This window comes from Pararoseomonas baculiformis (assembly GCF_017813395.1).
Classification (GTDB): Bacteria; Pseudomonadota; Alphaproteobacteria; order Acetobacterales; family Acetobacteraceae; genus Roseomonas; species Roseomonas baculiformis.
On record NZ_JAGIZB010000017.1, the window covers coordinates 55885 to 108251 of the forward strand.

Below are 52367 nucleotides of genomic sequence, written 5' to 3' on the forward strand. Positions count from 1 at the left end.
CCAACCTGGTGGACGATCCCGGCGCCTTCTTTGTCCTGAAGGACAGCCCGCATCGCAACCTTGCGGAGCTCATCGCTTTCGCGAAGGCAAATCCGGAAAAGGTCACCTACGCCACCACCGGGATCGGCTCGGACGACCATCTCGCCGCTCTCGCCTTCTCCCGCGCGGCCGGCATCCAGATGACCCATGTGCCCTATAATGGCGCCGCCCAGACCCGGAACGCCCTGCTGACCCGCCAGGTCACCCTTGGCTCCATCAATGTCAGCGAAGGCCTGGCCGATGTGCAGCAGGGTACCGCCCGCGCCCTCGGCCAGATGTCCGAGAAGCGCTGGGAAGGCCTGCCCGACGTTCCCACCTTCCGCGAGCAGGGCTTCGACGTCATCCAGTCCTCCATGCGCGGCGTCGGCGCTCCGGCCGGTACGCCGCCGCAGATCCTGAACCGCCTGGCCGATGCCATCCGGAAGGTGGTCGAGAACCCGGAATTCCGCCGCCTTGCCACGCAGCAGTCCCTGCCACTCCGCTATCTCGGCCCCGACGAATACAAGGCCGAGCTGACAAAGCTCCGCACCGATTTCGAGAAGCTCTGGGCCCAGCACCCCTGGCGCGACTGATGACGTGAGCCAGCCCGGCCGCTCCAACCACCAGGAGAGGATGATGGGTCGAAGGCGCTGCCTTCGACGGGTCCGAGGAGAGGAGGAAGCCCTTTTTCTCTCCCCGGGAGCCACGGGCGGCGAAGGTCCGGAAACCCGCCCCGGCCGTGCTGCGGGCATTGCCCGCAGGCTCTTGCCAATCGCCTGCCCACCATGGGCATCATCCGTTGCGCATGCTGCATGTCACGAATCGCGTGCGGCCGGAGGAAACGAGAGATGAGCACCACACGGCGCGGCCTGCTGCGGGCCGCCGGCGCCACCGCGGCCACCACCGCCCTTGCAGGCACGGCGGCGGCCCAGTCCTTCCCCTTCACGCCGAACCAGCGCTACCCGGACCCGGCCGTCCAGATCCTTGATCCGAGCTTCGCGCGCTACCGCATCTACAGCAGCACCGTCGAGCAACTCGCCAGCGGCATGCGCTGGGCGGAGGGCCCCGCCTATTTCCCCGAGGGCGGCTACCTGCTGATGAGCGACATCCCCAACAACCGCATCATGAAGTATGACGAGAAGGACGGCAGCTTCACCGTCTTCCGCCATCCCGCCAACTACGCGAACGGCAATGCGCGCGACCGCCAGGGCCGGCTGGTCACCTGCGAACACTCCGTCACCCGCCGAGTCACCCGCACGGAAAAGGACGGCTCCATCACCGTCCTGGCCGACAGCTTCGAGGGCAAGCGCCTCAACGCGCCCAACGACATCGTGGTGAAGTCGGACGACACGATCTGGTTCACCGATCCGCTCTTCGGCATCAACGGCGAATGGGAAGGCAGCCGCGCCCGCCCGGAACAGGCCACCACCAATGTGTACCGCCTGGCGCCGGACGGACGGCTCACCGCCGTCATCACCGACATTATGAACCCCAACGGGCTCGCCTTCTCCCCCGATGAGAGCAAGCTCTATGTCGTCGAATGGCGCGGCACGCCGAACCGCAGCATCTGGAGCTTCGACGTCAACAACGACGGCACGGTGGGCAACAAGACGAAGCTGATCGACGCCGCCGACCAGGGCGCGCTGGACGGCTTCCGCGTGGACCGCGACGGCAATCTCTGGGTTGGCTATGGCAGCAACGGCGCCCTGGAACCCGAGCCCACCCGCATGGGCAACCGCATGGTGCACCAGCTCCGCGGCAAGCCCGAGGACCTGGACGGCGTCATGGTCTTCAACCCCCAGGGCAAGCCCATCGGCTTCATCCGCCTGCCGGAGCGCTGCGCCAATCTCTGCTTCGGCGGCCCCAAGGGCAACCGCCTCTACATGACCAGCAGCCACTCCCTCTACGCTCTCTATGTGGAGGCCCACGGCGCGGTCTGACCCGCACCGGCGCGGGCGCCCCGGTCAGGGCGCCCGTCCCTGCCGATCCGCCTCCATCCGCGCCCGGATGCCACCCCCAACCCCGGTTCCCTGCGGCACCGGCTCATGCACCGAACCCGATGTCACCGGCCCCGGCGGCGCCTCCTCGATCTGCGAGCGATGCACCAGCCCGCCCGCGATGTCCCGCGCCAGCGACGGCCAGATCTGAGCCCCGATCACCGCCCCCTGCGCCTTCCACCCCACCGCGTATTCCTGCACGGGATGGAGCGAGACCCAGATGATCGCGTCCACCACGCCCTCCGGGCCCTCCATCGTCGCCACCTGGGACTGCCGGCCCGTATAGTTCCCCGCATGCACCCAGAAGGGCGTGTCCACCGCCCAGGGCAGCACATTCGCCACCTTGATCGTGCTGGTCCGCGCCAGCCGCATCTCCTGGTTGATCGCGCCCCCCAGGGCCAGCAGCGCCGCCTTCGTCGAGGCATAGCTGGCGTGATACGCCATCGGCACGCGCCCCTCGACGGATGAGACGTTCACCACCACCCCGCCACCCTGCTCCCGGAACTGCCGGATCGCGGCATGCGTCCCGTAGATCGCCCCCTTCAGGTTCACATCCACGATCCTTGCGTGATCCGCGACCGGAACCTCCTCGAACCGCCCGATGGATGCGACGGCGGCATTGTTGATCCACACATCGATCCGCCCGAAGCGCTCCACGGCGGCCCGCGCCAGCTGCTCCACCGCGGCCTCGTCGGCGACATCCGTCGGCACCACCAGCGCCTGCCCACCCCCGGCCCGCACCTCCGCCGCCACCTCCTCCAGCACCGCCGCGCGCCGGGCGGCGAGCACGACATGCGCCCCATACCCGCCCAGCTTCACCGCCACGCCCCGCCCGAAGCCGCTGGACGCCCCCGTTACGACATAGACCCGGCCAGCCAGCCGCCCCCGTTCCCCCCCGCCCAGCTGGGAAGGCGCCGCGCATCCGGACAGGAAAGCCCCCGCCACGGCCAGCGCGGCAAGCGGCAGCAGATGAAAGGGAAGCATCGAGGACTCTCCGGCGGCATGGCGGCGCCTGCACATAACCGCTGAACGCCCCGCGCGTTCCCGGCCCCGGAAGGAACGGGCCAGGGAAGGTCAGTCCCCGGGGGAAAGCGCTGCTTTCCCCCAAACCGCCTATCGCCGGGGTGGCAACGGCCACTCCGGACACCGCGGCCGGCTGGTTTCGGTTACTCGCGCCGGACGAACTTGAAGAACCGGCTCTCCTTCCCGTCCGCCGTCTTGTCCTGATGCAGGAAGGCCAGCTTCCGGTCCTCGAAAGTCTCGAAGAAATCCTCCCAGGAGATCTCCTCCAGCCGGTCCTCCTTGGGCCCGAAATCCACGCGGAGAATCCCCTCCCCGTCCTTGCCCTCCGTCCCCTTCACCACGCTCGGCCGCCCGCCGCGCGCCTCGATCCAGTTCTGGATCACCTTATGGTCCGTGGTCGTGTTGCCCTGGCTCATCGGCGAATTCTCCTGTTCCGGCGATCGCGACACCGGGCGGGGAACACGGCAGGGGATGTCGCGTTGCGTCACGGCGGCCATGCGCCAGCCGGTGCCGGACGGAGGGGCCGCCCGATCCCTACCGCTCAGCCCGGCCGGGGAGAATGCGCGCTGGGCGGCAAGGCTCCGGCGTCCTGGGCATGCTGCGTCCGGAGCCTTACTCCCGGCCCGTCGCCGCCCTCCGCGACGAACTCGATGCCGGCCAGTTCCAGCGTCATGCGCAGCGCATCGATGGTGCGGGGGAGCACAGTCCGCCGGCGGCTCTCAAAGGCATAGACGGTCTGGCTGGAAAGCCCCGCCCGGACACCCAGGCGCTGCCGGTTCCAGTCCAACAGCTCACGGGCAGCCCGGCACTGCTCCGGCGTCATGGAGGGAGAGGAGGGCCGCCGCCCCAGTTGCCAGGAGCGGCGGCCGGTCTGGTTCAGCTCCCGGCCTTGCATGTTGTCATGCGCCGGCGGGTCAGGCCGAGGCCCAGCAGCCCCATGCCAAGCAGCGCAAGGCTGGCAGGCTCAGGAACCGGGGCGGTCTCGGTGCGGGCGACGAAGAAGGTCTCCAGCCCACCCGTTGCGAGGCTGGCGCTGGCGACCAGGCCAACGCGGTAGGCACCCGAGAAATTCGCCCCGAACGCTGCCGATTGCGCCTGGGCCGCCTGGATGGCGTCGAGGGCGAAGACGAAGCCGGAATTGCCCACGCCCTGTTCCGTGTCGGAGAAGAACTGCGGCGTGAAAGCCCCAGAGCTGAACAGCAGGCTTCCGGTCGTGCTGTAGATATTGAGCACGAGGTTATCGAGCTGAATGCTCCGGTTGACGTTGTTGGGTTCGCTGGCGTTGAACACCACCCGGAGGTCGGAGGCACTGTCGGTGTTGTCGAAGCCCAGTTCCGTCAGGGTACGGGTCCGGGTCTGCTGCTGAAAATTACCGGTACGGACATCGGCGGACCCGTTCCACGACACGGACCCGGTCTCGTTCGAGGTGTTTCCGGGCGACCGGATGGTGAGAATGGTATTCACCGCCCCGAGGCCGGTTCCCTGGAAGTCTTCAGGGCCAACCAGGACCAAGGATGCCTGAGCCGGGACTGCGCTCATCGCCAGCGCGCCCGCAACAAGCGCCCCGTAGAGCTTCGAGGCAAAGTTGTATTTCTTCATGGTAGCGGATCCTTCCCAAAGTAACCCGATCTGGAAAGCGCAAGTGCTGTGCCAGTCGAGCAGAGGTCCGCAACCGGTTGATTCAGATCACGATTATTAACACATACTAAATTCCTATTTCGTTGCAAGAAACACCGTAACAACGACCGACAGAAAAATAACAACTCATAGGTGCAACCAGTTCTGTTCAGTCGAAATAGAATTTTACAAAACGAATTCTATATAGAACAATCATATCTCGATATCAGAGTTCATCCTTAAACCAATAGTTGTAACACTTTCACCTACACTCGTCGGCTGTGAAAGTTCCCAGCCTGGGTCGTGCGATACCAGCGGCTTCCGCCCAACGGCTTGCGGCAAAAGGAACGTGAGAAAGCAAGCTCGACTACCCCGTCCGCACATTTTGGGTCCTCGACGTGGCTGATTGCGCGGAGTGCTCACCGCCCGGGAGGGGAAGAGCCGTGTTCTGATGACCGAAAAGACAAGTCGAACGATAGGAATTCCCGCTTCTACACAGGCGGCGCTTTGGCTCCCTTCTGCCCCTCACCAGAGCCCCGCGCCTGAACCCTGCATCCCCCTTGCCGCCCCCCGGCCAGTTCCACGCCATTCCTCCTTTCCGTCACCCACCTCTCCTCTACAGGCCTGAAAATCGCGTGTCTTCGCGCCGGGATGTGCGCCTTTTCGGTGCCGCAACCTCGCAGGCACCCAGGCGCGACGCCGATCGGAACAGTGTCAAACCCGAAACCATCGCCCGCCTCTTCCGCCGCCTCACCCAGGCCGGCTTTCTGGGAATGGCTTCTTGCCACCTTGGCCGAGGCCCTTCCCGGCCGTCTGCCCCCGACCGAACACCTGTTCGTCCGCGCCTGCCGCAGAGCCCCCGCGCCGAGTGCCTCCGCGCCGGCCAGCACCTGCTCAAGGCCGCCCAGGGCCGCGCCCGCGTCCCCGCATTGCGCGCCCGGCCGGGTCCTGGACCCCAGCCATGCAGCAGCCACCAACCCCCACCCCGGAAAGGCCCCTCGACAAGCCACGCCCGCCTGCCCAAAAACCGCCCATGCCGAACGCCGCCGAAACCCCCGCGAACCTCCTCGATGAAGCGAAGGCCCGCAGCCTCGCCAAGGATTTCGGCCTGAAGGGCGATGAGTTCGATCGGGTGCTGGCCATTCTCGGCCGCAACCCCTCCCTCACGGAACTCGGCATCTTCTCCGTGATGTGGTCGGAGCACTGCTCCTACAAATCCAGTCGCGTCTGGCTGAAGGAACTCCCCACCAAGGCCCCCTGGGTCATCCATGGGCCCGGTGAGAACGCGGGCGTCATCGATATCGGCGATGGCCTGGCCGCCATCTTCAAGATGGAAAGCCACAACCATCCGTCCTTCATCGAGCCCTACCAGGGCGCCGCCACCGGCGTCGGCGGCATCCTGCGCGATGTCTTCACCATGGGCGCCCGCCCCATCGCCAACCTCAACGCCCTTCGCTTCGGCGATGTGAATCACCCCCGCACGAAACAGATCCTGGATGGCGTCGTCCGCGGCATCGGCGGCTACGGCAACTGCGTCGGCGTGCCGACGGTCGGCGGGGAGGTGAACTTCCACCCCGCCTACAATGGCAATCCGCTGGTGAACGCGATGACGGTCGGCATCGCCCGGAAGGACCGCATCTTCCTCTCCGCCGCCGCTGGCATCGGCAACCCCGTCGTCTATGTCGGCAGCAAGACCGGGCGCGACGGCATCCACGGCGCCACCATGGCCAGCGCCGAGTTCTCCGAGGACGCGGAGGAGAAGCGCCCCACCGTCCAGATCGGCGATCCCTTCGCCGAGAAGCTCCTGATCGAAGCCTGCCTGGAGCTGATGGAGACCGACGCCATCGTCGCCATCCAGGACATGGGCGCCGCCGGCCTCACCAGCAGCAGCGTGGAGATGGCCGGCAAGGGCGGGGTGGGCATCGAGCTCATCATGGACAACGTCCCCCAGCGCGAGGAGGGCATGTCCGCCTATGAGATGATGCTGAGCGAGAGCCAGGAGCGGATGCTCATGGTCCTCAAGCCCGGCGAGGAGCACGTCGCCCAGGCGATTTTCGAGAAGTGGGAGCTGGACTTCGCCGTCATCGGCCACCTCACCGATTCTGGCCGCATCACCCTCCGCCACAAGGGCATCCTTGAGGCCGACATCCCCCTCGCCCCCCTCGAATCCGAAGCCCCCCTCTACCGCCGGCCCACGGTGGAAACCCCGAAGCAGCCGGTGCTGGAAGCCGCCTCCATCCCCAATCCCATGGGGATCGACGCCGCGCTGAAGACCCTAATCGCCAGCCCCGACCTCTGCTCCCGCCGCTGGATCTGGGACCAGTATGACAGCACCGTCGGCGGCCAGACCGTCCGCCGCCCCGGCGCCGCGGATGCCGCCATCGTCAAGCTGGAGGACAGCCCCCGGGCGCTGGCGATGACCACCGACGTCACCCCTCGCTACGTCGCGGCGGATCCGGAGGTGGGCGGTGCCCAGGCCGTCGCCGAAACCTGGCGCAACATCACCGCGACAGGCGCGAAGCCGCTCGCCATCACCGACAACATGAACTTCGGCAACCCCGAGCGGCCGGAGATCATGGGCCAGTTCGCGGCCGCCATCCGCGGCATGGCCGCTGCCTGCCGCGCGCTGGACTACCCCGTCGTTTCCGGCAACGTGTCGCTCTACAACGAAACCCGCGGCAACGTGGCCAACCCCGTCTCCATCCTCCCCACCCCCGCCATCGGCGGCGTCGGCGTGATCGAGGATGCGCGGCAGGCCACCGGCATCGCCCCCCAGCCCGGCCAGGAGATCATTCTCCTCGGCGAAACCCGCGGCCATCTCGGCCAGTCCATCTGGCTGCGCGAGATCGCCGGCCGCGAGGAAGGCGCGCCCCCGCCCGTGGATCTCGAAGCCGAGCGCCGCAACGGCGACTTCGTGCGGGAGAACATCCTCGCCGGCCGCATCGCCGCCTGCCACGACCTCGCCGATGGCGGGCTGCTCGTCGGCCTCGCGGAGATGGCGCTCGCCGCCGATCTCGGCCTGACCATCGAGCCCGCCCCCGCCGGCATCCCCGCCCACGCCTTCTGGTACGGCGAGGACCAGGCACGCTATCTCTGCGCCACCGCCAATCCGGAAGCCCTGCTCGCCGCCGCGAAGGCCGCCGGCATTCCGGCCACCCGCATCGCCACCGCAACGGGCAACAGGGCCTTGGCGCTGCCCGGCCACCCCGCCATATCCTTGGACGAGCTGCGCGCGGCGCATGAGGGCACCCTTCCCGCCCTCATGGCCGACCGCTGAGGAGAACCCAAGCGATGGCGATGCCCGCCGCCGAGATCGAAGCCCTGATCCGCGCCGCCCTTCCCGACGCCCAGGTCACGATCGAGGACCTGGCCGGGGACGGCGACCATTACGCCGCCACCGTCATCTCCCCCGCCTTCAAGGGCCTCTCCCGCGTGAAGCAGCACCAGCTCGTCTATGCCGCCCTCCAGGGCCGCATGGGCGGCGAGCTTCACGCCCTCGCCCTGCAAACCTCCGCCCCGGAATGAAAGGACCCGAGATGTCCGACAACCCCGTCTTCCAGCAGATCCAGTCCGAGATCACGGCCAACCCGGTCACCCTTTTCATGAAGGGCACGCCGGTCTTCCCGCAATGCGGCTTCTCCGCCCGCGTGGTGCAGATCCTGTCCCACATGGGCGTGCCCTTCCACGGCGTGAACGTCCTCGCCGATCCCGAGGTGCGGGAGGGCATCAAGTCCTTCTCCAACTGGCCGACCATCCCCCAGCTCTACGTGAAGGGTGAGTTCGTCGGCGGCTGCGACATCGTCACCGAGATGTTCCAGTCCGGCGAACTGGCCACGCTGCTGACCGAGAACGGCATCCCGCACACCCAGGCGGCGTGAGCCCGCGGGACCTGACCGGCGGCCCCGACAAGCCGCCGGGAGGCCTCGCCAACGCGTCCTGGAAGACCGCCCTTTCCGTCACCCTGCTGATGCAGACCGTGGCGGCTTTCCTGAACCAGTGCGTGCCGGTGCTTGCCCCCCTGCTGACGGGCAGCGCCGGCCTCCCGCCCGAGGCGGCGGGCCATCTTGCCGCGCTCGGCACTCTTGGCATCCTGGCCTTCCTTATCCCGGGAAGCCCTATCCTGGCCCGCCTCGGACCGGTGCGGACGCTCCAACTCGGCGCTCTCCTCGCTGCCGCCGGCATGGCCTTCGCGGCGCTCGGCGGCATGCTCGCGCTCGGCCTGGCCGCTTTCCTCATCGGCCTGGGCTACGGCCCCACCCCGCCCGCCGGCAGCCGCATCCTTGCCGCCACGGCACCGCCCCGGCACCGCTCCCTCATCTTCTCCATCAAGCAGGCCGGCGCCCCGCTCGGCGGCGTCCTGGCGGGCCTGCTGATCGCCCCTGTGGGCGCGCATCACGGCTGGCCCGCCGCCCTCGCCCTGGCCATCGCCATCGCGCTTGTCTCCGCCGCCATCATCCAGCCCAGCCGCCGTTCTCTGGACGTGGAGCGCGAGCCGGACCGCCCCATCCACCCCGCCGCGCTCTTTGGCCGGCGCAACCTCCTCGGTCCTTTCGCCGCGCTGCGCCTGCACCCGTTGCTGCCCCCCCTGACCCTCCTCGCCTGTTCGCTGGCAGCCCTGCAGGGCTGCTTCTTCGCCTTCGCCGTCACCTGGCTGACCGAGACAAGGCATCTGAGCCTCGTCCAGGCCGGCGCGGTCTTCGCGGCGATGCAGGCCGGCGGCGTGTTGGCGCGGGTGGTGCTGGGCTGGATGGCGGACCGCACGGGCAATGCGGCGATGAACCTGGTGTTCCAGGGCCTTGGCGGGGCGGCAGCGGTCACGCTCTTCGTGCTCCTGCCGCCGCTGGGCTTCCTGGGCACGTTGCTTCTTGGGCTGCTGGCCGGTTCCCTCGCGGCCAGCTGGAACGGCATCTACCAGGCCGAGATTGCGCGGCTCTCGCCGCCCGGCCGGGTCGCGGAAGCGACCTCGGGCTCCACCACGCTCTGTTTCCTGGGCTACCTCATCCCGCCGGCGATCTTCGCCGGGCTGGTCACACTGACCGGTAGCTGGCTGCTGCCGCAGCTCCTGGCGGCCGGGCAGCTTGTGCTGGTGGCGCTTGTCGTCCTGCCCCGGCTGCGGCTGCGGCGGGGCGAGGGAACGGGGGCGGGCTGAGCCGCCCCCGCCGGGGTTCAGCGCATCGGGAGCGCGTAGAGCAGCCCGCCACGGGTCCAGAGCTCGTTCGAGCCGCGGGCCAGGCCGACGGAGGTCTTCGGCCCCATGTGACGCTCATAAATCTCGCCGTAGTTGCCGATGGCCTTGACGATGTTCACCACCCAGCTCGGGTCGAGCTTCAGCGCCTGGCCCAGTTCCGGCGTGACGCCGAGCAGGCGGCGCGTGTCGGGGTTGGTGGTGGTGCGCTTCACCTCGTCCACGTTCCGGGAGGTGACGCCGCTCTCCTCGGCCTGGATCACCGCGTTCACGTACCAGCGGACCACGTCGTACCATTCATCGTCGCCGCGGCGGACATAGGGGCCGTAGGGCTCCTTGGAGAAACGCTCGTCCAGGATCTTCCACTCGTTCGGGTTGGGCATGGAGGAGCGGATGGCGGCGAGCTGGGAGGCATCGGTGCCGAAGGCGTCGCAGCGGCCGGCCTGCAGCGCGCCGGCGGCCTGGTCCGTGCGCTCGAACAGCACGGGGCTGAAGGGCAGGTTCTGGCTGCGGAAGTAGTCCGCCGTGACCAGCTCGTTCGTCGTGCCCTGGATCAGGCAGATGGTGGCGCCGCCCATCTCCGATGCCTTGGCGATGCTGGCATTGGCGCGGACCATGAAGCCGTGGCCGTCATAGAAGTTCGGAAAGACGGCGCGCAGTCCGAGCGTCACGTCCCGCACCATCGTCTGCGTGCTGGTGCGGAAGAGCACGTCCACCTCGCCCGAGCCGAGGGCGGTGAAACGGGTGGAGGAGCTGAGCGGGAAGAAGCGGACCTTGTTCGGGTCGTTGAACAGGGCCACCGCCAGGCCCCGGCAGAAATCTACGTCGAAGCCCTGCCAGGTGCCGCGCGCATCCGGCAGCGCGAAGCCAGCAATCCCCGTATGGACGCCGCAATGAAGCTGCCCCCGCGCGCGGACGGCATCCAGGGTTGCGCCCGCCTCGGCGGGCTTGCCGGCCGAGAGCAGCGCGGCGGCGGCCGCGACGGTGGCGAGGATTGCGCGTCTCAACATGTTCATTGCCTTCCCTGATTCGAGCGGCGAGCGTGCGAAGGGCGGGAGGGGCAAGTCAACACGCCCGCGAGCCCGCTTCGCGGGCTGCGGGACAGGCGGGCGCGCAAGGCGCAGGCATCCGGCGCCACTTTGCACAAAGCGGCGCCCGTCCGGCTTCAGGCGGAGAGCGGATCCGGCCGCCTGCGCTGCCAGAAGACCGCGAAGACCAGCGCGAACATGGCGCCGGCCGCCAGGGCGGCGGGGATGTTCACCTGGTTGATCCCGAGATTGGCGGCGACCACCCCGGCAAAGGCCCAGAGGATGGCGGCGGAGAACCAGCCCGAATCACGGCGGAGGAGCCAGGTGATGGCCGCGGCCGCGCCCCCGGCCGCGAGGAGGATGATCACGGCGGCGAGGGTGGAGGTGAAGCCCTGTGACGGCAGCACCCCCGCCTGCCGGGCGGCGCTTGAGAGGTTCACGAAGCTGGCCGCGGTGAGCCAGCCGGCAAGAAGGCCGGTGAGCGGGGTGACGATCCAGCGCGGGCCGATCCCCTCCTCCGGCGTATTGCGGGCGAGGAAAAGGGCCGAGAGCGCGCAGGCGAGGCTGAGCAGGATGATGAGCAGGAGCCCGAAGCCGACCGAGCCGGTGAGCTGGGAGGTGACCTGCCAGAGCGTGTTGGCGGCGAAGCTGCCCGCCAGGGGCCAGCCCGTGCGGCGGGCGAGCGCGCTGTCCCGGTTGGCCGGCAGGAACTGCCAGATGCCATAGGCCGCGGCGAGGGCGAAGATCACGCTCCAGATCGAGAAGGCATAGCCCGCCGGGACGACCGGGGTGCGGGAGGCGGCGGAGACCGCGGCCATGGAGGTGCCGAAGCCGAGCATGGGCAGGAAGGCCGTGAGGATCTGCACCCAGGGCAGGATGAGGCAGAGAAGGCGGCGGAGCTGGTCCTGCGGCATGGTCGGCGTTCCCTCGGGGATCGATGAGCCGAAGGTGAGGCCCTTCCGCCGGGCGCACAACGTGGCCGGCCCGGCCGGGTTTGGCGGGGCGGAATCCCGGCCACCACGGCACCCGGCAGCGGCGGGCCCGGCCCCAGGCCTGCAGGGCCCCGTGAATCAGAAGGGGGGAGGACGGCGCCCGTCCTCCCCCCGATCCATCCTTGAGGCAGGGCCATCCGCCCTGCCCGCCGCCATCAGCGCGAGTAGAACTCGACGACCAGGTTCGGCTCCATCTGCACCGGGTAGGGCACGTCCGAGAGCTTCGGGGCGCGGACAAAGGCACCCTTCATCTGGCGGTGGTCCACCTGGATGTACTCGGGCACGTCGCGCTCGCCGGACTGGGCGGCATCGAGCACGGCGGTCAGGCCCTTGGACTTCTCCTTCACCTCGATGACGTCGCCGTCCTTGACGAGGTAGGAGGGGATGTTCACGCGCTTGCCGTTCACGGTGATATGGCCGTGGTTGACGAACTGGCGGGCGGCGAAGGGCGTGACCACGAACTTCATGCGGTACACGACGCAGTCCAGGCGGCGCTCCAGCAGCTCGATCAGGTTCTCGGAGGTGTCGCCCTTACGGCGCACGGCCTCATCGTAGTACTTGCGGAACTGCTTCTCGCCGATGTTGCCGTAGTAGCCCTTGAGCTTCTGCTTGGCCATCAGCTGGATGCCGAAGTCGGTCGGCTTGTTCTTACGGCGCTGGCCGTGCTGGCCGGGGCCGTATTCGCGCTTGGCGATCGGGGACTTGGCGCGGCCCCACAGGTTCACGCCGAGGCGGCGATTGATCTTGTACTTGCTTTCCGCGCGCTTCGTCATGCGGCGGGTCCTTTCGTCGTCTGTCCGGGCTGTGGACCGTTCGGTTCCTTTGCCCGTGGTGTTGTCCCGGTAGGCTCCAGGCCGGAAGGCCTTGGGGCGGGCGCGCGCCGATCCGGGGCCTGGGGCCCTGGGCACGTCCACGTTCCCGGGAAGAGGGCGGCCGATAGGCGATCGGGCATCGCTTGTCAAATGCCGCGCGCCTCCTTAACCCCGCGCCATGGGATCACGCGCGGATATCCTCATTCTCGGCCTCTCGGCGGGGGTCATGGGCAGCCTGGTGGGCGGGCTGATGCTCGGCCTGGGGCTGGGGCTGGTGACGCAGAGCGTCCATGCCGGCTGGTTGTTGGTGCTGCCGGCCGCGCCGGTTTCCGGCCTGATCGGCCTCTGGCTGGCCAAGCGGCTGGTGCGGCGGCTCGAGGCGGATGGCCGGATCTGATACGATCCCGCGACGGAACGAGCCCCCCATTGTATGACAACTCGCTCATGACCTAGCCTTCCATGGAACGGCGCATCGAAGCGCCGCCGAGGAGGAAAAAATGAGGTCCCGAAACGCGCGGCGCACGGCACTGGCCGGCGCCCTCTCGCTTGCCTTTGCCCTGCCTGCCCTCGCCCAGCAGCCGGCCCCGGCCCCGGCCTCCCCGCCCGCCTGGGCCCAGGGCCGCTCCGCCGACCAGGCGAACAGCCCCCTCGCCCCGCATGCCCCGCGCCTGACCGCGACGCCGGTGGACCGCATCCCCGTCGACTCGATCCGCCTGCCCGAGGGCTTCAAGGCGGAACTCTGGGCCTCCGGCATGCCGGGCGCCCGGATGATGGCGCGCGGGGAGGACGGCACCGTCTATGTCGGCACCCGCGCGCTCGGGCGAGTCTATGCGGTGAAGGACGAGGGCGGCACGCGCGCGACGCGGGTCTTCGCGCAGCGGCTGGACCAGCCCAATGGCCTGGCGGTGCGCGACGGCTCTCTCTATGTCATCGCGATCAACCGGGTGCTCCGCTACGACAACGTGGCGCAGAACCCGAATGCCGAGCCGGTGGACATGACGCAGGCCTTCAACCTGCCCACCGAAGCGCATCACGGCTGGAAGTTCGCGGCCTTCGGGCCGGACGGCAAGCTCTACATGAATATCGGGGTGCCCTGTAACGTCTGCACCTTCGACGAGAACAAGCACGCGCTGATCGTGCGCTTCAATCCCGATGGCTCGGGCCGCGAGATCATGGGGCATGGCGTGCGCAACTCGGTCGGCTTCGACTGGCGGCCGGGCACCAACGTCCTCTACGCCAGCAACAACGCGCGGGACTGGGCGGGCAACGACACGCCCGAGGACACGCTGCACCGGCTGGCGCGGCCCGGCGAGCACCATGGCTTCCCCTACTGCTCGGGCGACAACTGGCAGGATCCGGGGCATACGGGCCGCAAGTGCTCGGAGTTCCCGGCGCCGGTCGCTCTCCTCGGGCCGCACACCGCGCCGCTGGGCATGCGCTTCTACAACGGCACCATGTTCCCCGAGACGTATCGCGGCCGCGCCTTCATCGCGCGCCACGGCTCCTGGAACCGGGACACGAAGAGCGGCTTCGACGTGGTGACGGTGACGCTGAACGAGGATGGCTCGCAGGGTAAGGTCGAACCCTTCCTGACCGGGCTGCTGGACAGCGGCGACAACAGCTTCAAAGGCCGCCCCACCGACGTGCTGGTGATGCCGGACGGGTCCATGCTGGTCTCCGACGAGCAGAACGGCGCGATCTACCGGATCTCCTACCAGCGGTGAGTGACTTGAGGACTTTGACGATGGGGCTGGCGCTGATTGCGCCAGCCTTTCTTTTCTCCGGGGTGGCACGGGCGCAGGACACGGCCGTGGCGCGGGGCCAGGCGGTCGCGGCGGAGCGGAACTGCGGCGCCTGCCACGGGGAGCGCGGCGTTTCCGCGACCCCCACCATCCCCTCCCTCGCGGGGCAGCAAGGCGAGTTCGTGACCCTGCAGCTCGTGCTGTTCCGGGAGGGGCTGCGCGACGTGCCCGCCATGCAGGCGCCGGCCGAAGGGCTGACGGACCAGCAGGTGGAGGATCTGGGCGCCTATTTCGCCTCCCTCCCCCATTCGCCGCCGCCCGACCGCGCCCGGCGCAATGTCGGCGCCTACAACAACGGCGCGGCACTGGCGAACCGGCTTCGCTGCGGCGTGTGCCACCTGCCGAACCTGGTGGGGCAGAACCAGGTGCCGCATATCGCGGGACAGCGCGAGGAATTCCTGGCGGGCACGCTGAAGGCCTATCGCGATGGAACGCGGCATGGGACGGACACGCAGATGAACGCGGCGGTCTATGGGCTGAGCGATGCACAGATCGACGCGATCGCGCACTACGTCTCGCAGCGCTGATTTCCTGACGGGTTTGTTCTGACGTTGCTGTTCCCCGGAGAGGGCTCTGCCCTCTCCGGACCTCGCCCGCCAAGGGCCTGAGGCCCTTGGAACCCCGCCTGGCTGCCGCGGATACAATGCAAGCAGGGGTTTCTGAGCCCTTATCCTGCCCTTGCAGTCGCCTCCGGTCGTCGACCGGAGGCGCACCATCAGCCGGGCTTTTCCAAACGTCTAAAAGAAGATGATGGTGAGGGGTCCGGGGAGAGGAAGAATTCCTTCTTCCTCTCCCCGGGGCCATGAGCGCTGTCAGACAGCGGATGGAAGCTTCGGCATCTCGCGATAGGTGAAATCACCCGTCGCCGAAGAGGCTTCCTGCACCGCCAGGTCGAGCAGGTGGTGATGGGGCGAGTGGGCACAGGCCGGATCGGTGTTGGCGGCGTCCCCGGTCAGGGCGAAGGCCTGGCAGCGGCAACCGCCCCAGTCGCGCTCCCGGTGTTCGCAGCCCTGGCAGGGCTCGGGCATCCAGGTGGTGCCGCGGAAGCGCTGGAAGGCTTCCGAATGGGTCCAGATATCGGCCAGGGAGGCATCGCGGACATTGGGAAAGTCGAAGTTCGGAAGGCTTTCGGCTGCATGGCAGGGCAGGACGCGCCCGGCGGGGGACACGGCCATGAAGGAGCGGCCCCAGCCACCCATGCAGGCCTTGGGGCGGCGGGCGTAGTAATCCGGCACGACGTAATCGATGACGAGCTCCCCGCGGAGCCTCTCGCGCGCTTCCGTCACAGTCCGCGTCGCGGCTTCGAGCTGGGCGCGGCTGGGCAGGAGCGCGTCCCGGTTTCGCAGCGCCCAGCCATAGTACTGGACATGCGCGACCTCTAGCCGTCCCGCGCCGAGGGTGATGGCGAGTTCGATCAGCTCCGGCAGTCGGTCCAGGTTCTGGCGGTGGACGACGGCATTGAGGGTGAGCGGCAGCCCCGCGGCCTGCACGGCCTCGGCGAAGGCCAGCTTGCGGGCATGGCCGCCGCGCAGCCCGCCGATGCGGTCGGCGGAGCCTTCCTCCGCGTCCTGCACCGAGAGCTGCACATGGTCGAGCCCGGCATCGGCCAGGGCCTTCATGCGCGGGGCGTCGAGCAGCACGCCTGACGTGATCAGGTTGCTGTAGAGGCCGGCGCGGGCGGCATGGGCGACGAGCTCGGGCAGGTCGCGCCGGGCGGCGGGCTCGCCGCCGGAGAGGTGGAGTTGCAGCACGCCCAGCGCCGCGGCCTCGCGGAACACGCGGCCCCAGCTTTCCGTGTCCAGCTCGGCGGAAGCGCGGGAGAGTTCCACGGGGTTGGAGCAGTAGGGGCAGCGAAGCGGGCAGCGATGGGTCAGCTCCGCCAGCAGGCCCAGGGGCGGAGGGGGCGCGGTCATGCGGTGACGACGCCCTTGGCCCGGAGGTCGTCCAGCATGGCCAGCACATCCGCCGCGATCGCTTCGCGCGGGGCGTCAAAGCGGGCGGCGAGATCGTCCACGATGGCGTCCACGCTGCGGGCGCCGTCCATGAGGCGGAGGATTTCCAGCGCGATGTCGTCGGGCACGAAGAGGCGCTCGGGACCGACCACCACCCAGCGGGACCGTGCCGGGTCCTCCCGCAGGCGCATGCCCCGGGCGAAGCGGGGGATGGTGGCGGGCGCGATGCTCATGGAATGCCCGGCACGAAGGCGCCGGGGGGCGGCAGGCCGGGGCTGACATAGGCGTGGTGCAGCGCGTCCAGCTGGGCCCAGAGCAGGTCGCATTTGAAGCGCAGCGCGGCCAGGACCTGTTCCTGCTGCTCGCGGCTGCGGGCCTCCCGCGTGACGTAGTCGAGTGCGAAAGCGACGTCCTGCGGCGCTTGCGTGAGGCGCGGGGTGAAATAGGCGAGCGTTGCCTCGTCCACGAAGTCATAGGCGCGGAGCATGCCGCTCACCCGCTCGGAGATGATGGCGGGAGAGAACATCTCGGTGAGAGAGGAGGCGACGGCTTCGAGCACGGTGCGTTCGCGCACGAAATGCACATAGGCATCCACGGCGAAGCGCGTGGCGGGAAGGAGGCCGCGGAGGGAGGTGACGTAGCTGTCCTCCAGGCTGAGGCCGCGCGTGAGAACGAGCCAGCGCTCCACGCCGCCGGGCTTGCTGCCGTCGCCGTCATGGTCCTCCAGCCGGCGGCGCCATTCGCGGCGCAGCGCGGTGGTGGGCAGGCGCGCGAGGAGGGAGGCATCCTTCGCGGGGATGCTGGCCTGGTAGTAGTAGCGGTTGAGTGCCCAGGCCTGGACCTGGCCCTTGGTCAGCTTCCCGCCATGCAGGAGGCGATGGAAGGGATGCAGGTTGTGGTAGCGCTCGGCGCCGATGGCGCGAAGCTGCGCCTCCAGCTCATCCGGGGCCAGCAGCCGGTCCGTCTCGTCCTGCAGCAGGGCGCTCACGCGGTGATCTCCATGCCGTCCTCGGCCACTTCCCAGCCCGCGGCGGCCACCTGGGCGCGCTCGGGGCTGTCCTCCAGCAGGACGGGGTTGGTGTTGTTCAGATGGATCAGGATGCGGCGGCGCACGCCCAGCCCGGCGAAGGCGGCGATGGTGCCGGCCTCGCCGGAGATGGACATGTGGCCCATCCGCGCGCCGGTCTTGGGGCCGGCACCGGCGCGGATCATCTCGTCGTCGCGCCAGAGGGTGCCGTCGAAGAAGACCGTGTCGGCGCCGCGCAGGCGGGTGCGCAGGGCATCGTCCATCATCGCGCAGCCCGGGATGAAATGGACGGCCGGACCATCCCCGGCCCGCAGGGCGATGCCGATGGTGGCGCCCTCCTCCCCCGGCTCCGCCTCGTCCCGGGTCTCCAGGAAGAGCGGCACCTTGCCGGGGACGGCATAGGCCTCAGCCGTGATGCCGAGCGGGATGCCCTCCGCATCCAGCAATGGGAAGGGCGCGCCTGCCACCACCTCACGCCGGGGGACCATGGCGGGGTTCAGCGCGCCGAAGATGGGATTCGCGGCGAGCACGCCCAGTGACGGAGCGGTGGCATAGAGGGCGAAGGGATGGCGCTCGCGCAGGGAGAGAAGGCCGGCCACCGTATCCACCTCCGCCCCTGTGAGCAGGACGGCGGCGATGGGAGAATGGCGGATCGAGCCCGGCGCCGGGCGGGGGTGCAGGGCGGGCGTGGCGGCGATCTGGGCCGTGATCTCAGGCGCGGCGTTGAGCAGCACCCAGCGCTCGCCATCCACGCTGGCGGCGAGGGAACATTGAGTACGGGAACGGGCTGCCGGGTCTCCGGCGCGCGCGCGCAAGCAGCCCGGGCCGGCGGAGTTCCATTGCGGGAATCCGCCCCCTGCTGCCGCGCCAAGCACGATCAGCTTCAGCATCAGGCTCCTGTCCCCCCGGAATCCTCCGGGGGGTGCCGGGCGTCAGACCTGGATCTCAGATCTCGGCGCAGGCGTAGGAATTGATCTCCATCGCGACGGAGACCTCGACAATCTTCGGGGACTTCCAGGCCATATTCTTCTCCTCCTGTTGGGGCTGCCATCGGGCGCCGGGGTGTATTGCGGCCCATCGGCGTTCCGTCGTCAACGGGAAGATGGGGCGAAGGATGCGCGTTGCACCCCCTTACCTTGATTCAGGGGGCCTCATTCAGGGGCCCTCTTTCAGAAGAGAGGAGGCGGACCGCGGCTTCAGCGGCGGCGGCCACCTGCTGCCATCCGGCGCGGCCGGCCGGGACCTGCCCGAAGCGTAGCGGCGGGCCGATCCGCAGATGCAGGGGCCGGAACGGGCGCGGGGTGCGGGACTGGGGCGGCCAGGCCTCATGCGCGCCCTGCAGCCAGCAGGGAACCACCGGGATATCGGTGCCGGCCACCAGCATGCCCAGCCCGGGCTGGAAGGCGCCCATGCTGCCGCTGCGGCTGCGCGTTCCCTCAGGGAAGAGGATGTAGACGAGATGGTCCTCGGCCAGCCGGGCCCGCATGGTGTCCAGGTCCCCCCGGCTGCTGCGGCCGCGCCACACCGGCAGGGCGTTGATGGCGTAGGCCGACAGGGCCGAGACGGCCGGGTTGGCGAAGAAGAGATCTCCTGCCGCCATGGCATGGGCCCGCCGCGCGGCATGGCCGCGCAGAGCGGCGGAGAGGGCCAGGGCATCGAGATGGCTGGCGTGATTGGCGACCATGACGAAAGGCGGGCCGGGCGGCAGGTTTTCCAGCCCCTCCACCCGGAAGCCGTGGCAGGCGCGGAGATAGGCGCGGACGCCACGCCGCCAGGCCGCGTTGATGCCCAGCCCGATCAGCCCCGGCTCCCGCCCGAGGCTGCGAAGGCGCTCGGCCGGCTTGAGGCCGAGATCCCGGGCCGGGCGGAGCTTCCAGGCTTCCATCACCCTTCCCTCAGCCCGTGATCACGCGGCTGGCGGCGCCCAGGCCGAAGCCCAGGAAGTAGTGGACGAGGTGGAAGATGGCGGGGGCCACCAGCAGAAGGGAATTGAAGCGATCCAGCACCCCGCCATGGCCGGGCAGCACCGTGCCCATGTCCTTGATGCCCAGGTCCCGCTTGATGGAGGAGAGAAGCAGGTCCCCGGCCTGGCCGGCGATGCTGACCAGCGCGCCCATGGCCACCAGCCACACCGGGTTCGCGAGCGGCGTGCCGCGGAAGATGGCGGCGCCGACCAGGGCGACGAGGCTGGTGGTGACGGCCACGGCGCCGAGGGAGCCGGAGATGGTCTTGTTCGGGCTGGTGGCGGGCAGCAGCTTCGGCCCGCCGATCAGCTTGCCGCAGGTGAAGGCCGCGACGTCGTTCAGCGCCACGGCGGTGAGGAGGAGCAGGACCAGTGGGCGGTAGCCCGGGTCATTCGCCATGAAGCCGAGATGGGCGAGCCCGGCACCGAAGAGCATGAAGGCGAGGATGGCCAGCGCGGTGCGCTGGATATAACCCGCCGGCCGGTCCAGCGGGATGGTGGACACGGCCAGCAGGCAGGCGGTGAGTGGCCAGAGGGCGGTGAAGAAGCCGTACCAGTTATCCAGCGCCGCGAAGTTCACCGCGAGGATGCCGAGCACGATGATGAGGCTCAGCAGGCGTTCGCGGAACAGCCCGGTGGCGCGTGCGTATTCGCGGTAGCACAGCAGCGAGAGCACCGTGACCGCCGCGATGGTCCATTCCCGCCCGAGCAGGACGGGGCCGAGCATGAGCGGCAGGAGCACGCACCAGGAGGCCCAGCGGAGCCAGAGTTCCCGCCGGAACTCCGGCTTCGCACGGCCGGACCGCGCGATGCCGAGGATGGCGAGGCCGGACACCGCCAGCACGGCGAGGGTCGCGATGATGATGCCCGTGGTGACGGGATGGGCGAAAGCGCCGCCGGGCGGATGCGGGATCATGCCCTTGCCCTCAGCGCCCGCGCCCCGCCGAGAAGGCGGCGCAGCGCGGTGATGCTGGCGAGGATGGTGACGAGGACCAGCGCCCAATAGGGCAGCCCCGCCTGCCAGGAGAGCGGCGTGACGGCGCACCAGAGCGCCAGGGCCGTGACGAGGGCCATGCGCTGCTGCTTGGCCATCGGGCCGCGGAAATCGCTGGGCGCGCCCGCCGCGCGGGCCGTGGTGCGGATATAGGCGGTGGCCATGGCGGCGAGCGAGGCCGCCAGCCCCCATGCCGGGCTTCCCGCCGCGACGCCGAGGCCGAGGAGCACGGCGGTGTCCGAGACGCGGTCCGGCACCTCGTTCCAGAGTTCGCCCACGGGCGAGGCGACGCCGCGGCCGATGGCGACCATGCCGTCCATGAGATTGGCCAGGAGGCGGAGCTGGATGAGGATGGCTCCCGCGATCCAGAGCGGGCGGGCGGCTTCCGGCCACCAACCCGTGCCGGCCAGGGCTAGGCCGGCGAACAGGCCGGCGACCATGCCCGCGGCGGAAATGCCGTTCGGGGAGGCGCGGCGGCGGATCAGCCAGGCGGCGAGGGCATGGGCGGGACCAGTGTCGCGTGCGGCGATGGGGCGGCGGTCACCCCCCCGGTCCTCGGCGGAGGTGTTGGGCGGTTCCATGAGCCGAGGATGCCATGCGCGCGGGCGAGTAGGCCATGGCCGCGCAGGGTCCTGGCGCCATCCTGGCCGCCCCGCAGAATAGCGCAGGGAGGATCGCCGCTTCGTGATGCCGCGTGGCGGCGGGAAAGCGCCGTGATGCCGCCCCAGGGCGGAGGGGTGATGGAACAGCTTGGCGTCTCGAAGCTCTGGTCCTTCCTGGATGGAGGGGATGGGGCGGTGCCGGTCACCAACGGGGTGGTGCGGTCCGGGCGGGGCTTTCGGGTCGGGAGCTATCTCGAACTCGCGGCGCGGGTGGCGGAGCTGCAGTTCCGGAACCGGCAGCACGTGCTTCTCTTCCGTGGCCAGGGCGGCGATTGGCGGAGCGTTCAGGGACGGACCAGCATCATGCCCGGCCTGCTCCGCCCGCCGCCCGGGCGCTCCCGCGCGCCCGCCGCGCTGATCGCCGCGCGCTTCGAGACCCTGTCGCGGGCCGAGGCGCTGCTGGCCCAGGCCTTCCCGCCCGGCGGGCCGCTCGGGCGGCAGCGCGTGGCGCGGACGCGGCTGCTGCGCTGGTCCATCCTGCAGCACTACGAGATCTGCCCCACGCCGCTGCTGGACGTGACTCATTCTCTTCGCGTCGCGGCCTCCTTCGCGAGCCTGGGCGGCGGCGAGGAGGCCTTCCTGCATGTGCTTGCCGTGCCGAATCTCAGCGGCGCCGTGACGGTGCATGCGGAGGGTGGTCTGCAGGTCCTGCGGCTGGCCAGCATGTGCCCGCCCGTGGCGATGCGGCCGCATATTCAGGAGGGATATCTGCTGGGCGAGTATCCGGAACTGGCGGGGCCACCACAGGGCCTGCCCGCGCTGCCGCACGAGATGGATTTCGGCCGGCGGATGGTCGCCAAGTTCCGGTTCGAACCAGGCCGCTTCTGGGCCGATCCGGCCTTCCTCCCGGTGCCGCGCGAGGCGCTCTATCCCGGGGAGCGGGATCCGCTGGAACGGATTGCCCAGGGAATCAGGGCGGCGCTCGACCCCCTGCCCTAGCCCCCTGCCCTAGCCATCAATCTGCGGGTCCACCGCGGTGGCCGGCGCGGCCGGGCCGCCGCGGGCGACGCGGCCGCGGGACAGCTCGGTGACCACCCCGTGCAGGGTGCGCAGCTCCTGCTCCGTTACCTCGCCCCGCTGGAAAAGGTGGCGGAGATTGCGGACCATGCCCGGGCGCTTGGGCAGGTTGTCCAGGAAGCCGCAGGCGTCCAGCTCCCCCGTGAGGCGGTTGAGGAAGCCCTCCAGCTCGCCCTTGGTGGCCACGCGGGTCTCGTTCGTCATGAGCGCGCGGGGAGGCGTGGGTTCCTCGGCCATCCACCACTCATAGGAGAGAATCATCACGGCCTGGGCGAGGTTCAGGCTCATATGGGCGGGATTAAGGGGATAGCGGACGAGGGTGTCGGCACGGGCCATGTCCTCGTTCTCCAGCCCTGCACGCTCCGGGCCGAAAAGGATGGCGGCGCGCAGGCCGCGTGCATTGATCTCCCGCAGGTCCTCCGCCGCCGCGCGGGCGGTGCGGACGGGGATGATGACGTGGCGCGGGCGCGGGCAGGTGGCGAAGACACGCTGGCAGTCGGCGAGCGCGTCATCCACCGTTTCATGGATGGTGGCGGCGTCCAGGATGCGGTCGGCGCCGGAGGCGGCCCGATACGCGACCTCCTGCGGCCATCCATCGCGCGGGGCGACGATGCGCAGGTGGAAGAGGCCACCATTGGCCATCGCGCGCGCCACGGTGCCGATGTTCTGCGCCATCTGGGGGCGGACGAGGACCACGATCGGGCTCTCGCCGGGCGGGGGTGTCAGGGCGGCGCCGCCCTCTCTGCCGGTCATGGGGCACGGGGATGCCGCGTGGAGAGGCCCTGGGCAAGCGGTGCTTTGGAGGAGGAGCCATGCCGCGCCCCCGCGGCAGCTGGCGGCTCAGGCCCTGCGGCGCAACACGCTGGCGCCCGCGGCCAGATGGGGCAGCGGCGCGCCATGGGCGCGGCGATAGGCGCTGCTGAAAGCCTCCCGCTCCAGCGCCTCGAGCCGTTCCATGTGGTGGATGAGCGTGCGCTCTGCCCGGGCGGAGGAGGCGTGCCGGCGGCGGAACAGGCGCCAGAGCTTCACCATGTTGACTGCCCAGGGATCATAGGCGTGGTCCTGCATGCGGCGGCGGATCGGCGCGGGAAGGCTGTCATAGCTCGCCCATTCGTCGCCGGCATGGCGGAACCAGCATTCATCACGGGCCGTGTTGTCGTTGGTGAGGCGGGGCATGGGGAGGCTCCGTCGATGCGGCTTCCAGCATGCATTATGTTATAACATCACATTTGACATTCCGACAATCCGGCCTCTGCCGAGGCGATCACGGGTCAGCAGAACGGTCAGGCTGCGCGGCGGCGCAGCGCCTGCCATTCCGGGCGAAGGAGGGACAGGATGATCAGGTCCTCCCGGCTGCCATCGGGGCGAGGGCGGGCCTGGCGGAGGCGCCCTTCGATGGTGAAGCCTTCCCGCTGATAGACATGCAGCGCCCGTCCGTTGCTGGCCAGGGCATGCAGCCAGAAGCGGTGGGCTGCCGTATTCGCGAAGGTCCAGTCCGTCACGGCATTGAAGAGCGGCGTGCCGAAGCCCCGGCCCGGCTGGGCCACCGCGATCCGCTTCAGGCAATGGTTGCCGCGCCTGTCCGTCAGCTCGGACAGGATGGCGAAGCCCACCGGCGCGGCTTCCGCCTCCGCGATGAAATAGGCAAAGGCGGGCGAGGCAAGCTGCGCGGCATGCTCCGCCTCGGCCTGTTGGTTGATGAAGGCGTCGTGGCCGGGCGTGGCTTCCACGGCCATGACGAAGCGGATGTCCTCCGCCCCGGCGCGGCGCAGGGTCAGCCGCGGCGCCATGTGGTCGTTCCCTTGCCGTCCTCGAGCACAATCCCCTTTGCGGCGAGATCGGCGCGGATGCGGTCGGCCTCGGCCCAGTCCTTGTTTGCGCGGGCCGTAAGGCGGGCCTGGATGGCGGCCTCGATGGCCGCGTCGTCCTCCCCTGCCCCGCCCTGGCGCCAGGACCGGGGGTCGGAGGGAAGCAGGCCGATGGCATGGGCGGCTTGGCGGAGCGCCGCGCCGGCCTGGCCGGGCTTCGGGGCCCATCCGCGGTTGGCGCGGGCGAGCACGGCGGCCATGGAGCCACCCACCTGCACCACGTTCTCCAGCGCGCGCAGGTCGCGCAGGCGGGCGATGACGAGGGGGGTGTTCAGGTCGTCGGCCAGCGGTTCCAGCGCCCACCGCACCATGTCGGCGACGGTTTCGTCCTCCTCCTCCGGGGCGGGCAGGTCGCGCACGAGAAGGGCGTAGTGGTCGTCCAGCTCGGCGCGGGCCTCCTCCAGACGCTCGGCGGTGTAGTCGATGGCGGAGCGGTAATGGGTCTTCAGCAGCAGCAGGCGGAAGGCCTCCCCGGCCCAGGGGCCGCGCTGCAGGATGTCCCGCACCGTCATGAAGTTGCCGAGTGACTTCGACATCTTCTCGCCGTTCACGAGCAGCATGCCGTTATGCATCCACAGATGCGCGAAGCGGCTGCCCGGGAAGGCGCAGCAGGACTGCGCCACTTCGTTCTCGTGGTGGGGGAAGATCAGGTCGGCACCGCCGCCATGGATGTCGATCTCCTCGCCGAGGTTGCGCCAGGCCATGGCGGAGCATTCGATATGCCAGCCCGGGCGGCCGCGGCCCCAGGGGCTGTCCCAGCCCGGCGTCCCGGCATCGCTCGGCTTCCAGAGCACGAAGTCGCCAGGATCGCGCTTGTAGGGCGCGACATCGACGCGGGCGCCGGCCAGCAGCTCGTCCGGGCTGCGGCCGGAGAGCTGGCCATATTCGGGATAGGAGGCGACGGCGAAGAGGACATGCCCCTCCGCCTCATAGGCGTTCCCGTGCGCGATCAGGCGCTGGATGATCTCGATCATCTCGGGGATGCTGGCGGTCGCGCGCGGCTCGATATCGGGCGGCAGGCAGTTCAGCGCCGCCATGTCGGCGTGGAAGTCGGCGGTGGTGCGCGCGGTGATGGCGGCGATGGACTCGCCGCTCTCGCGGGAGCGCGCGTTGATCTTGTCGTCCACGTCCGTGATGTTGCGGACATAGGTGACGGCCGGGAATTCGCGGCGCAGCAGGCGCGCGAGCACGTCGAAGACGACGACGGGGCGCGCATTGCCGAGATGGGCAAGGTCATAGACCGTCGGGCCGCAGACATAGAGGCGGATGTGGTTCGGGTCGATCGGACGGAACTCGACCCGCTCGCGGCGCGCGCTGTCGTGGAAATGGAGCTGCATGGCGCCCCGCCTAGCATGGCCGGCGGCGCTGCGCCCAGGGCTGTCGCGGGGGGCGGGTTCCCGGCGAGGGGTCGGCGGCCCGGCGGCATGATCCCGGCATTTCGGTTCGATGACGGCGGGAGGGCGGGAATGCGGCACCGGCGGCCCCGGCCCTGCCCATATCGGAAGGAAGATTACATCCAGGCCATCTCCGGACGCTTGGCGTCCCTGCCCGTCCTGCCCAGGAGCAGCCCATGATCCTCCCGCGGGTTGTCGTCGCACCCTCAGGCTACAAGGAATGCCTTCTGGCGGATGAGGGGGTAGAGGCCATTCTCGCGGGGCTGCGTCGGGCCCGCCCGGAGGTCCGCGCGACGAGGTTGCCGCTGGTGGGTAGGGGCGAGGGCTTCGCGGCGTGCCGCCCGGCGCGCGGAACCCGCTTCGCACCTGCACGCGCGGCGTGGGCGAGTTGATCCGCGCCGCGCTGGACGGCGGGGCGCAACGCTTAACGCCCCCCCGGATAAGCAGCCACGGAATGCTCACCGCACCGGGCGTGGGCAGGCGCACCGCAGCTGTCCGCCCAACCCAGGCCCTGGGATGACGGGCTGCGCGCCTAGGCTACGGAGCGCTCCAGCCGCGTGCGCACACGATCCCGGCCGATCAGCGGCAGGAAGGACTTCAGGTCGGGGCCATGTTCCTCGCCCGTCAGCGCGCGACGGAGGGGAAGGAAGAGGGGCTTGCCCTTGCGGCCAGTCGCGGCGGAGACGGCGGCGGTCCAGGCGGGCCAGGTCGTCTCGTCCCAGGGGCCCGGGGGCAAGGCCTCCAGTGCGGCGCGGAGGAGCCCTGACTCTTCCGGCTGCTCGGGGACGGTGATGTCGCCCGACGCTACGTCGAACCAGTCGCGCGCCTCGGAGAGGAGGTCCAGGTTGCCGCGGATGGCGAGCCAGAAGGGCTCGTCGGCGCCTTCCGGAAGGCGGTCGCGGACCTGGTCGAAGGTCAGGGCGTGGAGGTACTTCCGGTTGAGGGCGAGGAGCTGCTTCGTGTCGAAGCGCGCGGGCGAGTGGGAGACGCGCGTGATGTCCCAATCCGCGACGAGATCCCGCGGCGCGGCGGGAACGGGATCGCGGGACGTGCCCAGCGCCGAGAGATAGCCGGTGATGGCGGCCGGCTCGATGCCGTCGCGCCGGAACTGGCGCAGCGAGATGCTGCCGAGGCGCTTGGAGAGCTGCCCGCCCTCCGCATCCGTCAGCAGCGGCATATGGGCGAAGTAGATGCGGTTGGGGCGGCCGCTCAACGCCTCGATGATGTCGATCTGGATGCCGGTGTTGGTGACATGGTCCTCGCCCCGGATGATGTGGGTGATGCCCGTCTCCAGGTCATCCACCACCGAGGTGAAGGTGTAGAGGAAGGAGCCGTCCGCGCGGATCAGCACGGGGTCCGAAAGGCTGGGCAGCTTCACGTTGCGCTCGCCCAGCACGCCGTCCCGCCAGGTCACGGTGCGGGTGTTCAGCTTGAAGCGGTAATAGGGCTGCTTGCCATTGGCCAGCGCGCGCTCCAGCTGCTCCGCCGTCATCTTCAGCGCGCCGCGGTCGTAGATAGGCGCGCGGCCCTGCTTGCGGCGCTGCTCGCGCTTGAAGTTCAGCTCCTCTTCGCTCTCGAAGCAGGGATAGAGGAGGCCGGCCTTCTTGAGGCGCTCGGCGGCCGCCTGGTAGCGCTCCAGCCGGTCGGACTGGCGGAAGAACTCGTCCCAGTCGAGGCCGAGCCAGCGCAGGTCCTCCTCGATGCCCTGGGCGTATTCGGGCTTGCTGCGCTCGGTGTCGGTGTCGTCGAGCCGCAGCACGAAGGTGCCGCCGCGCTTGCGCGCCTCGAGCCAGTTGGCCAGGGCGGGGCGGGCATTGCCGACATGCAGCCAGCCCGTGGGGCTGGGGGCGAAGCGGACCTTCACTCGCCTTCTCCCTCGTCTTCGTCTTCCGTCATGTGCTTGCGGGGATCGAGCGCGCGCCAGTCCCGCTCGGTCCTGCCGCGGGCCGGCTTGGCGGCGAAGTTCCGGATCTCGGCGGCCGAGGTCCAGTGCTCTCCGTCCAGGTCCAGCGCCTCGGCGTCCTCACCGAAGGCGAACCAGGCTGCCAGCACGGCTTCCGCATCCATGCCGGGCGCGCGGCAGCGCTCGATGCTGTCGCGCACATAGCGGCGCGCGAAGGTGGCGGCGTCGGCGGCGGTCAGGAAGCCGCGGATCTCCTCCACGGGCTCGTCGCCATTGCCGCCGGAAAGGTCCTTGATGCGGACGAAGGGGCCCGTAGGGGCGGGCTTGGGGCTGTCATTCATGGCGCCGGGGCCTCTTGGGGGTTGGGGTGGCCCAAACTATGGGTCCGGTCCTGGAAGGCGCGGGGGGCGGGATTCAGGCCGGGCGGAAGATGGCGGCGCTTGTAATCCGCGTGTGCCAGGCTTTGCCAGAGGGTCGCGGCCGGCGGATCCGCCCCCGGCCCGGCCTGTGCTTCCGGAGGAAGGGGAATGGCGGGGCGTTCCGGCCCCCGGAGGCCGGCAGGACGATGCGCGTTGCGCCACGCCGCCAGGGCGCGGCGCTGGGCCCGGCTGAGATGGCGGAGCGGTGCGAAGGCGGAGGCGATCGCGCTGGAACCAGTGACGAGCGGCAGCAGCCCGCCTGACCGGGCAAGGGAATCGAGCGCCAGCCGGTGGAGGTCTTCCCCGGCGACCGGGGCGCCCAGGGCCTGGGACAGCATGGCGGCGGCGGGGGCCAGGGCAGGGCGGAGGGGCGATAGCCCCAGGCGCTCCGCGGCGGGAAGGGCGGCTTCGTCCAGCAGCACGGGGCGGATGGCCTCCGGGGCGAAGGCGTCCATTGCCAGCACGGCCAGCAGGCTGGAATCGGGCGAGGCGGTGAGGGGCAGCAGGATTCCCGCCGGCGCATGGCGCCCCGCATGGTCGCGCAGGGCGAGGATGAGGGCCCGCCAGAGGCTTTCCTCCGGGCCGGGAGGCGCGTGGAGGGGCTGCGGGACGCAGCGCCAGGAAAGCCCGTCCCGCCGCCATTCGGTGAGGGTGAGGCCTTCCGTGAAGGGCGGCAGGCGCAGGGCGGGGCTGCGGTCGGCGTTGAGGACCAGGGCCGCGCCGTCATGGGCGTCCTCGTCCTCGGCGCCCAGCCGGTTCAGCAGCAGAAGGGGCAGCCCATTCTCCACCGCGCGGGCCAGGGCCGCCTGGAGGATGCGCTCCGCCCCGCCTGTCTCATGGGGCAGCGAATCCAGGGCGACCAGCAGCTCGGCGCCGGTCTCGGCCAGGGTTTCGGGCGTGGCGGGCCGGCGCCAGTCGCGCCCGGCCATCAGGCCCAGCCGCGCGCCGCGCCAGGCCACGGGGCCGGGTGCCGGGCCAGGATCGAAGCCGGACCCAGGCTCATGCGCGGCACGGCGGGCCCGGATGGCGCCGCCATCCAGCAGGTGGACGGCCTCGTGCAGCAGGGTGCCGTTCCGCCAGGGAGCGCCGACCAGCATGGCCGGGCCGGGCCGGGCGGCGAGGGCGGCCAGGGCGGATTCCAGCGCGGCGGCGAGGGCGGGGTCGCGCGCCAGGGCCGGCGGGACGGCGCCTGACAGGGAAAAGGCGGGCGTGATGATCAGCTCTGCCCCCTGCCCCGCCGCTTCCGCCCGCAGGGCGTCCAGGGCGGCGGCGTTGGCCTCCGGTTCCGCCATGAGGGGGTTGAACCGGGCAAGGGCGATGCGGAGCGTGTCGGCCATGGGTGGCCGACCCTAAGCCAGGGCGGCGGGGCGCGGAATGGCGCTGGCCCCTTCACGCGCGGGACGGCAGAAAGGCGGGCATGAGCGACCGTTCGAGCTTCCTTGTCGGTGACCACCTGCCCGGAATCGTGCTGCCCGATGCGGCGGGGGCGCCTTTCGACGTGATGGGCCAGGCCATCGCCAGCCGGCCGCGCCTGCTGCTGCTGGGCCCGGCGCCCGAGGATGCCGGGGCGCTGGAGGCCCTGGCGCGGGACGCCGGGGCGCTGCTGGTGCTGGTGGAGCAGCGGGCGCCGGATGGAGCGCTCCGCCCCGGCCCGGCGCGCATCTTCGATGCGGAGGGAAAGCTGTTCCGCGCCCTGGGCCTGGCCGAAGGTGGAGTGGCGGTTGTCTCGCCGCGGGGAAGGCTGGGCTTCGCGGCGCGGGCGGAGGATGCCGCGGCCGGGCTGCGGGCAGCGATCGCCTCCCTTCCCGCCCCGGCCCCGGCACCGCCCGTGCGGCGCGGAGGAGCGCCGGTGCTGCTGGTGCCGGACATAGTGGAACCGGAAATGATCGCGGCGCTGCTGGCCCATTGGGAGCGCGGCGAGAAGCAGAAGGACCGGGTGGCGGGCGGCGCGGATGCGGCGGCGGCGAACCGGATCAAACGCCGCGCCGACGTGTTCCTGGATGACCGCGCGCTCTACGAAACCTTCCAGGCCAGGCTCATGCGGCGCGTGGTGCCGGAGATGACGCGGGCCTTCCGCTTCATGCCCTCCTCCTACGAGGTGCCGCGGATCGGCTGCTATGACGAAAGCGACCTGGGCGCCTTCGAGGCGCACCGGGACAACCGCACGCCCTTCACCGCGCATCGGCGCTTCGCGATGAGCCTGAACCTGAACACGGGGGAGTATGAGGGTGGGCAGCTCCGTTTCCCTGAGTTCGGGCCGGACCTGCACGAGCCTCCCGCCGGTGGCGCGGCGATCTTCGGCTGCGACATGCTGCACGAGGCGCTACCGGTGACGAAAGGGCGCCGCTTCGCGATCTTCACCTTCTTCACCGATGCCGAAGGGGCGAAGCAGGAGCAGGCGATGATCCGGCAGCGCATGGCGGCGGGGCAGCAGGGGCTGGCGATGCGGTGATGCTCAACGGCGCCTGAGGCCGCGCCGGTCCTGCCTGCCCAGCCCCTGGTCATGGCGGTGCATGAACTGGCCACCAACGCGGTGACATCCCGGTAGAGCTCAGCAGGGCGGCATCCAGCCTGCGCGGAGCCGAGGAGACGCCGGCGCCCCTGGACGGATGGCGGGCGAGGCGGCGCCGCTCAGCGCTCTGCCCTTGCCCCGCCGCGCAGTAGGAATTCGCGCCCGAGCTTCACGCGCTCCACGCCGTCATAGGCCACGATGTCGGCGGTGGCGTAGGTCTCGCTCCAGCTGTTCGGGATGAAGCTGCCGGTGCCGATCACGTCGATCGGCGCACGCGCCTCGGCCATGACGCGGCATTTGGAGACGCCGAAGCCGGAGGAGGCGACGATCCGCACCTTCGGGAAGCCGCCCTCGTCCAGCGCCTCGCGCATGCGCCAGATGGCGGCGGCGGAAACGCCGGTGCCGACGAGGTGGCGCAGCTCGGCGTCACTGCGGTAGCGGCGGATGGCGCCGGGCGCGTATCGGTCGATCAGCGCGTAGGATTTCTGGGGATCCAGCCCTTCGAGGAAACGCCCGCCATGCGTGTCCAGCCGAACGGCGATGCGGCCGGCGGCGGCCAGGTCCGGGAAGCGGTGGCAGACCGCGAGCCCATCCGTCACCTCCTGGCCGAAATAGTCCGTGAGGACCGTCAGGTTCTCGTCCGGGAAGGTCTCGTGGAACATTTCGGCGGCGCGGAGGGTGCTGCCGGCATAGCCGATCAGGGCATGCGGCATGGTGCCCGCCCCGCGCTGCGCGCCGTAGTAGTGGGACGTGGCGTCATTGGCATTGCCCATGAAGCCCTTCGCCCCTTCCTCCTTCGCGGCCTTGCTGCCGATGGAGGCGGCATAGGCCATCAGCTCCTGCATCTCGGCCCCCGCGCAATGCCGCGCCTCCATGGCGAGGAAGGCGACATGCGGGAGCTCAAGGCACATCTGGTAGGCGTTGTGCGCCGCGACGCAGGCAGAGCCGAGCTTCTGGAGAAGCAGCGTCTCCAGATCCGAGAGATGCACGAACGAGCCGGTGATGTAGACGATGGGGTCGCCCGCGCCGACCCAGGTGCCCTCCTTGTGCATCAGCTCGATCCCGAGATCGGCGCCGCGCTCCTCGGCCACCGTCCTCAGCCAGTCCAGCATCAGCCGCGGGGCGGAGACGACGGGGCGGCGGAGGAAGACGGCATAGGTGACGCGCGCATCGCCGAAGCGCTGCACGATCGCCTTGGTGCGCTTGAAGTAGACATCCGTGCGGGCGGCGATATCGGCTTCGAGCGGGGTGGTCATCGCTATTGCGCGGCCTGCAGGTGAAGGGCGGTGGCGCGGCGGGATTTCAGCTCCTCGGCGACGAGGAAGGCGAGCTCCAGCGACTGCTCGGCGTTCAGGCGAGGATCGCAGAAGGTGGCGTAGTTGGCCGAGAGATCGGCCTCCGTCAGCCGGTGCGCGCCGCCCAGGCATTCGGTCACGTCGCGGCCCGTCATCTCCACATGCACGCCGCCGGCATTGGTGCCCTCGGCATGGTGGATGTCGAAGAAGCCGCGCACCTCCTGCAGGATGGCGTCGAAGGAGCGGGTCTTGTAGCCGCCGGCCGAATGCGTGTTCCCGTGCATCGGGTCCGACAGCCAGGTGACCTTGCGGCCATGGGCCTGGATGGCGCGGATCAGCGGCGGGAGCTTCTCCTCGATCTTGTCGGCGCCCATGCGGGCGATGAGGGTGAGGCGGCCCGGGATGTTGTTGGGGTTCAGCCGCTCGGTCAGGCGCAGCAGATCGTCCACCCCGGTGGTGGGGCCGACCTTCAGCCCGATGGGGTTGGAGACGCCGCTGAGGAACTCGACATGCGCGCCATCCGGCTGGCGCGTGCGGTCCCCGATCCAGAGGAAATGGGCCGAGCAGGCGAAGTGGCGGCGCGGATGGGTGGATGGCTCGCGCGTCATCGCCTCCTCGAAGGGAAGCAGCAGCGCCTCATGCGAGGTGTAGAACTCCGTCTCCCGGATTTGGGGGGCGGTGAGGCTGTTCATGCCGCAGGCGGCCATGAAGCGCAGCGTCTCGTCGATGCGCTGGGCGATATCGGCGTAGCGGTCTGCCAGGGGCGAGCGGGCGACGAAGCCGAGATTCCAGCGATGCACCTCATGCAGGTCGGCGAAGCCGCCCGTGGCGAAGGCGCGCAGCAGGTTCAGCGTGGCCGCGGACTGCAGATAGGCGAATTCCATCCGCGAGGGGTCGGGGATGCGCGCCTCGGCGGTGAAGCCGGAGCCGTTGATGATGTCCCCGCGATAGGAGGGCAACGTCTCGCCGGAGACGGTTTCCGTGTCGCTGCTGCGGGGCTTGGCGAACTGGCCAGCCATGCGGCCGAGCTTCACCACGGGCAGGCCGCCGCCGAAGGTGAGGACCACGGCCATCTGCAGCAGCACCCGGAAGGTGTCGCGGATGGTGTTGGCGTTGAAATCCGCGAAGCTCTCGGCGCAATCGCCGCCCTGGAGCACGAAGGCGCGCCCCTCCCCGGCCTCGGCCAGGGCGCGGGTCAGCCGGTCGCACTCACCGGCGAAGACGAGCGGGGGAAATCGGGCGAGCTTCTCTTCCATGGCGCGCAGGCGGGCCTGGTCCGGGTAATCGGGAACCTGGCGGATGGGCATCTCGCGCCAGGAGGCGGGGTGCCAGGAGGTGCTCGGCATCGCTGACGTATCCAGTATGGGCGCCGCCCATTCTCGGGGCGGTCGGGCACCATAGCGGGGGAGGCCCGGGGGGCAAGGGTTGATCACGGGCACCTGCCCCGGGCGCAGCGTGGGGCCGGGCCCGGGGCGGGCCCGGCGGAGGTCAGGCCACCGCCATCAGCCGCCCGCGGCGCTGCCCCGGCACGGCCGGCTGGCCTGCCCCCAGGGTCACCCTCCCTTCGGCCAGCAGGGCTTCCACCGGCACCGGGCGGCCATGGAGGTAGCCCTGGGCCTCGTCGCAACCCTCGGCCCGAAGGATCGCGAGCTGGCCCTCGGTTTCGATCCCCTCGGCCAGAACCAGGATGCCGAGGCTGCGGCCCAGGGCGAGCACGGCGCGGATGATGGCCACGGCCTGGGGGCTCGCCTCCACCTCCCGCATGAAGGAGCGGTCCAGCTTGATCTTGCTGAAGGGAAAGGCGCGGAGCGTGTCCAGGGAGGAGTAGCCCGTGCCGAAATCATCCAGCGCGATGCTCACCCCAAGTGCGCTGATCTGGGCCAGGCTCTGCAGGGCGCGCTCCCGGTCGCCCAGGATCATCGTCTCGGTCAGTTCGAGTTCCAGCCGCTCAGCCGCAAGGCCGGTTTCCTGCAGCGTGTCCTGGATGAGCTTCGGCAGGCCTGCATCGGACAGCTGCGCGGGGGAGAGGTTGACGGCGATCTTGAGGGGCTCGGCCCAGGCGGCGGCATCGGCACAGGCGCGGCGCAGCACCCACTGGCCGATGGGGCCGATCAGCCCGTGCTCCTCGGCCAGCGGGATGAATTCGGCCGGCGAGACGGGTCCACGGGCGGGGTGGGTCCAGCGCAGCAGTGCCTCGAAGCCGCGAAGCTCGCCGGTGGAAACCCGGACCTGCGGCTGGTAGTGGACCGAGAGTTGCCCGGCCTCCACCGCCTCCCGCAGATCGGCGACGAGCTGGCGGCGTGCCCGCGCGGATTCCTCCATCAGGCGCTCATAGTGGCGGAGCTGCCCGGCTCCCTCGGCCCGGGCACGGCTCCGGGCAAGGCCGGCGCAGGTGACCAGGGCGTTATCGGTCTGCGCATCCTGGGGGAACAGGGCCACGCCGATGCTGGCGGAAAGCGGGATCGTCTCCGCCTCGATCCGCAGCGGCAGGCCGAGGGCGAGGCGGATCCGGGCCAGGAACTCGTCCAGCGCCGCATCCTCCTCCATGCGCTTGAGCGCGACGAACTCATCCGCCCCGATCCGTGCGAAGAACTCGCCCGGCCCTGTCAGGACCGAGATGCGCCGCGCCAGGCCGCGCAGGGCCTGGTCACCGGCTGCGTGGCCATGGGCCTCGTTGATGCCGCGGAAGCCGTCGAGGTCGAGGCTGAGCAGGGCGAGGCGGAAGCCGCCCCGCGCGGCTGCGGCGATTTCCTGTTCCAAGTGGATGCGGAAGGCCTCGCGGTTGGGCAGGCCGGTCAGCAGGTCCGTATGCGCGAGTTCGCTCAGCTGGCGCCGGGTTTCGGCACGGGCGTTGTCATCGATAAGGTAGCTGGCCACTCCCGCGCCGACGACGATGAAGGCGACGAGAGAGACGGCCAGGGCCAGGGCCACCAGCGTCGCGGGGTCCGTGCCGCCTTCCGGCAGCGGCAGGGGGCTGACGGTGAGCGCTGCCATGCCCGTGAAGTGCAGGCTCGTGATCCCCAGCATCAGCGACAATACGGCGAGGGGCTGGTCCAGGCGGCGGCCCGGGCGCACCGCGAGATGCAGGGACGCCGCCGAGAAGAAGGTGGCGAGCAGCACGGAGGCCACGACGGCCGAGGGGTTCCAGGTGAGGATGCCCTGCACGCGGTAGGCCAGCATGCCGGTATAATGCATGGCGGCGATCGCGAGCCCGAGCAGGGCGCCACCCAGCAGCGGGGCCGCCCGGCCCCATCCGCCGGCGGAGATGATGAAGGCGGCCTGCGCCCCACCCATGGCGATCAGCAGGGACAGGATGGTGATGACGGGATCGAAGCTGACAGGCACGCCCGGATCGAAGCCGAGCATCGCAACGAAATGGGTGCACCAGATGGCGGCGCCCGACACGACGGCGCTGAGGAAGTGCCAGCCGGCCCGCTGGGGCCCCGCGGTGCGCGCCGCCCGGCCATGGAGATGCACGGTGGACCAGGAACCCGCGGCACAGACAGCCGCGGCGACGAGAACCAGGGCGAGGTTATGGCTCTGCGTGATGCAGCCGATGACGGTCATCATCGGCGGAATGACTGCCGGGCTTCGGGCCGGGGGATTGGAGCTTGCCGGGGTTTCGGCGGCACGGAACATCCCAATCGCTGGTGACCGGCCGAGTGTGACATGCAACGACAGGTTGCGTCACGAATGACGCAAGGCTCAGCCGGCGAGGCACCGCGTTCCCGCCAGCAAAATCGTTGATCCTGCGGAATTTCCTGAATTTGGGACATGTCACACCGGGGTTGGCGGGACTGTCATGCGGCAGCGACTCGGGGCGCCCCTTGCAGCTCAGGCCGCCTTCGCGGCCCCCTCCCCCACACGGCGGGTAGCGACCCGCATGGTCACGAACTCCTCCGCCGCGGTGGGGTGGATACCGATGGTGGCGTCCAGCTGGGCCTTGGTCAGGCGGTTCGCCACGGCCACCGCAATGCCCTGCATGATCTCCGGGCTGTCCTCCCCGATCATATGGGCGCCCAGGAGGCAGCCGGTCCCGGCCTCCACCACCAGCTTCATCACGGTCTTGCGGCCCTCTCGCCGGGTGATGGTGTGGCGCATGGGGGTGAAGCGGGTGGTGTAGATCTCCACGGGGCCACGCAGGGCCGCCTCGTCCTCGGTCAGGCCCACGCTGCCGATCGGGGGGGAGGTGAAAACGGCCTTGGGCACGTTCTCATAGCTCGCGCGGCGTGGCTTCGGGCCGAAGAGGGTATCGGCCAGCGCATGGCCCATGGCCGTGGCAACGGGGGTGAGGTTCACCCGGTCGGTCACGTCGCCCAGGGCGTAGATATGCGGGACATTGGTGGCGTGGTCGTCATCCACCGCGATCACGCCGCCTTCCCGGCAATTGATCCCGGCCGCGTCCAGGCCCAGCCCCTTGGTCGCGGGCTTGCGGCCGATGGCATAGAAGACGGCATCGGCCTCCACCATCTTGCCGGAGCCCATGCGGGTGATGCGGGTTTCGCCCTCCCGGGTGATGGAGGCGGGCGTTTCGCCGGACAGGATGGTGACGCCGTCGGCCGCAAGCGCCTCGGCCACGGCCTCCCGGATCTCCTGGTCAAAGCCGCGGAGCGGGAGGGACTGGCGGTAGGCGAGCGTCACCTCGGCCCCGAGCCCGTTGAGCATCGAGGCGAATTCCAGCCCGATATAGCCGCCGCCGACCACGAGGACGCGCCGGGGCATCTCCTTCAGGGTGAAGAGGTCATCCGAGATATAGGCGTGCTCGCCGCCCGGAATTTCCGGTCGCACAGGGTTCCCGCCGGTCGCGATGACGATGCGGTTGGCCGTGACCGTCCGGTCCCCGACCTTCAGCTCATGGGGGCCGGTGAAATGGGCGTAGCACTCGAAGATCTCGACGCCGACGCCGCCGAGCATGCGGCTGTAGATGCCCGAGAGGCGTGCCACCTCCATGTCCCGCGCGCGGGCCAGGGTGGCCCAGTCATGCTGCGGGTCGCCCAGATTGGTCCAGCCGAAGGCCTCAGCGTCCCGCGCCCAGGCGCCGTATTCCGCCGCCTGGACCATGATCTTCTTCGGCACGCAGCCGACATTCACGCAGGTGCCGCCCCAGAAGCGGCCTTCGGCGATGCCTACCTTCGCCCCATGGCCCGCGGAGATGCGGGCCATGCGGACGCCGGCACTGCCGCCGCCGATGACGAAGAGGTCGAAGTCGTAGGGGTGTGGCGCGCTCATGCGCCGAAAGGTCGGGCTTCACCCCGCATCGCGCAAGGGTGCCGCCGGGCTGGCCGTGCTGCGTGGCCGGCATGGAAGATTCGCCCCGGGCGGGCTTGAGGCGCCCGCCGGGCACGGGATGGCCGGCAGGCCAGGGCGGGCCTGGCCGCGGCGCCAGGCCCGAAAGGGTGGGGAGGGGCGCCATTCCCCTCCCCCGCCATGTCAGACCCCGCCGATCAGGCAGTACTTGATTTCGAGGTAATCCTCGATGCCGTACTTGCTGCCCTCGCGCCCCAGGCCGCTCTCCTTCACGCCGCCGAAGGGGGCGACCTCCGTGGAGATGATGCCCTCGTTCACGCCGACAATGCCGCTCTCCAGGGCTTCCGCGACGCGGAAGATGCGGCCGACATCGCGGGCGTAGAAATAGGCGGCCAGGCCGAACTCGGTGTCATTGGCCAGGCGGATGCCCTCCTCCTCCGTCTTGAAGCGGATAAGCGGGGCCATGGGGCCGAAAGTCTCCTCCTTCAGCACCTTCGCCGAGATGGGCACATCCGTGAGGATGGTCGGCTCGAAGAAGTTGCCGCCGAGGGGGTGGCGCTTGCCGCCGGTCAGCACCTTCGCGCCATGCGCCGTGGCGTCGGCGATGTGCTCCTCCACCTTCGACACGGCATCGGCATTGATCAGCGGCCCCTGGGTGACGCCCTGCTCCATGCCGTTGCCGACCTTCAGCGCCTCGACGGCCTTCTTCAGCTTCTCGGCGAAGGCGTCATAGACTCCGTCCTGCACCAGGATCCGGTTGGCGCAGACACAGGTCTGGCCGGTGTTGCGGAACTTCGAGGCCATGGCACCGGTGACCGCCGCATCGAGATCCGCGTCGTCGAAGACGAGGAAGGCGGCGTTGCCGCCCAGCTCCATGCTGGTCTTCTTGATGGTGCTGGCGCATTGCGCCAGCAGGGTGCGGCCCACCTCCGTGCTGCCGGTGAAGGACAGCTTGCGGACCATGGGGTTGGTGGAGAGCTCCTCACCCTGTTCGCGCGCGGAGCCGGTGACGACGTTGCAGACGCCGGCCGGCATGCCCGCGCGCTCCGCCAGCACGGCGATGGCCAGCGCCGAGAAGGGGGTCTGCGAGGCCGGGCGGATGACGCCGGTGCAGCCGGCAGCCCAGCCCGGGCCGGCCTTGCGGGTGATCATGGCGGCCGGGAAGTTCCAGGGCGTGATGGCGGCGAAGACGCCGATCGGCTCCTTCATTACCAGGACGCGGCTGCCCTGCTTGAAGGTGGGGATCATGTCCCCGTAGATCCGCTTCCCCTCCTCGGCGAACCACTCGATGAAGGAGGCGGCATAGGCGATCTCGCCCTTGGACTCCGCCAGGGGCTTGCCCTGCTCGGCCGTCATGATGGCGGCCAGGTCGTCCGCATTCTCCATCATGAGGGTGAAGAGGCGGCGCAGGATGGCCGCACGCTCCTTGGCCAGCAGGGCGCGCCAGGCGGGCTGGGCGGCGTGCGCGGCCTCGATCGCGCCACGCACCTCCTCCCGTGACAGGGAGGGGACATGGCCGATCACCTCGCCATTGGCGGGGTTCCGGACGGCGATGGTCTTGCCGGAGGCGGCCTGGACCCATTCACCCCCGACGCGGTTCGCTTGGCGGAAGAGATCGGAGTCCTTGAGGACGAGCTTGGAGGCGGTGTCGAGCATGGGGGCGCTCCCTTCGGCGATGCTTCGGCGGAAGATGGGCCGGGCCGGGCCGGCTGTCATCCGCCCTGGGCAGGATCACATGGCAGAGGTTGAGGACGGCGGCTCCCTCATCCCTCGGGCGGTGCCTCGCCGAGCAGGGCGAGCACCAGTTCGGCGGTGACGCCGATATGGGATGTGAGCAGGCCAGGTGCCTCGTCGCTCCGCGCCAGCACGGCTTCGGCCAGGGCCTCATGCACGGCCAGCATCCGCGCCCAATCCTGGTGCGCGGTCTCCATCAGGCGGCGGTAGCGGGTCTTCTGAAGGTAAAGGTCGTCGCAGAAGCGCAGGAGCGAGGGCAGCGGGCAGGCGGCGATCAGGGCGCGGTGGAAGCGATGGTGGCGGGCCTCATAGGCATCCACCCATTCCTCGCTGGCCGGGTCGCGCCGCCCGATCTCGTGCCGGAGCAAGGAAAGCGATGCGACGATCCCATCCTCCCAGGCGGCGCGGCCATGTTCCATGGCCAGGCGCAGCGCCTCGGGCTCCACCACCTGGCGGGAGCGGGTGATGTCCAGGAGATGCGCACGGGTGACGGGCGGGACGGAGAAGCCCTTCTGCCCCTCCAGCATCACGAAGCCTTCCGCGGCCAAGCGGGCCAGGGCCTCCCGCAAGGGCGTGGCGCCCAGGCCGTAGCGGGCCGAGAGGTCGCGCAGGCGCAGGCGCGTGGCGGGCGGGAAGCCGCCGCCGATGATGTCCTGGCGGAGGCGCCGGGCAGCTGTCTCGGAGAGGGTGGCTGCCCCGTTCTGGGCAGGATGATCGATCAACACCGGGAAAATATATTTCCCCTTCACAGCCGGAAGCAAGGACGCAAGGATGGGCGCATGAACGCCCTCGACTCCACCCATGACCCGGAACGCCGGGCCTGGGTTCCCTCGGCCCAGGCGCCGGATTCCGACTTCCCCATCCAGAACCTGCCGCTCGGGGTCTTCTCGCGGGGCGGGGCAACGCCGCGGGGCGGCGTTGCGATCGGCGACCAGATCCTCGACCTGCGCGCGGCGCTGGATGCCGGACTGGTTTCCGGGCCGGCGGCGGAGGCAGCGGCGGAGCCAGGCCTGAACCGGCTCATGGCCATGGGGCGCGGGGCCTCCCGCGACCTGCGGCGGCAGGTTTCCGACCTGCTGGCCGAGGGCAGCGCGGCCGCCGACCAGGCGCAGGCGCTTCTTGTGCCGATGGGCGAGGCGCAGATGCACCTGCCCTGCACCATCGCGAATTTCTCGGATTTCATGGTCTCGCGGGACCATTCCTGGCGGCTCGGCGCGCTGAAGGACGCGCTGGCGCCCCTGCCCCCGGCTTTCGACAGCCTTCCGGTGGCCTATCACTCCCGTGCCAGCTCCGTGCGCGTGAGCGGCGAGCCGGTGGTGCGGCCGAACGGGCAGTGGAAGCGGCGGGAGGGCGTGCATTTCGGCCCGACCGAGGCGCTGGACTTCGAGCTGGAACTGGCGATCTGGCTGGCGGGGGAGAATGCCCTGGGAACGCCGGTCCCGATGTCCCGCGCGCCGGAGCGGCTCTTCGGCTACGGGCTTCTGAACGACTGGTCTGCGCGTGACATCCAGCGCTGGGAGATGCCGCCGCTCGGCCCCTTCCTGGCGAAGAGCCTGTCCACCTCGGTCTCGCCCTGGATCGTGACGGCGGAGGCGCTGCTGCCCTTCGCCATTCCGTCGGCCGAGCGGGGCGAAGGCGTGCAGCCTCCCCTGCCCTATCTCGATTCCACGGAGAACCGCGCGCGCGGCGGGCTTTCCATCGCGATGGAGGTCTGGCTGCTGACGCCGCGCATGAAGGCGGCGGGCGGCGGCCCGGCGCGGCTGACGGCGACGGATTTCGCCACCATGGCCTGGACGCCGGCGCAGATGGTGACCCACCACGCGAGCAATGGCTGCAACCTGCTGCCGGGCGACCTGCTCGGCAGCGGCACCTGTTCCGGCCCCGGGGAAGGATCGGAGGCCTGCATGGCCGAGCTCATCCTGCGCGGCCCGATCGAACTGCCGAATGGCGAGACGCGGCGCTTCCTGGAGGATGGGGACGAGGTGATCTTCCGCGCCCGTGCCCATGCGCCGGGGGCCGCATCCATCGGCTTCGGCGAATGCCGCGCGGTCATCCTGCCCGCGCCCCCCTGGCCCGCCGAGTGAAGCAGGCGGGAGGAAACGAGAAAGACATGCCAAGAAAGATCATCGACATCTCGACGGTGCTGAAGGCCGGCATCGCGAGCGATCCGCCGCATATGCTGCCGAAGATCGAGTATCGCGACCACCACCAGACCGCCCCGAACATGGCCGAGTATATGGGCGTGGGCCTGGATGCGCTGCCCGGGGGCGAGTACGCGGCCGTGGAGCAGGTGAACATCTCCACCCATAACGGCACGCATATGGACGCGCCGTATCACTTCTTCTCCCGAATGGACGAGAAGCTGGTACCGGGTGGCCGTCCTTCCATGCGGATCGACGAGGTGCCGCTGGACTGGTGCTTCCAGCCCGGCGTGAAGCTGGATTTCCGAGACAAGCCCGACGGGCATGTGGTGACGCCAGAGGAGGTGGAGGCGGAGCTGCGCCGCATCGGGCATGAGCTGAAGCCGCTGGAGATCGTGCTGGTGAACACGCGCGCCGGCAGCCGCTATGGCGAGAGCGACTTCGTGGACAGCGGCTGCGGCATGGGGCGCGCGGCGACGCTCTGGCTCGCCGAGCGAGGGGTGCGCGTGGTGGGGACGGATGGCTGGTCCTGGGACGCGCCCTTCAGCTTCACGCGCAAGCGCGTGCAGGAGACAGGCGATGTCTCCCTTATCTGGGAAGGGCACAGGGCCGGGCGTGAGATCGGCTACTGCCAGATGGAGAAGCTCTCCAACCTGGAGGCGCTGCCGGACCATGGATTCATGGTGGCGTGCTTCCCCGTGAAGATTCACAGGGCTTCCGCGGGATGGACCCGCGCGGTCGCGATCCTGGAGGGTTGAGCACCATGAGGCGCATCCTGCTCTCGGCCCTGGCGCTGCTGGGCGCCGCATCGGCCGCCCCATCCGCCGCCTGGGCCCAGCCCGCCTATCCTGAAAAGCCGATCGTCATGGTCATGCCCTATACGCCCGGGGCGGCCGACGCGCTCATGCGGGCGATGAGCGACCATTTCCAGCGCACCCTCGGCCAGCCCCTGGTGCTGATGACGCGCGACGGTGCCTCAGGCGTGGTGGGCATGCGCTATGTCGCCAGCAGCGCGCCCGATGGCTACACGATCGGCCAGACGCCGATGACCGCCATCGTGGTGCAGCCGCACATGGTGCGCGGCGCCGGCACCAATCCCGAGAATTTCGAGGCGGTGTGCGGCACGAACGAGAATGTGCTGGGCATCGTGGTGCGGGCGGACAGCCCGGTGCGCACGCTTCCCGACCTGGTGGCGGAGGGCAAGCGCCGGCAGATGAGCTTCGGCAGCCCCGGGCCCAATTCCCTTCCGCAGCTCGGCGTCTGGCGCGTTCAGCGGGCGACGGGGGTGGAGTTCAACCATGTGCCCTATCGCGGCGAGGCACCGCACCTGAACGACACGCTGGCCGGGCGGCTGGATTTCTCTGCCGCCGTGGTGAGCTCGGCGGCGGAGCTGGTGCAGGCCGGGCGGATGCGGCTGATCGCCGTCTTCTCGAACCGGCGGCACCCGGACTTTCCGGATGTGCCGACGGCGCGGGAGCAGGGGATCGATGCCTTGCAGCTCAGCCAGGTCGGCATCTATGCGCCGCGCGGCACGCCCGCCCCGATCCTGGACAGGCTGGAGGAAGCCTGCCGCACCGGGCTGGAGACACCGGCGGTGAAGCAGGTGCTGGCGACCACCCGCGCCCCGGCCTCCTTCGTGCCGCGGGCACAGCTGAACACGATGCTGCGCGAGGAATTCGCGACCTATGGCCGCATCCTGAAGGAGCTGGGGGTGCAGCCCGAATAGGGGCCGCACCCGCCATGCGGCGTCGCCGCGCGCCCGGGGCTAGCGCGAGCCCTGGGCCTGCCGCACGAAATCCGCCAGTTCACGGTTGAAGCGCGCCGGCTCCTCCCAGAAGGGCGCGTGGCCGCTTTCCGGGTACAGCGAGAGCGTCGCGCCCGGAATGGTGGAGGCGGTGAAGCGGCCCATGGGGGTGGCGAGGATGCGGTCCTTCTCGCCATGCGTGACCAGCACGGGGAGGCGCAGCGCCTTCAGCACCTCCGTATAGTTCGCGGGGCGGCCAGACAGGCCGGCGCGGACATAGAGCGGCGCCAGCATGTTGAAGGCCAGCATGGTCTGGAAGTCGGCCGGGTCCGGCTGGGTGGCGAAGCAGGCGCGCAGGAAACGCACCGTGCCGTCGATGAAGGCATCGATTCCCGGCGCCTGCATGGCCTGGGGCCCGAGCAGCCCGACATCCGGCCCGAGAAAGGCCGGATCGCCCAGCGTGCTGCTGGCATTGACATAGTTGATCCCGGCCAGCGCGCCCGCGCCATGGGCGGTGAGGTAATCGCCGACCAGCCGCCCCGCATAGGACCAGCCCACCAGCACCGGCCGCTGCAGGCCCATTTCCGTGATGACGCTGCGCACGTCATCGGCCCAGACCTTGCCCGGCTTGTAGAAGGCGTCGCCCTCGGGCTTCGCGCTCATCCCATGGCCGCGCAGGTCGATGGCGACCATGCGGAAATCGCGCGCAAGCGCCGGGTCCCGCAGCTGCCGGTCCCAGGACATCGCGGCCTGGGCATAGCCGTGCAGGAACAGGATCGCCGGGCCCTGGGGGTTGCCGAACTCATAGGCAGCGAGGCGCACGCCATCCGGCGAGGTGACGAAGCGCGGGGTGTAGGCGGCGCCTTCCATCCGCGCGGGCGACTGCTGCGCCGGCGCGGAGGCGGGGAGCAGGCCGAGGCCGGCCGCCATGGCGCCCCAGCCCATCAGGTCGCGCCGGCCAGGCGGGTGATTGCTCATCTCGTTCCCTCCGATTCAGCGGCGGGAACGACCTGATCGGGCCGCCCCCTGCCCTGGGGCGCAGCCTTGCATGCAGGAAGGCGTGGCGGAAGCGGCACCCCGGAGGGCGCCGTCCCTCACTCCACGGTCACGGCCTTGGCCAGGTTACGCGGCTGGTCCACATCCGTGCCCTTCAGCACCGCCACGTGATAGGCGAGCATCTGCACGGGGATGGCGTGCAGGATGGGCGCCACGAAGGGATCGACCTTCGGCAGCACGACCACGCGGGAGGCGAAGCGGCGCAGCGCCGGGGCGCCGTCCTCATCGGTGAAGGCGATGATGCGGCCGCCGCGCGCCGCGGCTTCCTGGAGGTTGGAGGCGGTCTTCTCGAACAGCGGGCCGGAGGGGCAGAGGGAGATCACCGGCACCTTCTCGTCGATCAGGGCGATGGGCCCGTGCTTCATCTCGCCGGCGGCATAGCCCTCCGCATGGATGTAGGAGAGCTCCTTGAGCTTCAGCGCGCCTTCGAGGGCGATGGGGAACATGCTGCCGCGGCCGAGATAGAGCACGTCCCGCGCGCCCTTGATGTCCTCGGCCAGGGCTTCGATCTCGGCGCTGGCGTCCAGCATCTTCGCGGCGTGCTCCGGCACCTCCAGCAGCGCGGTGGTGAGCCGCGCCTCCTCGGCGGCATCGATGGCGCCGCGGGCGCGGGCGAAGTTCAGCGCCAGGCAGGCCATGACGGAGAGCTGCGCGGTGAAGGCCTTGGTGGAGGCGACGCTGATCTCGGGCCCGGCGACCGTCATCAGCGTCGCGTCGCTCTCACGCGACATGGTGCTCTCGGGCACGTTCACCACGGAAACCAGGGCCTGGCCACCGGTGCGCAGCAGCTTCATCGCGGCCAGGTTGTCCGCCGTCTCGCCGGACTGGGAGACGAACATGGCGGCGCCGCCCTTGGTCAGCGGCGGGTCGCGATAGCGCAGCTCGCTCGCCACATCGGCGTCGCAGGGCAGGCGGGCGATGTTCTCGAACCAGTAGCGGGCGGTCTGGCACACGATGAAGGCCGAGCCGCAGCCGGACAGCCAGAGCCGCGGCAGCGTCGCGGGGTCGAAGGGCAGCGCGGGGCGGGCCACGGCGCGGGTGGCCGGGTCCACATACTGGCGGAGCGTGTCGCCGATCACCGCGGGGTGCTCGTGCAGCTCCTTTTCCATGAAGTGGCGGTAATTGCCCTTGCCGATGGCTGCGCCGGAGAAGGCGGTGGTCTTGATGGCGCGCTCCACCGGCGCGTCATTCGCGTCGAAGACCCGGGCGGTGGTGTCGCTCACCACGGCCCAGTCGCCCTCATCCAGATAGGCGATGCGGCGGGTCAGCGGCGCGAGGGCGAGGGCGTCGGAGCCGACGAACATCTCGCCCTCGCCATAGCCGATGGCCAAGGGCGCGCCCTGGCGGGCGGCGAGGAGCTTGCGCGGATGCCCGGCGAAGACGGCCGCCAGGGCGAAGGCGCCGTGCACGCGCTTCAGCGCGCCGGAGAAGGCGATCTCCGGGCTGTCCCCGCGGGCGAGGTGGTGGTCCACGAGCCGGGCAAAGGTCTCGGTGTCCGTCTCCGTCTCGAACTCGGCGCCCTCGGCTTCCAGCTCGGCGCGCAGCTCCGCGTGGTTCTCGATGATGCCGTTGTGCACGATCGAGACGCGGGCGGTGCCATGCGGATGGGCGTTGCGGGTGGTGGGGGCGCCATGGGTGGCCCAGCGCGTATGGCCGATGCCCGTGGTGCCGGGCAGCGGGTCGCGCTCCAGCACCCCGGCCAGGTTGCCCAGCTTGCCCTCGGCTCGGCGGCGCTCGACATGGCCGTTCACCAGCGTGGCGATGCCGGCGCTGTCATAGCCACGGTATTCCAGGCGGCGCAGCGCCTCGAGGAGACGAGGGGCGGCATCAACCTGCCCGACGACGCCGACAATTCCGCACATGGTCAGGTCTTCTCCTTACGGCGGGATGCACGGAAGGCGGCGGCGCGGCCTTCCTTCTGTTCCTGGCGGGCGCGGCCGAAGGCCATCGCATCGGGCGCCACATCGGCGGTGATCGTGGAGCCGGCGGCGACGAAGGCGCCGTCATGCAGCGCCACGGGGGCGACGAGGGTGGCGTTGGAGCCGATGAAGACCCCCTGCCCCACCCTGGTGCGGTGCTTGGCGAAGCCATCGTAATTGCAGGTGATGGTGCCGGCGCCGATATTGCTGCCGGCGCCGATGCTGGCATCGCCGATATAGGAGAGGTGGTTAGCCTTCGCGCCCTCGCCAAGCAGGGCAGCCTTCAGCTCCACGAAATTGCCGACATGGGCGCCGGCGCCGATCTCCGTGCCCGGGCGGAGGCGGGCGAAGGGGCCGATCACGGCGCCGCGCCGCACGAGGCAGGCTTCGAGATGGGAGAAGGCGCGGATCTCCACCCCATCCTCGATCGTCACGCCCGGGGCGATGACGACATCGGGGCCGATGGTCACGTCCTGGCCGATCACCGTGTCATGGCTGAGGGTGACGCTTTCCGGGCGGATCAGCGTGGCGCCGCCGGCCATCGCCCTCTCGCGCAGCGCGGCCTGCACCGCGGCCTCGGCGGCGGCCAGCTCCATGCGGGAATTGATCCCGCGGCACTCGGCCTCCTCGGCTTCCACCGCCACGGCGCGGCACCCCGCGTCACGGGCGGCGGCGACGGTGTCGGTCAGGTAGTACTCGCCGGAGGCATTGTCGTTCCGCACGGCCCTGAGCCAGGCGAAAAGGCGCGGCGCGGGGGCGCAGATCACGCCGACATTGCAGAGCGTGATGGCCCGCTCCGCCTCGCTGGCATCCTTCCACTCGACGATGCGGGAGATCCCGCCATCCTCGTGCGGCAGCACGCGGCCGTAGCGGGCCGGGTCGGCCGGGCGCATGGCCAGCAGGACGAGATCCGCCCCATCCCGCGCGGCGACGAGGCGGCGGAGCGTGGCCGCGGAGATCAGCGGATTGTCGGCATAGAGGACGGCGACATCGCCCTCGAACCCTTCCAGCAGCGGCGCGGCCTGAAGGGCCGCATGGCCCGTGCCCAGGCGCTCATGCTGTACCACGGTGGCGTGGGGGGCCGCGGCCCTCTCCAGCGCCGGCATGTCCGGGCCGGTGACGACCACGATGCGGTCGAACACCTCCTCGCAGGAGGCGATGAGGTGGTTCAGCATCGGGCGGCCGGCGATGGGGTGCATCGCCTTGGGCAGGGATGAACGCATCCGCGTGCCCAGTCCGGCGGCGAGGAGAATGGCGGCCCTTTTCATAATTGAGATAAGGCCTTCCCCTGGCCTCCTCCGCAAGGGTGGGGATCCTCAACTCATCCTCAACTCGCGTTGCGGGCTGCAATCGGGGGTGGCATGTGGCCCGGATGGACCGCATCGCTCTCTTCGACCTTGACGGCACGCTGCTGGACAGCGCGCCCGACATCCATTCCGCCCTGGAGCGGCTGATGGCCCGGCATGGCCGGCCCGGCTTCACCCGGGAGGAGGTGTGGCGGATGATCGGGGATGGGGTGACCGTGCTGATCCAGCGCGCGAGCGGCGTGCGGAACCTGCCCTTCTCTCCCGGGCTCGTGGCGGATTTCATGGCGGATTACGAGGCCCATGCCGCCGACGAGACCTGCCCCTTCCCCGGAATCCCCGAGGTGCTGGCGGGGCTGAAGGCGGCGGGTTGGCGCCTGGCGGTCTGCACCAACAAGCCGGAGAAGGCGGCGCGGATCATCCTGGACGATCTCGGCCTTTCGCCCGTGCTGGACGATATCGGCGGCGGGGACAGCTTTCCGGTGCGCAAGCCGCATCCTGGCCACCCGCTTGCCATCCTGGCGCGGATGGGGGGCGATGCGTCGCGCGCCGTGCTGATCGGGGACCACCAGAACGACACGCGATCGGCCAAGGCCGCCGGGATCGCCCCGGTCTTCGCCGCCTGGGGCTACGGGCTGCCGGAGATGGCCGAGGGGGCGCCGGTGGCCTCCGCGCCCGCGGACCTGCCGGGCATCCTGGCGGCGCTCCTCCCCGGCTAGCCCGGCGGCAGGATCTCGATTCCATAGGATGCGGCAATGCCGCAGAGCCGCGGGACATCCGGCGGCACCATGGGCGGGAAGGCATCGCCCTGCTCCACCGGCTCGCCCGCATCGCGGAAGAAGCCCTCATGCAGCCCTCCCGGCACGTTCAGGATGAGCATCCGGGCCGGGCGCTCCGCCGGATTGCGGAAATGGTGCGGCACGTCCTTGGGCACGAAGACGAAGCCGCCGGGGCCATGGGTCTGCACGCTGCCGCCCAGGGTGAACTCATAGGTGCCTTCCAGCACGAAGAAGGCTTCCACATCCCGCCGCTGCAGATGGGGCGGGGAGCCCTGGCCTGGCGCGGTGCAGGCCTCCACCAGGGAGAAGCTGCCGCCGGTGCTCGCCGCCGTGGCGTGGAAGCGCAGCAGGTTGCCCAGGAGATGAATGCTGCCCGGGGGCACCGGCCCGGCGGCAGCTGGCAGGAAATCCGCGTTCATGGGACAATGGTTTCCTTACGGGATGCTTGTCTCATAAAGGGCGGGATGTGGCAGGTCAATCGGAAACCGGAAGGGTACGGCAGAAGCAGCGGACCCGGCGGCTGCTTCTCGCCTCGGCAAGGGCACTGATCGCGGAGGGCCGCTCCCCATCCGTCGCGGATGTGGCGGACCACGCGGGCATCTCCCGCTCCAGCGCCTATCGCTACTTCTCGACACCCGAGGCCATGGTGCAGGAAGCGGTGCTGGATTCCCTGGCGCAGGAGCTGGACGAGGCCGCCCCCATCCCGCCCGATGCCCCGGCCGCCGAGACGGCGGAGGCGATGGTGGCCGCGGTGCTTCGCATGGTCCTGCGGAACGAGGCGTTGTTCCGCGCCTATCTCGGCGAAGCCGTGAAGGGACCGGATGCCGGGGCGCCCCGCCGGGCCGGGCGCCGCGTGGAATGGCTCGCCCGCGCGCTGGCGCCCCTCCGGTCCGAGATCGGGGAGCAGGCCTTCGAGCGGCTGCTGCGCGGCCTCTCGCTCCTTGCGGGCATCGAGACGGTCGTGGTGCTGCGGGATGTGTGCGGGCTGGAGGATGAAGGGATCGAGGCGACTGCCCGCTGGGCGGCGCGGGCGCTGGTGCAGGCCTCGCTCCCCGCGGCCGGTTATCCGGGCTGAACCGCCGCCGCCCGCCGGATCATCAGCCCGGCGTCAGTTCCCGGCCCGGCGCCTGCACCTGCGCAGAGGGGCCGAAACTGGCCAGGCGCGCGGTAAGGGTGCCGAGCCAGCGGCTGTCATGGTCGATGCGCACGGGAATGGGCGGCCTGCCCGGGACCACCTCGGCCAGCCAGGCGGTGCCGGCCTGGGGACGGCGGGCTGCCTCGACATCCTCGCCCTTGCGGTGGCCGGCAAGGAAGCGGCCCTCGAAGGCGCATTTCATGGCAATGCCGGACCATTCGCCCCGCGCCGGGGGAAACTGGTCGCGCCCCTGTGTCCGGGCGGCCAGCTCGCTCAGGCGGCGGCCGTCATAGATGCGGGCGGCGCCGTTGCAATGGCCCTCGCGCCGCACCTGACGGACCAGCTGGGCGATGGCGGAGAGGCTGTCGATGGTGTTGCGCTGCAGGGCGTCGGGCACGGGCTCGCGCTCGTCCTGGTTGGCGGGGACCATGGCGCGGACCACGGGCTGGCGGCCCTGCCATTCCAGAACGGTGCGGCGCGGTTCCCCGCGCCAGACGCCTTCGGAGACATAGCGGCGCGGGCGAGCCGTGGCGCCATCCCACACCCCTTCCACGCGGGTGGTGGTCTGCCCGCTGGCAAAGGCGGAGAGGAGGCCCCGCATGCGGGAGCGGAATTCGACCACATAACCGGACTCGGATACGTCCAGCGTGGCGTTGATCTCCATCACCGTCATGCCCGCGGCATGAACGGTGTAGGTGGCCGAGATCGTCTCGGCCCGGGCTGGCAGGGCGGCGGAAGCCAGCAGCGCAGCGGCGAGAAGCGCGGGACGGCGGAGCCGGTGGGGGGTCATACCAGGCCTTGCATCGCGGACCGTATAAAGATCGGGTCGGCGATCGGGTTTCGCCAGGGGCCTGCTTGACAGGAAAGGCGAGCCGGTAGATATCCCCGCCCACTCCGGGCGCGTAGCTCAGCGGGAGAGCATTCGCTTCACACGCGAAGGGTCACAGGTTCAATCCCTGTCGCGCCCACCACCCCCCCTCTTCTCCCCAGGGCGGGTTTCCTTCCAAGACATCCAGATCCCCTTCTGAACGCCGCAGCGGCTTCTGCCCGCTTCGCCGCCATTCGCCTGCGCGGATCCGTGGGCGTAGGCGCTCAGGCCGGGGGAAGCACCCTCCCCCCGGCCATCCGGCCTTACTGGGCCTGGGTCGGTGCCTGCTGAGGCGCCGCATCCCGGTGCCGCTCGGCCCGCACATGGCGGCGCCGCACCTCATCCTGGGTGAGGGCATTGTCGCCATTCACGTCGCGGGCCCGGAACATCGCCTCGGCGAAGGGGCGCAGCTCGGCGAGGGTCACGCGGCCGTCGCGGTCGGCGTCCAGCGCGCGGAACATGCCGGCGCCACGCTCCTCCATTCGGGCCAGGCGGCCGGCGGGCGGCGCCGGGCGATCGCCGCGGCGGGCCTCCATGCGCGCGCGCATGTGGTTGCGGAACTCCTCCAGCGTCACGCCGCCATCCTTGTTGGCATCCGCCTCGGAGAAGCGGGCGGAAAGGCTGGCCCAGCCCTCTTCGGCGGTGACGCGGCCATCATTGTTGGCATCGGCCTGCTGGAACATGCCGCCGCGGCGCGGGCCTTCCTGCGCCAGGGCGGGCGCAGCGCCGATGGCACCGGCGCCGAGAAGCACGGCCAGGGCAGAGAGGGTGATCTTGCGGGTCCGGGTCATTCTTCGTCCTCCTTGACGATGATCCCAAGATGGCCCGCGGCATGTAACAGGCGCAGGTCGCGGCCGTGAGGAAGCGTGACACGCCCGGCATGGCCTGCATGGCCGGCGGATGGCCTTTCGACCCCGCACGGGCGGCGGCTCTATAGCGGCTCCACAAGGGCCGGCAATGATGGCTTATTCTAAAGGATCATGACGCAGACCGGCGCCTGCACGCGCCCCGACCACCGCCCGGAGCGCCTGGATTGAAGTCCCTGCTCGACCGCTTCCTGCCGCCGCCCGCCCCGCCCAAGCGCCACCGCCCCGAAGAACTTCTTTACGCAATCGACGAGGCGCCGCCGCGCGGACTCACCTTCAGCATGGGGCTCCAGCATGCCGCGCTGTCGTTGATGTTCATCCTTTACGCCCTGGTGGCGGCGCAGGGGATCGGGCTGGGACCGGCTGAAACAAACGCCTTCGTCAGCGCGACCATCTTCCTGCTCGGGGCGGCCACGCTGCTGCAGGCGGTGCCGAGCCGCCTCGGCGCGGGCATGCTGCTGGTGGCCATCCCGGCGCCGGCGAAACTGCCCATCTTCATCGGGGTGGTGGGCGCCTATGGGCTGGGCGCGGCGATGGGGGCCACCATCGTCTCGGCCGTCGCCGCCATCCTCTTTGCCCGGATGATCCCGCGGCTGCGCGCCTTCTTCCCGCCGGAGGTGCTGGGGGTGGTGGTTGTGATGCTCGGACTCTCGCTGGTGGGGGCCGGGCTTTCGCGCGGGGTGGGGCTCAGCGTCACCGGCGCCGTCTCGGGCGCGGCCCTGGCCTCGGCGGCCGCGACGATCGCCTGCATCATCGCGGCCTCCCTCTGGGGGCCGCCGGGGCTGCGGCGGCTGGCCGTGGTGGTGGGGGCAGCGGCGGGCACGGTGGTTGCCCTTCTGGCAGGGGCGGCACAGCCCGGCGGGGCGGCTGCCCTCTCCTCCCTGCCCATGCTGGCCATGCCGATCCTCGGGCGGGAACTGCCCGCACCGGAATTCCTGCTGGTGCCGATCGCGGTCTTCCTCGTCTCCCAGCTCATCGGGGTGATGGATGTCTTCGGCAGCGTGCTGTCCATGGACAAGATGAACGACGCGCGCTGGCGGCGGGTGGACATGACCCTGGTGGCACGCGCCGTGACGGCGCTGGGTCTCATGCACATCCTGCAGGGCTTCGCGGGGGTGCTGGCCAGCGCGATCTCATCGGCCAATCTCGGCCTGGCCCATGCCACGGGGATCACGGCCTGGCGTGTGGGAATGGCGGCCGGGGTGGTGCTGATGGTGGTGGCCTTCGTGCCCCCGATCACCGGCTTGATCGCCTTAACCCCCGCCCCGGTGATCGGGGGGATCCTGATCTACACCGCCTCCTACCTCATCGTGGCGGGGATGGGCCTCGCGACCTCGCGCATGATGAACACGCAGCGCAGCTTCACGGTGGGACTGGCGCTGGTCTGCGGAACCGGGGTGATGCTGGTGCCGGCCCTGGCGGAGGCCTCGCCGGACTGGAGCCGGATCATCGTCTCTTCCGGCCTCACCATGGGATCCGTCGCGGCCGTGGGGCTGAACGCGGTGCTGCGGATCGGGGTGAAGCGCACGGCCGAGCTGAGCCTGGACCCGAAGGACGAAACCCGGGCAGCCGCCGAGTTCCTGGAACAGCAGGGCCGCGCCTGGGGCGCGCGGGCCGAGGTGGTGGTGCGGGCCGGCGTCGCCCTGGGCGAGGCACTGGAGGCGCTGCGGCAATCCGGCGTGGACGGCCCCGTGCGGCTCTCGGCCAGCTTCGACGAATTCAACCTGCGCTGCCGCCTGATCCATGCCGGGCGCGCGCTTCCGCTGGGCGGTGGCGCGGCTCCGGACGCGCGAACGCTGCTGGAGGCGGATGAGGGGGATGCGCTGGATGCGGCGATGCGCCGCGTCTCGGCCACGCTCATCGCGCGACTGGCCGACCGGGTGCGAGCGGTGGAGCGGAACGGCACGGCGGAGGTGATCTTCGACTTCGAGCACTGATGGTGAGAGGCTCTACTTCTGCTGGCTGGTCTGTCCCGGGGAGAGGAAGAAGGAATTCTTCCTCTCCCCGGACCCCTCACCATCATCTTTTTCGGGGCTGGCATAGGTAAGTGGTGTCAACTGGGATTGGCGGGCGGGATGTTAGCCCATTGGCTTA

51 protein-coding genes, 1 tRNA gene and 1 pseudogene (1 of these 53 running past the window's edge) are annotated in these 52367 nt (G+C 70.2%); 19 read left to right on the forward strand and 34 right to left on the reverse strand.

All coding sequences use genetic code 11. The annotated features are described in order from the left end of the window. A protein-coding gene (locus J8J14_RS17000) for a tripartite tricarboxylate transporter substrate binding protein (protein ID WP_209380736.1) crosses the window boundary here: on the forward strand, positions 1 to 611 show its 3' portion. Its footprint begins 349 nt before the window's first position; the window shows 611 of its 960 coding nt (coding positions 350–960); its start codon lies off the left edge, out of view; its stop codon occupies positions 609 to 611. Between the two features lie 255 nt (positions 612 to 866). After that, the gene (locus J8J14_RS17005; protein WP_209380737.1) at positions 867 to 1958 is read left to right on the forward strand and encodes an SMP-30/gluconolactonase/LRE family protein; all 1092 of its coding nucleotides are present in this window, start codon (positions 867 to 869) and stop codon (positions 1956 to 1958) included. 24 nt (positions 1959 to 1982) lie between these two features. Here the strand turns inward: J8J14_RS17005 and J8J14_RS17010 are convergent, their stop codons facing one another. The 4 genes from J8J14_RS17010 to J8J14_RS25100 form a co-directional block, all read right to left on the reverse strand. Then, positions 1983 to 2999 carry an SDR family NAD(P)-dependent oxidoreductase gene (locus tag J8J14_RS17010; RefSeq protein WP_209380738.1) on the reverse strand — a complete coding sequence of 339 codons (1017 nt, stop codon included), beginning with the start codon at positions 2997 to 2999 and terminating at the stop codon, positions 1983 to 1985. A 182-nt stretch (positions 3000 to 3181) separates the two neighbouring features. Then, positions 3182 to 3454: a hypothetical protein gene (locus tag J8J14_RS17015; protein WP_209380739.1), complete on the reverse strand. Its 273-nt coding sequence runs from the start codon at positions 3452 to 3454 to the stop codon at positions 3182 to 3184. Between the two features lie 125 nt (positions 3455 to 3579). Continuing rightward, positions 3580 to 3933 (reverse strand): helix-turn-helix domain-containing protein, encoded by a 354-nt coding sequence (locus J8J14_RS17020; protein WP_209380740.1) that lies wholly within the window; start codon positions 3931 to 3933, stop codon positions 3580 to 3582. Continuing rightward, positions 3915 to 4637, reverse strand: a complete 723-nt coding sequence (locus tag J8J14_RS25100; protein ID WP_245215888.1) for a PEP-CTERM sorting domain-containing protein — start codon at positions 4635 to 4637, stop codon at positions 3915 to 3917. Before J8J14_RS25100 ends, J8J14_RS17020 begins: the two co-directional genes overlap by 19 nt. Before the next feature lie 1051 nt (positions 4638 to 5688). Between J8J14_RS25100 and purL the strand changes: the two genes are divergently transcribed. From purL to J8J14_RS17045, 4 genes are read left to right on the forward strand one after another with little or no spacing between them, the layout of a single operon-like run. Then, positions 5689 to 7932: a phosphoribosylformylglycinamidine synthase subunit PurL gene (purL, locus tag J8J14_RS17030; RefSeq protein WP_209380741.1), complete on the forward strand. Its 2244-nt coding sequence runs from the start codon at positions 5689 to 5691 to the stop codon at positions 7930 to 7932. 14 nt (positions 7933 to 7946) lie between these two features. Then, on the forward strand, positions 7947 to 8180 hold the full coding sequence (locus J8J14_RS17035) for a BolA family protein (RefSeq protein WP_209380742.1): 234 nt from the start codon (positions 7947 to 7949) through the stop codon (positions 8178 to 8180). A gap of 11 nt (positions 8181 to 8191) precedes the next feature. Further along, a complete protein-coding gene (gene grxD, locus J8J14_RS17040; RefSeq protein WP_209380743.1) occupies positions 8192 to 8533 on the forward strand; it encodes a Grx4 family monothiol glutaredoxin in 342 nt (113 codons plus the stop codon). Beyond that, a complete protein-coding gene (locus tag J8J14_RS17045) occupies positions 8530 to 9804 on the forward strand; it encodes an MFS transporter (protein ID WP_209380744.1) in 1275 nt (424 codons plus the stop codon). Before grxD ends, J8J14_RS17045 begins: the two co-directional genes overlap by 4 nt. Positions 9805 to 9821: 17 nt before the next feature. Here J8J14_RS17045 and J8J14_RS17050 read toward each other — a convergent pair whose 3' ends face one another. The 3 genes from J8J14_RS17050 to rpsD all read right to left on the reverse strand — a co-directional run bounded on the left by J8J14_RS17050 (position 9822) and on the right by rpsD (position 12633). Continuing rightward, positions 9822 to 10850: an amino acid ABC transporter substrate-binding protein gene (locus J8J14_RS17050; RefSeq protein WP_209380745.1), complete on the reverse strand. Its 1029-nt coding sequence runs from the start codon at positions 10848 to 10850 to the stop codon at positions 9822 to 9824. Between the two features lie 155 nt (positions 10851 to 11005). Then, a complete protein-coding gene (locus J8J14_RS17055; protein ID WP_209380746.1) occupies positions 11006 to 11782 on the reverse strand; it encodes a hypothetical protein in 777 nt (258 codons plus the stop codon). 233 nt (positions 11783 to 12015) lie between these two features. After that, a complete protein-coding gene (gene rpsD, locus J8J14_RS17060; RefSeq protein WP_209380747.1) occupies positions 12016 to 12633 on the reverse strand; it encodes a 30S ribosomal protein S4 in 618 nt (205 codons plus the stop codon). Between the two features lie 217 nt (positions 12634 to 12850). Between rpsD and J8J14_RS17065 the strand changes: the two genes are divergently transcribed. From J8J14_RS17065 to J8J14_RS17075, 3 genes are all read left to right on the forward strand, one after another. Further along, positions 12851 to 13069, forward strand: a complete 219-nt coding sequence (locus J8J14_RS17065) for a hypothetical protein (RefSeq protein WP_209380748.1) — start codon at positions 12851 to 12853, stop codon at positions 13067 to 13069. A 100-nt stretch (positions 13070 to 13169) separates the two neighbouring features. Then, a complete protein-coding gene (locus J8J14_RS17070; protein WP_209380749.1) occupies positions 13170 to 14396 on the forward strand; it encodes a PQQ-dependent sugar dehydrogenase in 1227 nt (408 codons plus the stop codon). Positions 14397 to 14401: 5 nt separating this feature from the next. Next, positions 14402 to 15001, forward strand: a complete 600-nt coding sequence (locus tag J8J14_RS17075; RefSeq protein WP_209380750.1) for a c-type cytochrome — start codon at positions 14402 to 14404, stop codon at positions 14999 to 15001. 285 nt (positions 15002 to 15286) lie between these two features. On the opposite strand, the gene pqqE is transcribed toward J8J14_RS17075, so the two are convergent. From pqqE to J8J14_RS17115, 8 genes are all read right to left on the reverse strand, one after another. After that, a complete protein-coding gene (gene pqqE, locus J8J14_RS17080; RefSeq protein ID WP_209380751.1) occupies positions 15287 to 16387 on the reverse strand; it encodes a pyrroloquinoline quinone biosynthesis protein PqqE in 1101 nt (366 codons plus the stop codon). Then, positions 16384 to 16659: a pyrroloquinoline quinone biosynthesis peptide chaperone PqqD gene (pqqD, locus tag J8J14_RS17085; protein ID WP_209380752.1), complete on the reverse strand. Its 276-nt coding sequence runs from the start codon at positions 16657 to 16659 to the stop codon at positions 16384 to 16386. The genes pqqE and pqqD overlap by 4 nt, the downstream gene beginning before the upstream one ends. Next, positions 16656 to 17405: a pyrroloquinoline-quinone synthase PqqC gene (gene pqqC / locus J8J14_RS17090; protein WP_245215897.1), complete on the reverse strand. Its 750-nt coding sequence runs from the start codon at positions 17403 to 17405 to the stop codon at positions 16656 to 16658. Before pqqC ends, pqqD begins: the two co-directional genes overlap by 4 nt. Positions 17406 to 17410: 5 nt before the next feature. Beyond that, positions 17411 to 18343 (reverse strand): pyrroloquinoline quinone biosynthesis protein PqqB, encoded by a 933-nt coding sequence (gene pqqB, locus J8J14_RS17095; RefSeq protein ID WP_209380753.1) that lies wholly within the window; start codon positions 18341 to 18343, stop codon positions 17411 to 17413. A gap of 55 nt (positions 18344 to 18398) precedes the next feature. Continuing rightward, on the reverse strand, positions 18399 to 18476 hold the full coding sequence (gene pqqA, locus J8J14_RS25490) for a pyrroloquinoline quinone precursor peptide PqqA (protein WP_209380794.1): 78 nt from the start codon (positions 18474 to 18476) through the stop codon (positions 18399 to 18401). Between the two features lie 118 nt (positions 18477 to 18594). Next, a complete protein-coding gene (locus J8J14_RS17105; protein WP_209380754.1) occupies positions 18595 to 19338 on the reverse strand; it encodes a lysophospholipid acyltransferase family protein in 744 nt (247 codons plus the stop codon). 10 nt (positions 19339 to 19348) lie between these two features. Next, positions 19349 to 20332, reverse strand: coding sequence for a phosphatidate cytidylyltransferase (locus J8J14_RS17110; protein ID WP_209380755.1), 984 nt, complete (start codon positions 20330 to 20332; stop codon positions 19349 to 19351). Further along, positions 20329 to 20991, reverse strand: coding sequence for a CDP-alcohol phosphatidyltransferase family protein (locus J8J14_RS17115; RefSeq protein ID WP_209380756.1), 663 nt, complete (start codon positions 20989 to 20991; stop codon positions 20329 to 20331). Before J8J14_RS17115 ends, J8J14_RS17110 begins: the two co-directional genes overlap by 4 nt. A 135-nt stretch (positions 20992 to 21126) precedes the next feature. Here J8J14_RS17115 and J8J14_RS17120 point away from each other — a divergent pair, with 135 nt between their 5' ends. Further along, a complete protein-coding gene (locus J8J14_RS17120) occupies positions 21127 to 22011 on the forward strand; it encodes an FRG domain-containing protein (RefSeq protein ID WP_245215898.1) in 885 nt (294 codons plus the stop codon). A gap of 9 nt (positions 22012 to 22020) precedes the next feature. Here the strand turns inward: J8J14_RS17120 and J8J14_RS17125 are convergent, their stop codons facing one another. The 4 genes from J8J14_RS17125 to cysS form a co-directional block, all read right to left on the reverse strand. Further along, positions 22021 to 22842 (reverse strand): RNA methyltransferase, encoded by an 822-nt coding sequence (locus J8J14_RS17125; RefSeq protein ID WP_209380758.1) that lies wholly within the window; start codon positions 22840 to 22842, stop codon positions 22021 to 22023. 87 nt (positions 22843 to 22929) lie between these two features. Next, positions 22930 to 23265: a DUF6525 family protein gene (locus J8J14_RS17130; RefSeq protein ID WP_209380759.1), complete on the reverse strand. Its 336-nt coding sequence runs from the start codon at positions 23263 to 23265 to the stop codon at positions 22930 to 22932. A 107-nt stretch (positions 23266 to 23372) separates the two neighbouring features. Next, positions 23373 to 23879: a GNAT family N-acetyltransferase gene (locus tag J8J14_RS17135; protein ID WP_209380760.1), complete on the reverse strand. Its 507-nt coding sequence runs from the start codon at positions 23877 to 23879 to the stop codon at positions 23373 to 23375. After that, the gene (cysS, locus tag J8J14_RS17140; RefSeq protein WP_209380761.1) at positions 23864 to 25294 is read right to left on the reverse strand and encodes a cysteine--tRNA ligase; all 1431 of its coding nucleotides are present in this window, start codon (positions 25292 to 25294) and stop codon (positions 23864 to 23866) included. The genes J8J14_RS17135 and cysS overlap by 16 nt, the downstream gene beginning before the upstream one ends. 233 nt (positions 25295 to 25527) lie before the next feature. On the opposite strand from cysS, the pseudogene J8J14_RS25105 reads away from it, so the two are divergent. Then, positions 25528 to 25871: pseudogene (locus J8J14_RS25105) on the forward strand (glycerate kinase). A gap of 12 nt (positions 25872 to 25883) precedes the next feature. On the opposite strand, the gene gltX reads toward J8J14_RS25105, so the two are convergent. Genes gltX through J8J14_RS17165 form a run of 3 tightly spaced genes read right to left on the reverse strand, consistent with a single transcriptional unit; the run spans position 25884 to position 29010 of the window. Further along, the gene (gene gltX / locus J8J14_RS17155) at positions 25884 to 27215 is read right to left on the reverse strand and encodes a glutamate--tRNA ligase (protein WP_209380764.1); all 1332 of its coding nucleotides are present in this window, start codon (positions 27213 to 27215) and stop codon (positions 25884 to 25886) included. Beyond that, positions 27212 to 27595: a hypothetical protein gene (locus tag J8J14_RS17160; protein ID WP_209380765.1), complete on the reverse strand. Its 384-nt coding sequence runs from the start codon at positions 27593 to 27595 to the stop codon at positions 27212 to 27214. Before J8J14_RS17160 ends, gltX begins: the two co-directional genes overlap by 4 nt. Next, the gene (locus tag J8J14_RS17165; RefSeq protein ID WP_209380766.1) at positions 27592 to 29010 is read right to left on the reverse strand and encodes a nitrilase-related carbon-nitrogen hydrolase; all 1419 of its coding nucleotides are present in this window, start codon (positions 29008 to 29010) and stop codon (positions 27592 to 27594) included. Before J8J14_RS17165 ends, J8J14_RS17160 begins: the two co-directional genes overlap by 4 nt. A gap of 80 nt (positions 29011 to 29090) precedes the next feature. On the opposite strand from J8J14_RS17165, the gene J8J14_RS17170 reads away from it, so the two are divergent. Further along, the gene (locus J8J14_RS17170; protein ID WP_209380767.1) at positions 29091 to 30125 is read left to right on the forward strand and encodes a 2OG-Fe(II) oxygenase family protein; all 1035 of its coding nucleotides are present in this window, start codon (positions 29091 to 29093) and stop codon (positions 30123 to 30125) included. Between the two features lie 179 nt (positions 30126 to 30304). Here the strand turns inward: J8J14_RS17170 and J8J14_RS17175 are convergent, their stop codons facing one another. From J8J14_RS17175 to J8J14_RS17200, 6 genes are all read right to left on the reverse strand, one after another. Then, positions 30305 to 31441, reverse strand: coding sequence for a beta/alpha barrel domain-containing protein (locus tag J8J14_RS17175; RefSeq protein WP_209380768.1), 1137 nt, complete (start codon positions 31439 to 31441; stop codon positions 30305 to 30307). 2 nt (positions 31442 to 31443) lie between these two features. Beyond that, on the reverse strand, positions 31444 to 32826 hold the full coding sequence (locus J8J14_RS17180; protein ID WP_209380769.1) for a class II 3-deoxy-7-phosphoheptulonate synthase: 1383 nt from the start codon (positions 32824 to 32826) through the stop codon (positions 31444 to 31446). Positions 32827 to 32968: 142 nt separating this feature from the next. Beyond that, entirely contained in the window at positions 32969 to 35050 is a 2082-nt protein-coding gene (locus tag J8J14_RS17185; protein WP_209380770.1) for a putative bifunctional diguanylate cyclase/phosphodiesterase, read from the reverse strand. Between the two features lie 264 nt (positions 35051 to 35314). Beyond that, the gene (gene gorA, locus J8J14_RS17190) at positions 35315 to 36709 is read right to left on the reverse strand and encodes a glutathione-disulfide reductase (protein WP_209380771.1); all 1395 of its coding nucleotides are present in this window, start codon (positions 36707 to 36709) and stop codon (positions 35315 to 35317) included. A gap of 201 nt (positions 36710 to 36910) precedes the next feature. Beyond that, entirely contained in the window at positions 36911 to 38383 is a 1473-nt protein-coding gene (gene gabD, locus J8J14_RS17195; protein WP_209380772.1) for an NADP-dependent succinate-semialdehyde dehydrogenase, read from the reverse strand. Positions 38384 to 38490: 107 nt separating this feature from the next. Continuing rightward, positions 38491 to 39183 carry a GntR family transcriptional regulator gene (locus tag J8J14_RS17200; RefSeq protein ID WP_209380773.1) on the reverse strand — a complete coding sequence of 231 codons (693 nt, stop codon included), beginning with the start codon at positions 39181 to 39183 and terminating at the stop codon, positions 38491 to 38493. A 57-nt stretch (positions 39184 to 39240) separates the two neighbouring features. Between J8J14_RS17200 and fahA the strand changes: the two genes are divergently transcribed. The 3 genes from fahA to J8J14_RS17215 are packed head-to-tail and all read left to right on the forward strand — an operon-like array spanning position 39241 to position 42328. Next, a complete protein-coding gene (gene fahA, locus J8J14_RS17205) occupies positions 39241 to 40545 on the forward strand; it encodes a fumarylacetoacetase (protein ID WP_209380774.1) in 1305 nt (434 codons plus the stop codon). Positions 40546 to 40571: 26 nt separating this feature from the next. Further along, complete coding sequence (locus tag J8J14_RS17210; RefSeq protein ID WP_209380775.1) at positions 40572 to 41360, forward strand: cyclase family protein; 789 nt, start codon at positions 40572 to 40574, stop codon at positions 41358 to 41360. Positions 41361 to 41365: 5 nt separating this feature from the next. Next, positions 41366 to 42328: a Bug family tripartite tricarboxylate transporter substrate binding protein gene (locus J8J14_RS17215; protein ID WP_209380776.1), complete on the forward strand. Its 963-nt coding sequence runs from the start codon at positions 41366 to 41368 to the stop codon at positions 42326 to 42328. Between the two features lie 39 nt (positions 42329 to 42367). Here J8J14_RS17215 and J8J14_RS17220 read toward each other — a convergent pair whose 3' ends face one another. The 3 genes from J8J14_RS17220 to glmU all read right to left on the reverse strand — a co-directional run bounded on the left by J8J14_RS17220 (position 42368) and on the right by glmU (position 46589). Further along, a complete protein-coding gene (locus tag J8J14_RS17220) occupies positions 42368 to 43324 on the reverse strand; it encodes an alpha/beta fold hydrolase (protein WP_209380777.1) in 957 nt (318 codons plus the stop codon). A 116-nt stretch (positions 43325 to 43440) separates the two neighbouring features. Next, the gene (gene glmS, locus J8J14_RS17225; RefSeq protein WP_209380778.1) at positions 43441 to 45264 is read right to left on the reverse strand and encodes a glutamine--fructose-6-phosphate transaminase (isomerizing); all 1824 of its coding nucleotides are present in this window, start codon (positions 45262 to 45264) and stop codon (positions 43441 to 43443) included. Between the two features lie 2 nt (positions 45265 to 45266). After that, positions 45267 to 46589: a bifunctional UDP-N-acetylglucosamine diphosphorylase/glucosamine-1-phosphate N-acetyltransferase GlmU gene (gene glmU / locus J8J14_RS17230; RefSeq protein WP_209380779.1), complete on the reverse strand. Its 1323-nt coding sequence runs from the start codon at positions 46587 to 46589 to the stop codon at positions 45267 to 45269. Positions 46590 to 46693: 104 nt separating this feature from the next. Here glmU and J8J14_RS17235 point away from each other — a divergent pair, with 104 nt between their 5' ends. Next, complete coding sequence (locus J8J14_RS17235; protein ID WP_209380780.1) at positions 46694 to 47344, forward strand: HAD family hydrolase; 651 nt, start codon at positions 46694 to 46696, stop codon at positions 47342 to 47344. On the opposite strand, the gene J8J14_RS17240 is transcribed toward J8J14_RS17235, so the two are convergent. Continuing rightward, complete coding sequence (locus J8J14_RS17240; RefSeq protein WP_209380781.1) at positions 47341 to 47823, reverse strand: cupin domain-containing protein; 483 nt, start codon at positions 47821 to 47823, stop codon at positions 47341 to 47343. The two genes, J8J14_RS17235 and J8J14_RS17240, sit on opposite strands and share 4 nt — an antisense overlap. 47 nt (positions 47824 to 47870) lie before the next feature. Here J8J14_RS17240 and J8J14_RS17245 point away from each other — a divergent pair, with 47 nt between their 5' ends. Further along, entirely contained in the window at positions 47871 to 48479 is a 609-nt protein-coding gene (locus tag J8J14_RS17245) for a TetR/AcrR family transcriptional regulator (RefSeq protein ID WP_209380782.1), read from the forward strand. Positions 48480 to 48501: 22 nt separating this feature from the next. Here J8J14_RS17245 and J8J14_RS17250 read toward each other — a convergent pair whose 3' ends face one another. Then, a complete protein-coding gene (locus tag J8J14_RS17250) occupies positions 48502 to 49329 on the reverse strand; it encodes a DUF3108 domain-containing protein (protein ID WP_209380783.1) in 828 nt (275 codons plus the stop codon). Positions 49330 to 49435: 106 nt separating this feature from the next. Between J8J14_RS17250 and J8J14_RS17255 the strand changes: the two genes are divergently transcribed. Continuing rightward, positions 49436 to 49510: transfer RNA gene (locus J8J14_RS17255), tRNA-Val, on the forward strand. 160 nt (positions 49511 to 49670) lie between these two features. On the opposite strand, the gene J8J14_RS25495 is transcribed toward J8J14_RS17255, so the two are convergent. Next, entirely contained in the window at positions 49671 to 50198 is a 528-nt protein-coding gene (locus J8J14_RS25495; protein WP_209380784.1) for an EF-hand domain-containing protein, read from the reverse strand. Positions 50199 to 50440: 242 nt separating this feature from the next. Here J8J14_RS25495 and J8J14_RS17265 point away from each other — a divergent pair, with 242 nt between their 5' ends. Continuing rightward, positions 50441 to 52210: a solute carrier family 23 protein gene (locus J8J14_RS17265; RefSeq protein WP_209380785.1), complete on the forward strand. Its 1770-nt coding sequence runs from the start codon at positions 50441 to 50443 to the stop codon at positions 52208 to 52210. The last annotated feature ends 157 nt before the right edge of the window (positions 52211 to 52367 follow it).

Excerpts from the sequence above, each read along its gene's own strand:
- J8J14_RS17115 (WP_209380756.1), bottom strand. The coding sequence starts at position 20,991 with ATGGAACCGCCCAACACCTCCGCCGAGGACCGGGGGGGTGACCGCCGC.
- J8J14_RS17135 (WP_209380760.1), bottom strand. The coding sequence starts at position 23,879 with ATGGCGCCGCGGCTGACCCTGCGCCGCGCCGGGGCGGAGGACATCCGC.
- pqqA (WP_209380794.1), bottom strand. The coding sequence starts at position 18,476 with ATGGCCTGGAAGTCCCCGAAGATTGTCGAGGTCTCCGTCGCGATGGAG.
- J8J14_RS17160 (WP_209380765.1), bottom strand. The coding sequence starts at position 27,595 with ATGAATGACAGCCCCAAGCCCGCCCCTACGGGCCCCTTCGTCCGCATC.
- J8J14_RS17005 (WP_209380737.1), top strand. The coding sequence starts at position 867 with ATGAGCACCACACGGCGCGGCCTGCTGCGGGCCGCCGGCGCCACCGCG.
- J8J14_RS17220 (WP_209380777.1), bottom strand. The coding sequence starts at position 43,324 with ATGAGCAATCACCCGCCTGGCCGGCGCGACCTGATGGGCTGGGGCGCC.
- fahA (WP_209380774.1), top strand. The coding sequence starts at position 39,241 with ATGAACGCCCTCGACTCCACCCATGACCCGGAACGCCGGGCCTGGGTT.
- J8J14_RS17015 (WP_209380739.1), bottom strand. The coding sequence starts at position 3,454 with ATGAGCCAGGGCAACACGACCACGGACCATAAGGTGATCCAGAACTGG.
- purL (WP_209380741.1), top strand. The coding sequence starts at position 5,689 with ATGCCGAACGCCGCCGAAACCCCCGCGAACCTCCTCGATGAAGCGAAG.
- J8J14_RS17120 (WP_245215898.1), top strand. The coding sequence starts at position 21,127 with ATGCCGCCCCAGGGCGGAGGGGTGATGGAACAGCTTGGCGTCTCGAAG.
- cysS (WP_209380761.1), bottom strand. The coding sequence starts at position 25,294 with ATGCAGCTCCATTTCCACGACAGCGCGCGCCGCGAGCGGGTCGAGTTC.
- J8J14_RS17165 (WP_209380766.1), bottom strand. The coding sequence starts at position 29,010 with ATGGCCGACACGCTCCGCATCGCCCTTGCCCGGTTCAACCCCCTCATG.
- J8J14_RS17110 (WP_209380755.1), bottom strand. The coding sequence starts at position 20,332 with ATGATCCCGCATCCGCCCGGCGGCGCTTTCGCCCATCCCGTCACCACG.
- J8J14_RS17175 (WP_209380768.1), bottom strand. The coding sequence starts at position 31,441 with ATGACCACCCCGCTCGAAGCCGATATCGCCGCCCGCACGGATGTCTAC.
- J8J14_RS25495 (WP_209380784.1), bottom strand. The coding sequence starts at position 50,198 with ATGACCCGGACCCGCAAGATCACCCTCTCTGCCCTGGCCGTGCTTCTC.
- J8J14_RS17240 (WP_209380781.1), bottom strand. The coding sequence starts at position 47,823 with ATGAACGCGGATTTCCTGCCAGCTGCCGCCGGGCCGGTGCCCCCGGGC.
- J8J14_RS25100 (WP_245215888.1), bottom strand. The coding sequence starts at position 4,637 with ATGAAGAAATACAACTTTGCCTCGAAGCTCTACGGGGCGCTTGTTGCG.
- J8J14_RS17010 (WP_209380738.1), bottom strand. The coding sequence starts at position 2,999 with ATGCTTCCCTTTCATCTGCTGCCGCTTGCCGCGCTGGCCGTGGCGGGG.
- J8J14_RS17055 (WP_209380746.1), bottom strand. The coding sequence starts at position 11,782 with ATGCCGCAGGACCAGCTCCGCCGCCTTCTCTGCCTCATCCTGCCCTGG.
- J8J14_RS17070 (WP_209380749.1), top strand. The coding sequence starts at position 13,170 with ATGAGGTCCCGAAACGCGCGGCGCACGGCACTGGCCGGCGCCCTCTCG.
- J8J14_RS17125 (WP_209380758.1), bottom strand. The coding sequence starts at position 22,842 with ATGACCGGCAGAGAGGGCGGCGCCGCCCTGACACCCCCGCCCGGCGAG.
- J8J14_RS17170 (WP_209380767.1), top strand. The coding sequence starts at position 29,091 with ATGAGCGACCGTTCGAGCTTCCTTGTCGGTGACCACCTGCCCGGAATC.
- J8J14_RS17215 (WP_209380776.1), top strand. The coding sequence starts at position 41,366 with ATGAGGCGCATCCTGCTCTCGGCCCTGGCGCTGCTGGGCGCCGCATCG.
- J8J14_RS17065 (WP_209380748.1), top strand. The coding sequence starts at position 12,851 with ATGGGATCACGCGCGGATATCCTCATTCTCGGCCTCTCGGCGGGGGTC.
- glmS (WP_209380778.1), bottom strand. The coding sequence starts at position 45,264 with ATGTGCGGAATTGTCGGCGTCGTCGGGCAGGTTGATGCCGCCCCTCGT.
- J8J14_RS17210 (WP_209380775.1), top strand. The coding sequence starts at position 40,572 with ATGCCAAGAAAGATCATCGACATCTCGACGGTGCTGAAGGCCGGCATC.
- gabD (WP_209380772.1), bottom strand. The coding sequence starts at position 38,383 with ATGCTCGACACCGCCTCCAAGCTCGTCCTCAAGGACTCCGATCTCTTC.
- grxD (WP_209380743.1), top strand. The coding sequence starts at position 8,192 with ATGTCCGACAACCCCGTCTTCCAGCAGATCCAGTCCGAGATCACGGCC.
- J8J14_RS17020 (WP_209380740.1), bottom strand. The coding sequence starts at position 3,933 with ATGCAAGGCCGGGAGCTGAACCAGACCGGCCGCCGCTCCTGGCAACTG.
- glmU (WP_209380779.1), bottom strand. The coding sequence starts at position 46,589 with ATGAAAAGGGCCGCCATTCTCCTCGCCGCCGGACTGGGCACGCGGATG.
- J8J14_RS17050 (WP_209380745.1), bottom strand. The coding sequence starts at position 10,850 with ATGTTGAGACGCGCAATCCTCGCCACCGTCGCGGCCGCCGCCGCGCTG.
- J8J14_RS17185 (WP_209380770.1), bottom strand. The coding sequence starts at position 35,050 with ATGATGACCGTCATCGGCTGCATCACGCAGAGCCATAACCTCGCCCTG.
- pqqB (WP_209380753.1), bottom strand. The coding sequence starts at position 18,343 with ATGCTGAAGCTGATCGTGCTTGGCGCGGCAGCAGGGGGCGGATTCCCG.
- rpsD (WP_209380747.1), bottom strand. The coding sequence starts at position 12,633 with ATGACGAAGCGCGCGGAAAGCAAGTACAAGATCAATCGCCGCCTCGGC.
- J8J14_RS17035 (WP_209380742.1), top strand. The coding sequence starts at position 7,947 with ATGGCGATGCCCGCCGCCGAGATCGAAGCCCTGATCCGCGCCGCCCTT.
- J8J14_RS17130 (WP_209380759.1), bottom strand. The coding sequence starts at position 23,265 with ATGCCCCGCCTCACCAACGACAACACGGCCCGTGATGAATGCTGGTTC.
- J8J14_RS17105 (WP_209380754.1), bottom strand. The coding sequence starts at position 19,338 with ATGGAAGCCTGGAAGCTCCGCCCGGCCCGGGATCTCGGCCTCAAGCCG.
- pqqE (WP_209380751.1), bottom strand. The coding sequence starts at position 16,387 with ATGACCGCGCCCCCTCCGCCCCTGGGCCTGCTGGCGGAGCTGACCCAT.
- J8J14_RS17250 (WP_209380783.1), bottom strand. The coding sequence starts at position 49,329 with ATGACCCCCCACCGGCTCCGCCGTCCCGCGCTTCTCGCCGCTGCGCTG.
- gorA (WP_209380771.1), bottom strand. The coding sequence starts at position 36,709 with ATGAGCGCGCCACACCCCTACGACTTCGACCTCTTCGTCATCGGCGGC.
- J8J14_RS17180 (WP_209380769.1), bottom strand. The coding sequence starts at position 32,826 with ATGCCGAGCACCTCCTGGCACCCCGCCTCCTGGCGCGAGATGCCCATC.
- J8J14_RS17235 (WP_209380780.1), top strand. The coding sequence starts at position 46,694 with ATGGACCGCATCGCTCTCTTCGACCTTGACGGCACGCTGCTGGACAGC.
- pqqD (WP_209380752.1), bottom strand. The coding sequence starts at position 16,659 with ATGAGCATCGCGCCCGCCACCATCCCCCGCTTCGCCCGGGGCATGCGC.